The sequence below is a fragment of the Blautia sp. AM47-4 genome (genome assembly GCF_003479865.1).
In the GTDB taxonomy this organism is placed as follows: domain Bacteria; phylum Bacillota; class Clostridia; order Lachnospirales; family Lachnospiraceae; genus Fusicatenibacter; species Fusicatenibacter saccharivorans.
Genome location: NZ_QUHY01000008.1, coordinates 1 through 57,051 on the forward strand (window position 1 = coordinate 1; position 57,051 = coordinate 57,051).

The window sequence follows — 57,051 nt, forward strand, 5'->3', positions numbered from 1 at the left end:
TCAACATTCTCAGGTTTGTTATCTTTTGTCAAAAGTAACGCAAAAGCACTTTTGACGGGTACACCCATCAAAAATGCGACCTGTAAACAGGTTTTGCGCTCCGAAGGCTCTCCGAGGGGTGAGCGTGTGCCGGTGGCACACACGCCTGCGAACCGACCGAGCCAGCAGGCGAGACCAAAGAGCCGCCTTTGAAAAGGCACTCTCTGCACACTCCCCTAAACTTTATCCGGTGTCAAAGTGTGACGATGGTGACAATGTTTTTCACAGCGTGCTGCTCTCAAAAACATTGACACCTTTGACACCGTTTGTCACGCCGTCTGCTCGGTTTCTTTCCAAAGTGAAACCTTTCTTCCGTCGTGTGTGCGGCTGTTCTGATAACGGATACCGTAATCACGAAACAGCCTGCTTGCGTTGATACTGAGCCTTAAAGAAAGTACATTCGGCTTTATATCCACCGCAAGCCTTTCGCAAAGTTCCGAAGCAGTTCCTTCCCATCTGTCACTTTCCGAAAAGAGCGTATCCGCTATCTTCTCAAGCAGAGGTTCGGGCGGTTCTTTCCACATCTCCGTTTCCGATTTTGCAAAGTTCCACACCAATCGCTCGCTGTCCCTTACAAGATGGATTTTCATATCCTGCTGGTCTCTGCCAGCAACATCAAGTGTGGCATTGTTGGAAGTACGCTTGTCCTTACTGAGAACAAATGCACCGTCTGCCGCACCCATCAGACCATTCGTGCCTGAAATCATATCGAATATATCTTCCGATTTTTGTTTGCGTGTATGATGAACAATAAGCATTGAAACCTTGTAACTGTCTGCCAACGCTTTCAGCCTTGCCACAACATCATAATCACTTGCGTAGCTGTAATCTGCTCCGCCTGCTTCACGCACACGCTTTAAGGTGTCTATGATAATCAAGCCTGTGTCTGGGTGTTCCCTCATAAACCCTCTTATCTGTTCTTCCAGTCCGCCATTGACCGTTTTACATTCCGTTGCGAAATACAGATTGCCTGTCTCCTTTGCACCGAACATCTGAAACAATCGCTTCTGCAAACGTGGGTAATCATCTTCAAGGGCAAAATAAAGCACCGTTGCCTTACGCACCTTATACTCCCAAAGCGGTGTGCCTGTGCTGATATGATAGGCAAGCTGTGCCATCATAAAGCTCTTTCCCACTTTCGGGGAACCTACGAAAAGGTAAGTTCCCCTTTGGAGCAGACCGTCGATAAGTGGTGTCTGAACCTCAAACACCGTATCATACAGCGTTGTCATTGATACTGTTTTCAGATAGGAAGGGTCTAACTGTCTGAGTATTTCCCTTTGCATTTCTTCAAAAGATTGCTCGTACCCCTTGAAATCCGTATCCTGATTGACTATACTATTGTCAGTACATTTGGAAAGTGACTGTTCCGCATCTGTTGCCGCAGATACATTTGGAATAGTCATTTCTTTTTTATTCTCCATTCGCATCCTCTCCTTTCAAACCGCCGAGAATAATGGAAATCAGTTCTATTACACTCAGCAGTTCATCATCCACACCTTTTCCTGCTTCAATCCTTTTCAGTTCCGCAAGGACTGTGGCAAATTCCGTTTTCAACGCCTTATACACTCTCGGATTGCCCTGTACCACCACATCCTGATTTAAGCAACGGCGGTAACAATACTCCTGTTTTGGCAATCCTGATAGAGCTACAGCTCTGTTAATGAGTTCGTTTTCTTCGGGCGATACTCGAAACCCTACTGTGATATTCCTCCAACGATTTTTGTTATCTCTGTTCTTAGCTGACATTTTCAAAATCTCCTTTCCCTAAATCATCTAATTTTTCTGCCATCTCAATCTGCTTTGACGGAAAGAGGTGTGCGTACTGATAAGTAATATCAATACTTTCGTGACCAACTCGGTCAGCAATCGCCACCGCAGAAAAGCCCATATCAATCAAGAGTGAAATGTGGCTGTGACGGAGATCGTGAATGCGGATACGCTTCACGCCTGCCGCCTTTGCCCCTCTGTCCATCTCGTGATGAAGATAGCTTTTCGTCACCGTAAAGATACGGTCTTTCTTCTTCAATCCGTAAAGCATACCGAGATATTCTTTCATTTCCTCACACAGAAACTTCGGCATTTTAATCGTGCGGTTGCTCTTTTTCGTTTTCGGAGAAGTAATCACATCCTGCCCTTTCAAACGCTGATAGGATTTATTGATTGTGACTGTTTCCTTATCAAAGTTGAAATCTGCCGGAGTCAAAGCTAACAGCTCGCCCTCTCGGATACCGCACCAGTAAAGCATTTCAAACGCATAAAAGGAAACAGGCTTGTCCATCATCTCAAAAGAGAATTTCTTGTATTCTTCCTTTGTCCAGAACAGCATTTCCTTGTGTTCCTCACGTCCCATATTTCCCACCTTTGCCGCAGGATTGGAACGCAGTTCATAGTAGCGGACAGCGTGATTGAAAATGGCGGACAACTGATTGTGCAGCGTTTTCAGATACGTCTGTGAATAAGGCTTTTTCTTCTCATCACGATAGGCAAGCATTTCATTCTGCCAAGTAATAATCTCCTTTGTGGAAATCTCGCTGATTTTCAGTTTCCCGAAATACGGAAGTATCTTTGTGCGTATGATATGCTCTTTGGTAAGCCACGTGTTTTCCTTCAAACGGTTCTTCACATCATTGATATAAAGCTCCGTAAAGGCTTCAAAACTCATATCAAGGTCTGAAGAAGTCTGCAATTTGAACATTCTTTCCCATTCCTGTGCTTCTCGTTTGGTAGCAAAGCCACGCTTGCATTTCTGCTTGCGTTCCCCTTTCCAGTTCACATACCTTGCCATCACATACCAAGTACCGTTATCTTCATTCTTAAATACCGGCATTTACATTTCCCCCTTTCCTGCTCCGTAGAGCCTTTCGTAAAAATACTGGCGATTTACACGCCCTGCAATCGTAATAAAGCCCTTTGCTTTCAATTCCTCATTTAATTGTCTGATGAGTTTATATGCATAAGGTTTTGATACGTTTAGTTCCTGAGCCACATCTTCGGCTCGGATAAATCTGTTTTCCATATCCTTTTTCTTCCTTTCTTAAAATAATTTTTTGCTTGCCGCTTTCTCCGTGTTAAAGTTCCAACAGGCACTCCTGCTTGTCGGCAGGCGCTGTGCTGTCCCAATGCACCGCAGTACATCAGGCGCTCGCTCGTATAGGGGTTCCCGAAAAGTCGGAGACTTTTGGGGAAGAGGAGGAGCAGTGCAGCGAATGAGCTTTTGTGCTTGCACACAAGCGAACGATACGGAACTTGCTCCGACGAGGTCTTGGCGGTTTGGCTTTTCGGACGGTCATTCAGTTGTCGCATTAAGCATATTTGTTTAATTCGTAATTTATTTTACTAAACATATTTGCTATTGTCAAGTGGTTGCAAAGAAAATATTAAACATTTTTGTTTCGGTTTTTCTTGACTTCCACTAAACATTTCTGCTATACTTATTTCACTAAATATAAAAGGAGCGTATCATTATGGCTATCAGCGAAAGAATACATTTTTTCAGACTAATGCGTGGTATGACACAAAAGTATCTCGGTACAGCAATCGGTTTTCCAGAAAAGAGTGCTGATGTGCGTTTGGCACAGTACGAAACTGGTACACGCAAACCGAAAGCAGACCTTACAAATGCATTGGCACAGGTGCTTGATGTTTCTCCACAGGCTCTTGATGTTCCTGACATAGACAGCTATATCGGTCTTATGCACACTCTGTTTACCCTTGAAGATATTTACGGTCTTACTGTCAGTGAAGCAGACGGAGAGGTATGCTTAAAGGTCAACAAGGACAAAGGCAGAGAAGCATATGAACTCCTCAAAATGCTGTATGCTTGGAAAGAACAGGCAGACAAGCTATCTTCCGAAGAAATCAACAGAGAAGAATACGATAACTGGCGTTACCATTATCCAGAGTTCGACACCACACAGCGTTGGGCAAAAGTTCCATCACAGGAATTAAGTGACGCTCTCGTGGAAGCATTCAAAGACCACTTGAAAGATAAATAAGCACCTACAGGACCTGCCACTGGCAGCTCCCTACAGATGCTTTGGCAACGACAAAAAAGCCCTTAACTATGGTTATTAACCACAGCTAAGGGCTTAGTTTATAATATGGAATTTGTTCAGAGCCAAGCTCCGAACTTTAGTCTGCAAGCCACCTGTTAATTGTTCCGTTACCCATAAACCACTGGATAACAAGAATAATGGCACTTGCTATGACTGTTATCAATTTGTTATCAAAAGACTAATCGAAATCGCTGAAACCCGCATAAACACTGGCTTTTTTAAGCAACTCGATTTATTCAAACTCGATCGTTGCCGGTGGTTTTCCGGTGCAATCGTACATGACGCGGTTGATGTGTTTGACTTCGTTTACGATTCGACTGGTTGTTCTTCCGATGACATCCCACGGGATTTCGGCGCTTTCGGCGGTCATGAAATCGGTGGTGGTGACGGCGCGGAGGGCGATGGCGTAATCGTAGGTTCTTTCATCTCCCATGACTCCGACGGAGCGCATGTTGGTCAGGGCTGCGAAGTACTGGCCGATTTCGTGAGCGATTCCGGCTTTGTCGATTTCTTCGCGCCAGATCGCGTCGGCGTCCTGTACCATTTTGACTTTCTCGGCGGTTACTTCGCCGATGATACGGATGCCAAGTCCCGGGCCCGGGAATGGCTGACGGAATACAAGGTATTCCGGGATGCCGAGCTCAAGGCCGGCTTTTCTTACTTCGTCTTTGAAGAGGTTGCGCAGCGGCTCGATGATTTCTTTGAAATCTACGTAGTCCGGCAGTCCTCCGACGTTATGATGGGATTTGATGACGGTGGATTCTCCGCCGACGCCGCTCTCTACAACGTCTGGGTAGATGGTTCCCTGTACCAGGAAGTCTACAGCACCAATTTTCTTTGCTTCTTCTTCGAAGACGCGGATGAACTCTTCGCCGATGATTTTACGTTTTCTCTCCGGCTCTTCTACGCCTTTTAATTTTGCATAGAAACGCTCCTGTGCGTTGACGCGGATGAAATTCAGGTCGTATGGGCCGTCCGGTCCGAAGACTGCTTCCACTTCATCGCCCTCGTTTTTACGCAGCAGGCCGTGATCTACGAATACGCAGGTCAGCTGGTTTCCGACTGCTTTGGAAAGCATAACAGCTGCTACGGAGGAATCGACTCCGCCGGACAGTGCGCAGAGGACTTTTCCGTCGCCTACTTTTTCGCGGATAGCTTTGATGGATTCTTCTACGAAGGAGTCCATGTGCCAGTCGCCGGCGCAGCGGCAGACATTGTATACAAAGTTGGAAAGCATTTTCTTTCCTTCTTTGGTGTGCAGAACTTCTGGATGAAACTGAGTTGCATAGAGGTTTTTCTCTACGTTTGCAACGGCTGCTACCGGACAGTCATCCGTATGGGCGATGATTTCGAATCCCGGAGCTGCTTTGGAGATGTAGTCGTTGTGGCTCATCCAGCAGATGGTTTTTTCGGATACGTTCTCAAACAGTGCGGAACTGGTATCTACAGTTACCTCAATTTTTCCATATTCTCTGACCGGTGCTACTTCTACTTTTCCGCCGAGCAGATGCATCATCAGCTGTGATCCGTAGCAGATGCCGAGGATCGGGATTCCAAGTTCAAAAATTTCTTTTGTATAAGTCGGGGAATCCGGCAGATATGCGCTGTTCGGGCCGCCGGTGAAGATAATACCTTTCGGCTGAATTTCTTTGATCTTTTCGATGTCTGTTTTGTAAGAATAAATCTCACAGTAAACGTTGCACTCACGTACACGTCTTGCAATTAACTGATTGTACTGACCGCCAAAATCAAGTACGATAACCGTTTCTCTTTTCAAGAACGTTCCCTCCTGTTTTTTCTTCTGTGCATGATGAACTACATGCGTTTTTTGGGTTTGATGCTAATTATAGTAAAGAAACCGTAAAATTTCAACCCCCGAAGTACAGGAATCGTGTTCTTTTCGCTGTACTTCGGAGGTTTTTCTTTTTTTTCGGGTCCTTATTCTCCGATGGTGATGGTGTAGCCTGCCTGGAAAGTTTCACCGGCTTTCAGGTGCTGTTCGCCGTATTTGTCTTTTAATTCGCCGTCAAAGCCGACGTTGTCGCAGCGGCCGATCCATGGCTCGAGGCACACGAACGGGGCATCTGCTTTTGGCTTGGACCATACGCCGACGCTCGGGAAGCCTTTGCAGGTGAGAGTGACGTACGGTTTTCCATCCACTTCTACGCCGACGCGCTCGACCTGGGTGTTGTCGAAGATCAGGGCGTCCTCGTCGAAAAGGGTTCTGGTGTACGGGATTCTGCCGTCCTGAAGTTTCAGTTTTCTCGGATGTGCGACATCGACGCCTGCTGTTTCCGGGTCGATCAGGACGTATTCGAGTTCGGTCTCGGTGTGGTTTTCCAGGCCTTTGTTGAAGACGATGTCATACTGTTCCGGAATCATGAATGCAGGATGTCCGCCGACGGAGAAGTACATATCATCATCACCGGTGTTTTCTACGTTCCAGGTTATGGTCAGGGTTCTGCCGGAGAGTTCCTGGGTTACGGTGAAGGCAAAATCGAACGGGTAGACTTTTTTTGTTTCTTCGGTCGATACCAGGCGGTGTACTGTTTTGTTTTCGGTGTTTTCGATGCACTCGAATTCGTTGTCGCGGGCGAAACCGTGCTGGCCCATCGGGTATTTGACTCCTTTATGGGTGTAGAAGCCGCCGTTTACTTTTCCGACGAACGGGAACAGGACCGGTGCGTGGCGGTTCCAGAAGGCCGGATCGCCGATCCAGACTGCCTCACGGTCAGCCGCTTTATCGTAGATGCTGCTAAGTTCTGCGCCGTGATCGCTGATCTGCACGCGCAGATTTTCGTTTTCCATGGTTCTCATGTTTTGTTTTCCCCCTGTGTTATTTTTTATGGTTTATTCTGGATAGACGAGACGGGAGTCGTCGATTCCGTACAGGACTTCATCCAGGTATTTTTTGCCGAGGTAGTTGGCCATGGAGAGGTTCATGTCCAGATAGTTTCCGCAGTCTTTCGGGGATGCGCCCGGAACTTCGCCTTTGAAATCGCGGATGAATTCATACATTTCGGTGACGAGCGGGACGATGTCTCTGGAGGTGTAATCTCCGGCCAGCAATAGGTAGAAACCGGTGCGGCAGCCCATTGGGCCGAAGTATACAGTTTTGTCTTTCCACTGCTCATGGTTACGGAGGAAGGTGGCTCCGAGGTGCTCGATGGTGTGGACTTCGGCGGTGTTCATGACGGGCTCATCATTTGGGGAGGTCATTCTCAGGTCGAAGGTGGTGATGATGCTGTCACCTACGTGGTCTTTTCTTGAAACGTAAATGCCTGGTTTAAGTTTGATATGGTCGATCGTAAAGCTTGCAATTTTTTCCATGACTGGTATTTTCCTTTCTTTCTGTCCTTTAATAGCTGCGGAGTTCATCATCGGTATCCGCAGTGTTTTCGATGGATTTGATGATGAGATCATAACTATAGGCATCGCTTACTTTTACAGTGACGCGGTCGCCGACTTTATGACCCAGAATGGCTTTTCCTAATGGCGAGTCGATACTGACGTATCCTTTGAGAGAATTACCACGAACGGTGGTGACAAGTTTGTAGGTTTCTGTCTCATCATCTTCTTCGATGTAAACCTGGACGGTATTGTTGATGCCGACTTCATCGTCCTTTGAGGTATCTGAAATAACGTGAGCGGTTTTGATCATTTTTTCCAGATAGCGGATGCGGCTTTCGTTGCGGTTTTTGTCCTGTTTGGCAGCTTTGTACTCAAAGTTTTCGCTGAGATCGCCCTGGGCACGGGCTTCTTTTACAGCCTCGAGTTCTTTTGGACGGACAACCAGTTTGCGGTAGTCGATTTCTTCCTGCATTTTTTTAATATCGTTTTCGGTCAGTTTATCATACATGATTTTTCTACCTCTTTTCTTGTGAGGTTATTTTAGCACAGAATACGGCAAATTGGAAGTAGGAAGACAGCCACGGTAGAATCATGAGTAGAATCACTTTCTTACGCACCGGAACAGCAAATGTTCCGGTGCTGAATGAACTATAACGGTTCACTCAGCCGTGTTGCTTGGTTTTGAAGGCGGAATTCCTAATTCCTTTGTTGTCGCTGTTATTTGGCATTTTTCCACCTTCGGGATCGCTCATCGTTTTAACAGACCGGGTTCCGGCGGTGGTGATGATGTCCGTGAGGATGATCTCTTCGTTGTCGGTACCGGCAGCCAGAGTATACGTTGCGTCCAGTTTCATTTCTGGGCAGGTCAAAACGATGCTGGCGTAGGCTTTTTCGGGTGTGACCGTGAAGAGGGCACTTCCATCGCTGTCTGTCAGTGTGATGATAGTGTCAGCGGACTGGGTTTCCGTACAGTAATAGGTGATAACGGGCTGGGTGGAAGCTTCGTCGAAGCTTTCCGTCATGCCGGCACTGCCGATAGCAGCTAAGGTTCCGCCGGTCACAATTGCACTTCCGTCGTAATCGAGGGCACTGTCACCATCGCTGGTCGGCCCGTACACGATCGTAGTTCCGCCGGTCACGAGAAGACCGCCGTTGGAATCAAGACCATCACCATCGGCGGATACGGTCAGGGTTCCGCCGGCAATTTTAATGTAAAGCTCAGAGTTTCCCCCGCCGCCGGGGCCTCCCTGCATCATCTGTGGAGCATCGCCGTCAGAAGGAGCATTCCCCGGATCGAAGTTCTGCGGCGCATTTCCGCCAGACGGAGCGTTCTCCGGATCGAAGTCCTGCGATGGCTGCATATCGCTTCCGTTTTCTGTATCAGGCGGCATTTGCGGAGGTTCCTTTCCGTCTGCCGCACCGGATATGCTGCTATCATCACCGGAGTTTACGGCAGCACTGCTATCGTTGTTTGAGCTTGCGGCATTGCTGTCATCGTCACCGGAACCGGCCGCATTGGCGCCAGGATTTATGGCGTTGGTGCCATCGTCGCCGGAATTTGCGGCATTGATGCCATCGTCGCTGGCGTTTATGGTAATGTCACCACCATTGACCACAACGCGTTTTCCTTCCAGTCCTTCGTAGCTTTTTTCAACAAGGATCGTTCCGCCATGAATGACGGTGTCGAGATCCGCATGGAAACCGTCATCACCGGAGTTTACGGTGATGGTTCCGTCATCGACAACAATGCTGCCGGTTGCATGGAAGCCGTCCTGTTCCGCCTCGATCGTAAAAATTCCACCGGCAATATAGATATTTCCAAGCTCTGTGTCATCCGTATTCTTCGCTTTGACCGCACTGTTTGCAGCATCAATATCAAAGCTTCCATCCAGAATTTTAATCTGATCTTTGGCTGTGATCCCGTTGTCTGCAGCGGCGATTTTGTAGGTTCCGCCGGTAATCACAAGGTCATCTTTGGATACAATCCCGTGCTTGTAGTCTGCCTCGATGGTCAGACTTCCTGTCCCGTTGCAGACAAGATCTGATTTGGAGAAGATAACGCCGTCTACCGTGTTGTCGTCAATCTGAGTGTACTCGTTTCCACCGCCAAGCGTGTTGCTGCTGTTTTCAGCAAGCGTGATGAAAACTTTGTCCGCTTCGCGAACGTAGATGGCAGCATTCGTCTCACAGTTGATATGGACTCCATCGAGTACGATCTGAACCTTGTCGAAATCGGATGCGTCTACGATAATCTGGCCATCCTCAAGTGTTCCGCTTACGATGTAAACGCCTTCTTCCGTAATGGTAATTGTGCTGCCGTCTGCTTTGGCTCCGCTGCCGGAGACGGTAGCTGTCGTCTTATTAAGTGTAATTTTTACGGCTTCTGATGCTTTATAGCTTCCGCTCTTCTCACGGTCTGTGAATTCGGTATCGATGGTGGATTCGGTCAGTTCCAGATCGAAATCAATGTCGGAGGCACTTTCTATTGCATTTTCCGAAGCTATGCTCTCTGATGTGGCCGCCGCGTTGTCGGCAGATGTTTCGCCGGTTGACTCTGTACGGGCAGATTCGGCATTTACAGAGCTGGAAGATGTCACTGCTGTGCCGCATCCGCCGAAGGCCAGCGATGATACAAGAAACAGACTGACGACCGCGCCGGTCTCTTTTTTTCTGTTTTTATTTCTGTTTCGATTCATTATAATTCCTCCCTTCCGGTCTGTGCACGACTGCACAGGATTTCAAGGTTTCCGTTTCTGCAGCGGAGCTGGTCAATCATGTTTTTCTCTTCGCCTTCCTCGCGGAATACGATGCGATACTCCAGCTTGAAAAGACTTCCCATATTCGTGGTTTTTACCTGTACAAGCTCGCAACGGGTCAGATACCTGGCAAAGATATCGTCAAAAACACTGGTATAATCAAGGGACTCCGGTTCCAAGATTTCCATTGACGAGCATGATCACCATCTGTACGATCACAGGCATCAGAACAAGCGTGACAGCAAAGCTTTTGGTGCATTCACTTTTGTACCTGTAAACAGCAGCGATCAACAGTCCCAGAATCAGAGACACTGCTGTGCAGGCAAGGAACTGACCAAAGGTGAAGGCGGCGATTGTTTCTGTAAAAACGGAACTGAATATTGTGTTAAGCATAGCAAATTCCTCCCAGAATTTTTTTATTTTCTTGTCTATTCAGAGCCCCATCTCGATTCCGCTTACGCTACATCGCGATGTTGCTTCTCGCCATATGAAGTTCCAGAAAAACCGCTCATTCATGCAAGCATGATTCGCGATTTTTCTTCTATTTTGCATGGCTCTGAATAGTTACATTTTCTTTTTTTGTGAAGCAGATTATGTTTGAAAAAGGCTTTTCGCAAGCTGTAAGTCCACCCACTGCTTCTTGCTTTTCGCAATGGCCGCAGAGGACTTACCTGATTCAGCTAACGGAATGCTGTTTTTGATACGGTTTGCCGGATATCTGTGAATGGTATGAAAGCTTTTTCTTCTGATGCTTTCTGATTTTCGATCTGATAGGCAAAGCCGTATTTAGAAAATGATGCCGGATAGATTGCAAGATCATCCAGAATTTTGCTGAACCATAGGGGCACAGCACCTGGTGTTTTCACCTCCATGAGATACCAGCCTGGTTCTAAAAGTCTGGTTCCTTCCGTTGGACCGTCAAGACACAGATTGTCGGTACGCCATCGGATATTAGTGTCGAAGGTGACACGAAAGTTCCTGTCTTCCGTGCCGAAGCAGGCGATACGGTCGTAGGCGATGTACATAGCGGGAGCAAGCCCCCGGTAGTAGTTACGAAACCAGGTGATTTCGTGAAGAATCTGGCTGTCAAAGCCCGGTTCTGATTTTCCCGCAAGATAGGGAACCGCTTCTGATAATATCATGCGCTCGCGGCGTTTGTAGACGATTCCTTCATATTTTTTCTTTAGTTCTACGTAGATGGGGCTGGTCTCTTTGGCCGGACCATAACTGCGGAGTCGCAGTTTTTCTTTGTAGACGGGTTTTTCCAGCGAACGGCGGATGAGCTGGTGATCCGGGGTATCGTAATAGAGGCTGCAGATGGTATCAAGACCGTATTCATCCATCTGCAGATGACCCGGAAGGCTCTTGCGAAGCTTGCGAGCCATGATCGGGGAAAGCATGTATTTTGTTTCATACCGTTGGAAGGTCATGGGAATCTGTTGGCTTTGCATCATAATCGATTGATCCTTTCGTTTGATTTACTTCCGGAAATGTTTTTTACATTTTTAAGTATAATGAGGAAACTTTAAAGGAACCTTAAAGAATGGACGGAAAATGTGAAAGGTTTGTGAAAAGACGGACCTCTGTAATCCGGATCGCTTTTTGAATACCATATAAAAAAAGAAAGAGCCGTTTCCGGACAAATTCGTTGGAAGCGGATTTGTTCGGAACGGACTCTTGTAGCCGATATGCAAAGTCATGAAACATATAAAATAGGAAAAGCGTCAAAAATCATCTTGGCCAGCGCTCTTTTCTGGACATGAGTGGCGCGAATGGTACATGAGGATGCGTCTGGTACCAGTAAGCTGTGGTAGCGACATCATCCTGACGTTCAAAAAGACCTCCATGACTGACGCCAATCTGCTGAAGGGTTACCTTAAGATCCTTCTCAAAAAGGATAGGATCAAGAAGGTGCCAGCGGTAGAAGCTGCGCTGTGGCATCTGATCATCATTGTGGTAATCATTATGAAGGAAGGTATCGTGGGTAGAGTAGTAAGGATAGCCAAGATACGGAGTACAGTACTGATTTTCGACGGTTTGGCCATTTTGCTGTGTTGCAAAGCTCCAGGCACCGCCGAAATAATCTTCTGTTCCGGTTCCGCAGATGGTTGGATAATCCTTGTCTCCATCGATGTAGAATTTCATCTCACCTTCTCCGTACCAGTAGCGTTCGAGGCTGGTCAGTGCAAGATAAGTTCCAACGTACTGGCCTTTCCCTTTGATGTTGTCGAGGACAACGTAGTCTTTTGCCTTTTCCGTGATACGCTGACGACGCCACTGGGCATGGAAATAGGCAGCATCTTCCGGAACCGTTGTCAGGCAATAGTCGATCTGATAAAAGAAGGCCGGAATCGGCTCATCACACTGATTTTCAATGGTAATACGGGCGTTTTTACGGAACGGCATCGGGAAATAGCTGTTGAAACCACGGGTCGGATTGACAGCAATCGGGACGGAATTTACCTGATAGGAAACACCGAAGCCGCAGCAGAAGAAATCGCCAAGCGGGCATTCAACGGATGGGAATTCTTCATCGTCCCAGTACATGCGCAGAACAAGATCCCGCAGAACATAACGGTTGCGTTCACTGGTACGGTCTGTGACGGTGATCCAGATGTGCTGAATGATGCCTTCTCCCTGGATCTCACCAAGTGTTACGGTCTCTCCTGCTTCTATTTTCGGGATGCACGGGGAACCTTTTCTGGACGGACCAAGATCGCTGGATGCCATGCCGCCTTTTCCTTTTTCTCCGTTCCGGTTTTCCCAGTTGATGGAACGGGACTGTCCGTTTTTCAGCCGGAAAATATTCTGTAAACCACAATCAAACATCATATATTCCTCCTTTTGTTTTCTTTTGTTTTCTTTTGTTTTGTTTTTTCTCTCTTGAAAGCTTTCGATTTCTGCTTTTTTGTGTGTCTTCCTCTCCTGCTCTGCTGTCATTTTTTCCATTTTTCCGGAATTGTGTTTCTTTCATCCTTTTGCCGGAAAGACTGCTTTAAAACAGATGCCATCTCGTGTCCGCTCTGCGGTGATTTTTCCCTTATGTGCCTTTACAATTGCAGCTGCCACGGAAAGGCCGATTCCATAGCCGCCGCTTTCCCTGGCCCGTGACGCATCCGCACGGTAGAAGCGGTCAAAGAGGCGGTTGAGATCACCTTCCGGCAGGGTATCGCAGGTATTCTGCACCGAAAATTCTGCTTTTTTGCCGTTTTTTCGCCAGAAAATGTGGATTTTTCCACCCTCCGGTGTGTATTTGACGGCGTTATCCACAAGAAGGGAGACGAGCTGGTGGATTCTTGCGGCATCCCCTTCCATATGGAGTTCTTCTGCAATATCGCTCTGCAGCGCGATCCTGCCCGGATGTTCGGTTTGCATTCATTTTCTTTTTTTCTCTGCCCGTCTCCGCAGCAGCTCTTTTGCGCCTGCGTACAACAGAAAATATACCGTCAGAATCATGACAACTACAATCCTGTTATCTTTCAGGCTGAAAAAAGAGGTCACATTGACTGCCGCCAGAAACAGCAGCAGTGACACACTGAGATCAATTTTTTCTTTTCTGTCGGCCAGCACCATTCCTGCGGCCGCCAGAACCAGAAGAACGGCAATTCTTGCAATCAGATTTGCCATTTTGACGCCTCCTTACTGTTTCCGGAAGGTAATTTCCCCGGTTTTATCATCCATACCATCGACGATGGCAAGAGATTCCAGATGAATGCCGCGGTCACGCAGCAGTTTTCCTCCGATCTGGAACCCTTTTTCGATGACAACGCCTGCTCCTACGAGCTCTGCACCGGAATCCTGTACCAGGGTTGCCAGTCCTTCCAGCGCTTTTCCGTTTGCCAGGAAATCATCGATCAGGAGAACTTTGTCTCCTTTTCCCAGAAATTCTTTGGAAACAATGATATCATAAACTCTTCCATGGGTGAAAGATTCTACTTTTGTGGTATAAACATCTCCGGCGATATTTTTGGTCTGCGTTTTCTTTGCAAACACAACCGGAACATTAAAAATTTCAGCCACAACACAGGCAATTCCGATTCCAGATGCCTCGATGGTCAGGATTTTCGTGATCTCCTCTCCCGCAAAACGACGCTGAAACTCTTTTCCGATTTCCCGGAACAGATTGACGTCCATCTGATGATTTAAAAAGCTGTCCACCTTCAGGACATTTCCCTCGCGTACTTTTCCGTCTTTGCGGATTCTGTCTTCCAATAACTGCATTTTTTTGAAGCCTCCCGAATTTTTATTATACCCATTGTACTTACTTCTCACTGGAAATGCAAGTCCAAATCCATCAAATTTCGCACTGTCTCAAATTTTATTCATGGCAGCCGCCGGTGTCTCTGCATCAGAGATCCTCTTTCCGGTCCAGATCCTTTAATTCCCACGCGGCTTCGACCCGGAACGGAATTACCGATTCCCAGTGCCGTTTCAGCACCTTTTTTCCGCCGCGGTCGCCGGAAAGTTCTTTTAGTTCTGAAAAATAAGGTTTTGAGAACCACGCCGGATTGCCGCTCTCGCCGCCGCAGAAAACGCAGCCAAGTGGAGCCTTCTGCATCTCCATGGATTCCAGAAAGCGCTCCGCCGTCTCTTCCTTCAGGTACGGCTGATCCGCCACAAAACACGCACAGGCATCGGCATTTTGCTTCTCCGCCGCCTCGATTCCCGCGCGGATTGTATAGGAAATTCCTTTTTCGCTGTCCGGCGAAAACACCGTCTGCAGACGCCCGGCTTTTACCAGCGGCGCAAGCTCCTCCAGAATCCTTTCATACTGCGTCACAACCAGCAGTTCCCAGTTCTCATGCCTTCCGGCAATTTGGGCCAGCCGGTCCAGCAGATGGCGGTACACCGCCTTTCCATCCAGCGGATAGAGCAGCTATTTTCCCCGAACCGTCTGCTGTTCCCGGCTGCCAGATAAAGTATCGTTACTCGCATTCTTTTTCCGCAATTCCCATTGCAATCTGCTCGCTCGTGATCGGCAGTTCGCGGAACCACAGACCCGTCGCATTGTAGATTGCATGTGCCAGCGCCGGAGCCGGTGTGTTGATGACGATCTCGCCGATCGATTTTGCACCGAACGGACCGGTCGGCTCGTAGCTGCTCCGAAACTCGACGCGCAGCTTGCCCATATCGAGGCGGGTCGGCACTTTATACTGCATAAACGAATTATTGATCATCTGACCCTTGTCCGTGTACTGGATATTTTCAAACAGCGTCATGCCGATGCCCTGCACCAGACCGCCCTCGACCTGTACGCGCGCAAGGTTCGGGTTGATGACGGTTCCGCAGTCGACAACGGCGGCATAATCGAGAATCCTGACCTCGCCGGTCTCTTTATCCAGCTCGATCTCGACCGCACCAGCCATATAAGGCGGCGGCGATACCGGAGAGCAGTTGCTTTCCGTCGCTTCCAGCGCGATGCCGTTATTGCACATGGCCGCTGTTGCGATTTCTTCCATCGTCATGCTGCTTCCGCTCTTTTCATGCACGACGCCGGTACCGGTAAATTCTGTCTCATCTTCCGGCACGTTCATCCGCTCTGCCGCCAGGGCACAGATTCGTTTCCGAAGCGTCATGCAGGCTTTTTCCACCGCTTTTCCGGTAATATACGTCGTACTCGATGCATAGGAACCGGAGTCATACGGGGACGTATCGGTATCTGCGCCGACAACGGTAATGTCATCCACATCACACTCCAGACACTCTGCCGCCATCTGGGACAGAATCGTATCGCAGCCGGTTCCCATATCGGCCGCTGCGATCAGCATCGTATATCCGCCGTCGTCGTTGACTTTGATCGTTGCCGATCCGACATCGAGATTGGAAATACAGGAACCCTGCATCGCCATCGCAATGCCGACGCTGCGCACCTTTCCATCTCCCATATCACGGCACGGATATTTCTCATCCCAGCCGATCATCTCTTTCGCACGCTCCACGCACTGGTCAAGCGCACAGCTGTTTGCCGTTTCGCCATAGTAAGCCGGCATGAACTGTCCCTCACGGACCATATTCTGCTCCCGGATCCGGATCGGATCGATGCCAAGACGCGCTGCCATCTCACTGACAGCAGATTCTACGGCAAAGATACCCTGCGTCGCACCGTATCCGCGGTAAGCACCGGCTGACATTACGTTGGAATACACAACATCATACGCAAACCGGTAAGCCTCAAGAGATCCATACATCGGAATCGATTTGTGGCCGGAAAGGCCGACCGTTGTCGGTCCATGCTCGCCGTATGCACCCGTGTTGGAAAGTGTATACAGATCGATCGCACGGATTCTTCCATCCTTCATCGCACCGAGGCGGATCGTTACTTCCATCTCATGGCGCGGTGTGGATGCTGTCTGGGACTCTTCTCTCGTAAAGATCATTTTCGACGGTTTTCCGGTTTTCCAGGTTACAAACGCCGGGAAAATTTCGGCAACCACCGTCTGCTTCGCTCCGAATCCGCCGCCGATTCTCGGCTTGGAAACACGGATCTTCGATTTCGGAATGCCGAGTGCATTGGACAGAATGCGGCGCGCATGGTAAACGATCTGGGTCGAACTCAGCACATTCAGCCGTCCGTAGGTATCCATAAAGCAGTATGTCCGGAACGTCTCCATCATCGCCTGCTGGGCTGCGCGTACATGATACGTATGCTCTACGACCTCATCGCACTCTGCGAGCACGGCTTCCACATCTCCGTTGTGATCTTCCGCACTTGCACAGAGATTTCTCTGATTGTCCGCACCGACCGGACAGAGCGATTTCCAGCTTTCCTCCGGATGCACCAGCAGTTCATTATCCTTGGACTGATGAAAATCCAGAATGGCCGGAAGCACTTCGTACTCTACTTTCAGGAGCTTCCGCGCACGGTCCACGCATTTTTCATCTTTTCCGGCAATAATCGCCACCGGATCTCCCACGTAGCGCACATGCTGATCGAGGATCAGACGGTCATACGGGCTTGGTTCCGGGTAGGTCTGTCCTGCCATTGTAAAACGCTGTTTCGGCACATCCTCCCAGGTATAAATCGCCTCAATGCCCGGAACACGCTCTGCTGCCGTCTTTTTCACGGATTTTACGATTGCATTGGCATGCGGACTCCGCAGTACCTTGACAATCAGACAATCCTTCGGCGCCAGATCATCTACATAAACCGGCTTTCCGGTTACCAGCGCGAGGGCATCCTTTTTGATCACCGGCTTATTCACACTGCAGAGCTGATCGGTTCTTCCCGACCAGTCCGGTTCATAGATATGATTTTCTCTGCTCATGACGCACCTCCCTGCTGCTTTTTCCAGGCAAGGAAATTCAAAATTCCCCGAAGCTGTCCTTCATATCCGGAACAGCGGCAGAGATTTCCCGCCAGATATTCTTTAATTTCTTCCTCACTCGGATCCGGATTTTCCCGGAACAGCGCAATCGCATTCATAATCATCCCCGGATTGCAGAACCCGCACTGCTCGGCGCCCTGTCCGGCAATAAAGGAACCAAATTCTTCTGCTTCCTCCTGCAGGCCTTCCAGCGTATCCACCTTACATCCATTCGCCCGCGCCGCAAGCACCGAACACGACAGCACCGGTTTTCCCTCCAGAAAAACCGTACACAGCCCGCAGTTCGACGTCTCACAGCCGCGCTTCACACTGTAGCATCCCTGGCTTCTCACAAAATCGATCAGGAGCATGTCTGCATCAATTTCCGCTTCCGTCTTCTTTCCATTTAAGATCATCGAAATCTTCATCACTGCTCCTCCTTCTTCTGAATTTCTTCCATACATCTGCGCAGCAGCACCCGTCCCAGATGATGACGATACTCTGCACTTCCGCGCATATTACTGCCATACGTAAACTGATCAGAAATCTCTGAAGCCGCCGCTTTCAGCTCCTCCGCAGATGCCTTTCCAGCCGCCAGCTTTTCCGCCAGCTCCGCCGGAAGCTCTACACGTGCCGCCTTCGCCGGTCTTGCCCCAAGCACCGCACATCCTTTTCCGTCTTCCACCCGCACCGCACACGTCAGCACCGGGAAATCCGTTCTGGAATTTCGATGACTCTGATAAACCGTAACACCCTCATGCTTCTTCACAATCAGCCTTACCAGCACATCCCTGTCTCTCTTTGAACAGGCAAACTCCGCCAGCGGCATCCGTCCCGCATGAACCAGCTCCACCTCCGTATCCAGCGCCAGAAACAGCGTCAGCACATCCGAAAATCCAAATCTGCCGAAAATACTGCCTCCCACCGTAGCCAGATTCCGGAACTGCACCCCGACAATACTCCGCACACTCTCCCGTGCCGCACCGTCGGTATAAGCATTCAGCCCCTCATGCTCCTCCATCTGCCGCAGCGTCACCATGCATCCGATGGAAAACTCCTCTTCCGACTCTTCAATCTGATCCAGTCCGAGTCCGGAAAGATCAATTGCCGTCTGCACCTGTCGCTCTCCCATCTTCGTCCAGAGCATTCCGCCTAAAATACAGGCGCTTCTCTTCTGATTCAGCTCATACGCCTCTTCCAGCGACCCCGCACGGATATAATCCTTAATTTTAATCATAGTTACCCTATGCCCTCCATTTTCAGGTTGTTTATTTCTCAATATAGAAGCCCATATATATCATATTATACCTGACCCGCTCCCCCCTTTCAACTTTTTTCTTATTTTTTCAAAAAAACACTTGCATTTTTGCTCCACATCCAGTATAATCAATCAATGTCGGAAGTCATTCTGACACAAAACAAAATACATGGACGGATTCCCGAGTGGCCAAAGGGGACAGACTGTAAATCTGCTGCAAATTGCTTCGATGGTTCGAATCCATCTCCGTCCATATGCCGCAGTGGCGGAACTGGCAGACGCCCGGGACTTAAAATCCCGTGGGTAGTGATACCCGTACCGGTTCGATCCCGGTTTGCGGCACGATTAAGAGCTCTGATTCATACGAATCGGAGCTCTTTTTCCATTTCTATTTTTCAACTTCCCGTCCCCACTACCAGCCTCGCCGCCGCCCGTTCAGTCTTGCGTGATGCGGCGGCGAGGCGTCCGTCACTCCTCGCATCTATGCAGTACCACTCCCGATAACGGCAGCAAATCCATCTCCAGTATGCCCGCCGGTGCCTCGATTTCTTTCTCCTCCGAAGAAAATCCCACCGCATCCGTCGCAAACACCTGCGTCAGCTTCGCCACCGAACTCCGGTTAATCCCGGTAAGCCACACCGGAATCTCCACATGCACCCTCTCATTCCGGTTATTAATCACCACAATTACCTGCTCCTCCTGATTAAACCGTCCATAAGAAAGCACATTATAATCATGGTACAAAAATTTCAGCGATCCCATCGCCAGCACCGGAAATCTCCGATGCACCGCAATCATTTCTTTATAGAATCGGATCAGCTCCTGATCCGCCTGTCCCCAGGGATACGTCCTCCGGTTATCCGGATCCGTAAACCCGACCTGGCCGGCCTCATCCCCATAATACAGCGTCGGCGCCCCCGGCCACGTCATCTGAATCACAACCGCCTCGCGCAGCACCGCCTTATTCGTATTCTCCGCAGCCGCATACGGCCCAACATTCGCCACACGCCCCACACGATGATTCGTTCTCGTGAGGAACCGCGAATGATCATGATTATCCAGCTCATTCATCGCCGTATACAGCGAAGGCGCATAAAACGCCGGCATATGATACGTCATCGCCCCGATAAAACTCTCACTGTTTCCGAGAAGTCCCTGGTTAAACTCATCACTGTGCTTCTCCATACCCGTGAGGAACCAGGAAACCGGCTCCATAAACGCATCATAGTTCATCACCGTATCCCACTCGTCGCCCTGCAGCCAGCTCATCGCATCGCCGTAGTGCTCCGCCAGAATAATCGCCTCCGGATTCGCCTCCTTCACAACGCGCCGGAACTCCTTCCAGAACTTGTGGTTAAACTCCGGGCTGTGTCCTAAGTCAGCGGCCACATCCAGCCGCCAGCCGTCCGCATTAAACGGCGGAGAAACCCACTTCGCGCCGATGCGCATAATATCCTCCATCAGCTTCTCCGAGCCCTCGTAGTTCAGCTTCGGCAGCGTATCATGGCCCCACCAGCCGTCATAAAACTCATTGTACGGCCAGTTATGCTCATTATAAAACTTAAAAAACGTGTGATACGGACTGTCCTGCGCCACATACGCGCCCGGCTCATAGCCCTTTCCGGCCTCGTAAATCCGCTCGCGGTCCAGCCACTTGTTAAACGAACCACAGTGGTTGAAAACGCCGTCCAGAATCACCTTCATGCCGCGCTTGTGCGCCTCCTCCACCAGGTGGATAAACAGTTCATTGCTCGCCTCCAGGTTCGCCTTGTTCGTCACACGGTCAATATACCGCGTTGCCCGCGTATTGTCCTTGTCGCCCGGCCAGAGCAGATCGCCTTCGTCGGAGACAATCTTTCCGAAATGCGGATCAATATAGTCATAATCCTGAATATCATACTTATGGTTCGATGGCGAAACAAACACCGGATTCAGATAAATGACCTGCACACCGAGATCCTGCAGATAATTCATCTTGTCAATGACGCCCTGCAGATCGCCGCCGTAGAAATTGCGGACATCCATCTGCTCCGGGAAGCGGTTCCAGTCATCCACCTTGTTGACCTGCTCACCAATGTAGCTGTACTCTCCCGTCAGCACATCGTTGGACGGATCTCCGTTGCAGAAGCGGTCCACAAAAATCTGATACATGACAGCGCCCTTCGCCCAGTCCGGCGTATGGAAGCCCGGGATAATGCCGAAAGAGTACATCTCCTGCAGCTCTCTTGTGACACCGAGCTTGTTGTAATAACAGACCACGCGGCCTGCCTGAATCTCAAAAAAATAGCGGATCGGCTCATTTCCGACCGGAATCTCGATCTCGTAATAATCAAAACCGTTCCGGACCAAACCGACCTGCATCTGTGCACGGGTGGAACCGCTGATGAAATAAACCGCATCTACATTATTTTTCAGGGTACGGAACCGGATCTTCACCGTATCGCCCGGGTTAGGCTCAAACGGAATCTGATACTGCGGGGATTCATCGCTGTAGAGCGCATGCTTGTTGAACATCGCCCGCATCTGTGACATATACTGCTGCATTCTTGTTTTATCCATGAACTAACGCCTCTGTCTTTCTCAATCATTCATTCCTTATATTTTACCCCACACCGCCATGTAATACAACCTTTTTCTGAACACATGTAACGATTGTGTTTATTGGATTTTTATATAGTAAAAGAGCCAGCGGGGTACGCTGGCTCTTTTGGAGAAGGTATTTCTCTTATGGGGTGTAGCAAAAACTATATAATGTATTGGGGGGTTTTTACAGTTATTATAGTACCATACGTCCCTCGAAAAGTCTGCACAAATCGCGATTTTTTTTCATTTGATTCTTATTCAAAATAACGATGAATTTTTCCGGCGTTTCGGATTTTCTGTTTTAATTTGCACAAACGCCCGTAAAATCACAGAAAAAACCTGCAAAAAACTTTTTTTGTTCTCTGCAGGTTTTCTATTGCAAATAAAAAGATATCAGATTTCTCCAGAAACTTCCGGTGCTGTTCCTGTCATCTGTGCTTCCTGCTCAAAAATGGCTTCGAATTCAGCACGGCTCAGCTTCTCTTTTTCCATCAGCTGCTTTGCACACTCATGCAGCACATAGGAATGCTCCAGAATAATCTGTTTCGCCTGATCGTGGCATTTCTCGATCATCTGGCGGACTTCCTCATCGATGGCTGCGGCTACATTCTCGCTGTAGCTCTTCGTATGGCCCCAGTCGCGGCCGATGAAGACCTCATCCGAGTCGGAATCGTAAGCGACAAGACCAAGGTTCTCAGACATACCGTACTTCGTAATCATGGAACGCGCGGTAGCCGTCGCCTGTTTGATATCCTGGGATGCGCCCGTTGTGATATCGTCGAAGATCAACTCCTCTGCCACACGGCCGCCGAGGCATACGGTGATGTACTGCATCATTTTGCCTCTCGTCTGGAACATATCATCGTTCTCCGGCTGCGGCATCGTGTAGCCCGCTGCGCCAGGACCTGTCGGGATAATGGAGATCGTGTAAACCGCCTCCATATCCGGCAGCATATGGAACAGGATCGCATGGCCTGTCTCATGGTATGCGGTGATCCGTTTTTCTTTATCCGAAATGACTTTACTGCGCTTCTCCGCACCGATGCCCACTTTGATGAAAGCAGACTTGATATCGGACTGGCGCACAAATCTTCTGCGGTCCTTTGCCGCCATAATCGCTGCCTCGTTCAGCAGGTTCTCCAGCTCTGCGCCGGTGAAGCCTGCGGTCGTCTGCGCGATCTGTTTCAGATCCACATCCTCGGCCAGCGGTTTGTTCTTTGCATGGACTTTCAGGATTTCCTCACGGCCCATGACATCCGGCGGTCCTACAACCACGCGGCGGTCAAAACGGCCCGGACGGAGAATCGCCGGATCCAGGATATCGACACGGTTCGTCGCTGCCATCACGATGATGCCCTCATTGACGCCGAAACCATCCATCTCAACGAGAAGCTGGTTTAATGTCTGCTCTCTCTCATCGTGGCCGCCGCCCATACCGGTGCCTCTTCGTCTTGCCACGGCGTCGATCTCATCGATGAAGATGATGCACGGCGCATGTTTTTTTCCTTCCTCAAACAGGTCGCGGACACGGGAAGCGCCGACGCCGACGAACATTTCCACGAAATCGGATCCGGAAATGCTGAAGAACGGCACGCCTGCCTCTCCTGCAACAGCTTTCGCCAGAAGGGTTTTACCGGTTCCAGGAGGGCCCACAAGAAGAACTCCTTTCGGGATTCTCGCACCGACCTGTGTATATTTCTCCGGTGCTTTCAGGAAATCGACCACCTCAACAAGGTCTTCTTTTTCCTCTTTTAAGCCCGCAACATCGCGGAACAGGACTTTTTTGTCTTTATCGGTGGACATATGGGCGTTGCTTTTTCCAAAATTCATCATTTTGTTTCCGCCGCCTCCACCGCCGCCCATGGAGCGGTTCATCATCGACATGCCGAAAAGAAGGATCATACCGAGCAGCAGGGCCGGCAGGACAGACGTCATGAAAATGCTGTCTCTCTGGACATTCTGTACGGTGTACGTTACATCAGCATCCTCCAGAAGGCTGATAGCTGCGTTTACGTCGGTCACATTGACCGTATAACTGTCACCGCCCTGCTCCCGTACCACAACGGAGCCGGTCGGCACTTCTTTGTTCTGGACAATCTGCGCGGATGTCACTTTGCCGTCTTTTACGGCGGTTTCAAATTTCTGCTGACTTGGGCTGCTGCCTGCGCTGATTTTCCGGTGATATAGAACATGGCAAGCACGATAATCACCATAAACGCCGCGTAGAGTCCAAATCCACTGCGCTGTCTGTTCATATTTTCTTTTTACTCCTCGTCTTCGTGAAACTCCACTACTCCGATGTATGGAAGATTCCGATATTTCTGTGCGTAATCCAGACCGTAGCCTACGACGAACTCGTCCGGGATATCAAAGCAGGTATAATCTACTTTGACATCGCGCACTCTGCGCTCCGGCTTGTCGAGCAGAGTACACAGGTGTACGGATTTCGGATTTCTCTTTTTCAGGATGTCGATCAGATAGTAAAGCGTTCTTCCGGAATCGATGATATCCTCCACAATCAGAACGTCTTTTCCTTCCAGCGGCTGATCCAGGTCTTTTACAATACGGACAACTCCGCTGGACTTGGTGTCATCGCCGTAACTTGATACGGACATAAAGTCAAGGCTTACCGGCACTGTGATGCGTTTTGCCAGCTCGCACATAAAGAATACGCCGCCTTTTAAAACGCAGATCAGGTGCACTTCCTTTCCTGCGTAATCGCGGTTGATCTGGTCTGCTACTTCTTTAATTCGTCTGTCTACTTCTTCTTCGCTTAATAATACTCTGATTGTCTCTTTCATCTGTTTTCCTCCTTACCAACGCCAATCTGTATCTGCAGAACTGCTTTCGTGTCTTCCCCGACACGGCCGCTCTCTCCTCTGCGATACCCCACGACCCACCAGATCTCCGGTCCGTCGGCGAGCAGCAGAATGGAATCCCGCTCCTCTTTCGGTATCTTGGCATCAATCATATAATCTTTTAGTTTCTTTTTCCCGCCTTTTGCGGTTACTCTCAGATAATCTCCGCTTCTTCTCGTGCGGAGGACAAGACCGTCTTTTATTTTATCACAGTCAAAGCATTTCGTATACTTTTTTTCTTCAATTCTTTCGGGAAAAACCGATGTTTTTTTCACAATCGTGACTGGATTTTCTGCAAATGCGAGACTTTTTTCCTCTTCCCACCCGGCCGGAACCGGAATTGGAACTTCTTCGCCGCTTTTCCTTTTCCGTTCTTCTTTTAAATGCACTCCCTGCTTTTCCAGGCGGAGCGTCTCGTATCCGCGCACGGCGGTGATTCCATACGGCAGGCAGACACTTTTTCCGACCTGCTTTTCAAAAAGTTCCCGCACAGATTCCAGATGCTCCCTGGTAAGATCCTTCCGTTTTCCCGCCAGCTGTTCCAGAACGCGCCGGATCACGTAGCGCTGCAGAAGAGGCGCTTCGCTGCTCACCGCATCACGCAGCACAACCGCATTTTTCTCTGCGGATGCATACCGCTCCATCAGCTGATCCGTCTGCTGCTCCAGATATTCCTCCGTTTCCAGCAGGTCCAGCGATGTCTGTGCCATATGCGCGGCAGTACGCGGATTGACCTCTTCGGTCAGATACGGCAGCACATGGTGGCGGATTCCGTTCCTCGTGTAAGCATCCTCTGCATTCGTGCTGTCCTCACACCAGGAACACTTCCGGCTTTCCAGTTCCTGCCGGATCTCTTTTCGTCCGACGCAGAGAAGCGGACGGATCACATTCCCCCGCACGGGGCGTAAGGAGGCAAGTCCGGCCAGCGACGTTCCCCGTGACAGGTGATGCAGCATCGTCTCCGCAACGTCATCCTGGTGATGGGCGAGCGCAATTTTCACTGCCCCCTGCTCCTTTGCGCACGCTGCAAAAACTTCCTGCCGCGCCGCGCGTCCCGCCTCCTCCGTCGAGAGATGCTTTTCTTTTGCGATCTTCTCCACGGGACAGGAATAGAGATAGAATGGAACATCATATTTCCGGCACAGATTTTCTGCAAATGCCGCATCCCGCCCGGCTTCCGCGCCGCGCAGGTTATGGTTGACGTGGACAGCCAGCAGCGAAAAGCCAAGCGGCTCCTGCAGTTCCCGCAGCAGATGAAACAGGCAGACGGAATCCGCGCCGCCGGAGAGGCCGAGCAGCACGCGTTCGCCTGCCGTTACCATATGATACTGTTCCATAAAGGCTCTTACTTTCTCTCGCATCCTTCGTTTTTACTCCTATTTTTTCCAGATTCTGGCGACCAGAACCGTCATATCATCCCGTGCGCGGCAGCCGCCGAGGCGCAGCACGCGTTCCAAAAGCTCCCGGGCAAATTCCCGCGGCTCGCTGTTTTTCACTTCGAGAAGAAGCTGCTTCATCTGCTCCGTCCTGTCCCCGGGCAGCGCGTCCAGCACTCCGTCCGTCATCATCACAAGGTAATCACCGTCGTACAGCTTTTTCGTTGTGGTATCAAAATCCGTCTGGGAAACGAGACCTGCGGCAAGACTGGTCGACTCCACAACCTCCACCCACGTATCCCGCCTAAGGAACGTCGGCGATGCACCTCCTTTCAAAAAGCTGCAGACGCCTGTGTAGAGATTAATCGAAGCAACATCAAACGTGGAAAACATCCCTTCCTTTGGCTGCAGCAGAAGCATCGAATTGATCATCCGTGCCGCCATGATCCGCGGGAATCCGGCGCGCAGGAACTGTTCAAACAGCTCCACCACCGTCTCGCTCTCCCTGTTTGCCTCGATCCCGGAACCCATGCCGTCCGACAGGCAGAGGACAAACTGGCCGTTTTCGCAGAGCACACTGTAATTGTCCCCGGAGATACTCTCCTGTTCCTTGGTGATGCGTCCCACACCGTAGAGAACCTGGAATTTCACATCCTCCTGAAACAGCACCGTCTGGTATTCTCCGCTTAAGACCTGTGCCCCGTCGCGTACCGCAACCATCGGGATTCCGCACAGGGAACCGATCAGTTCCGCCGTCTGGCGAAGCGTGATCCGGCAGTGACGGCCCGCTTTGACCGTCATATAGATCTGTAAATGCTCTTTCGGCCGCTCCTGGAGCCAGATTTTCTGGACGAAAGCCCCGTTTTTCTTCATCTGGCGGCAGATTTTTTCCGAGAGCTCGTCCGGCAGACTGTTGAGGCTGTACAGATCACACGCGGCGCGGTCCATAATCCCGGCGACTTCACTTAACTGTTCCGCCACCACGCGGCGGCTCTCCGCCACACGCCCCGACCAGAGCGCCGTCTGGCGTTCCTGCTGGTAGCGGTTCCAGAACAGTTCCAGAAAGCGGGAACCGTTCAGGCAGGAGGCATTCCATTCGCCTTTTGCACGGCTGATCTCGTCCTCATCCCCGTCGGCGATTGTCTGAAGAAGTTCCTGGCACCGCTCGCGCGTCAGGTTTCCGTACTGCTCCCAGCACCACGACGCCTTCGCACAGCGGCTACAGACTTCCTGCTGTTCTTTTTCCAGAATCTTGTCCACCCGGCCCGTCTCCGGCATCACACTTTTTGACGGCATCTGGTAAAAGCTCTCTGCCAGAACGCGGAACGAATCGGCGTAGTGCTCCATCTGCAGTTTCTGCGGATGATTGTCATAGACGGCCGCTTCCCGGCGGCTTCTTCTGGCTTCCAAAAAAATTTTAGCCATGTCCCCTGCTGACAGCAATGCGCCGATCAGGAACATGGCAATGATCCACTCCGGCATGTTCCGCTCCTCCTCTCTTTGTTCTGGACTTCAAAGGGGACTGCGAAATCATGCCCTTTCTTTATCTGTTTTGTTTATTTCGACTGGGATTCTTTAAATAAAATCTCATTATCCTTTACCATGCCAAGTTTTTCTCTTGCCGTTTTTTCTATGTACTCATCGGTCTGCATGTATTCTTTCAAGGCGGTAATATCATCGGTGCGCTGCTTCTCCTCTTCAATCTGGCTGTCCAGACTGGAAAGACGGGATGCATTTGCATTGACCTTCTGCTGAAGGCTGATTCCCTTTACGGTAAGGACTGCAACCAGGCAGCACAGGACTACGGTAATTGAGAACTCTGTTGTACGGCTCTTCTTTCTGACTTTTTTCTTTCGGCCAGAATTCTTTTCTTCCCTTTCTTTCATTCTTTTCTTTACCCTTGCTTTCTATTTTCCAACCGTCTGCAGCCAAACTATCTGTTGTTTTTCGTCCGCAGACTTGTTTCTTTTGTTCTTACATGTGTAGTTACATCTTACCGTTCTTCCCATGAAATTTCAACCTTTTTCTCCGTTTTTTCATACTTTTTACCAGCCATTTTCCTGGAAAAGCGAGGATTCGCCCTGCTTTTTTGATTCCCTTTGCCAGAAGTTCCGGAAGAAAGCGTCCAAACGATGCGTGGTACAATGCAGCGCCCCCAAGGATGCCGCCAAACAGATACCCGCGGAGAATGCCGCTGTTCTCTCCGTAAATCCGTACAAACAGATACAGCGCTGCCGCAATCCAGTAGCAGAGGTCCTCTGCAGATACCGCCGCATGGCTGTGGCGGATCAGTTTCCGCGCTGTCTTGATCAGATCATACCAGAACCCCAGGACTGCCCCCTGCCAGATGGAACAGGCGAACAGAATCAGCTCCCGGGTGACATACGCACTCATTTTTACCGGAACAGCCGCGCAAGCGCAGACCCCTTCTTCTGCAGCGGCCCATGTTCCGTATAGACCAGGCTGTCGATGCTGCCTTCGATATCCGCCTCTCCCTTTTCCAGCTCCAGGCGGCCCACATGCAGCTCTTTTCCGCGGATGGTAAGAACACCGCAGACGGTCACGAGCAGAACTTCGTTCTCATCAAAGCTTTTCACATCCTGCACGCCGCCAAGAGAAAGTGTTTTCCGCTGTTCCAGCAAAAGGCGGTGCGCCTGTTCGTTCATCTCCCCCATACAAAAAACCTCCATACAATGGTCTATACACCCATTATATGAAGGTTTTCTCTTTTTATTCGCTGCACATGAATCCTGCCGCACTTCTTATAAGTAGCGGTAAAACTCCTGTGCTTCTTCTTTTTTCACGGTTTCCTGCACATTCAGCACTTCTACCCTGACGGATTTACTTCCGAACTGAATTTCCAGTACATCTCCTGCCTTGACCTGTGCGGATGCTTTTGCCGGTCTGTCGTTGACGAGGACACGGCCTGCATCACAGGCTTCATTGGCTACGGTACGCCGCTTGATCAGTCTTGATACTTTTAAAAATTTATCTAAGCGCATAGATTTTTACTTAGTTCATCATGTCCTTTAAAGCTTTTCCTGCTTTGAATTTCGGAGTTTTGGAAGCTTTGATTTCCATGGTCTCGCCAGTCTGCGGATTTCTTCCTTCTCTTGCTGCTCTTTCGGATACTTCGAAGGTACCAAAGCCTACCAGCTGAACTTTCTCACCTTTCTTTAATTCTTCAGATACTACATCGATAAATGCTTTTAAAGCAGCCTCTGCATCTTTTTTGGATAAATTTGTCTGCTCAGCCATAGCTGCAACTAATTCTGTTTTGTTCATGAGTTTTACTCCTCCTGTATCTTACATTTGTTTTTTACATGGTACGCGGGCCCGCTGATACACACGACCTGCCCTGCCGGCTGTTTTTCTTCCGGATGATCAGTCTGTTACGTTGACCGGCTTTTTCGCGTAGCTGTATATATTTATATACTAATGCGTCTCTCTTGTCAAGAAAAAAGTCCCCCATACCAGCGGTTTTATGGCGATTTCTGCCCAAAACAGACTCTTTTCCACCGCACGGTTAAAAGAAGGATCCCTTAACAAACCGCAGCCAGTCTGCCTGCTGCGCATTGAGTGTTTTTAGTTTCTCCGTATTCCGCCCGGATATCCACGATTTTCTGCTTCCGTAGTAGCGGTTTGCCAGTTTCCAGTATTTCCACGGATAGGAAAGATAGAGGCGGAGTGTCTCGATTTCCCCCTCATCGAGCGGCCGTCTGGCGCTGTAGGCGTTTAAGATCCGTTCTGCCGCGCGCTCGCTCCAGCCGTGTTTTTCCAGAATTTTCCGCATAAAATAGCCAAGATCTGCCACCTGGAGATCGAAGTTCCACTTGTCGAAATTGACCGCCGTTTCGCCTCTGCCGTTTTCCAGCAGAATATTGTGCTGGCTGAATTCCCCGTGGCAGACGGCGCCTTCTTCGTCCGCCCGCTGCCGCAGTTTTTCATAGGAAGAAGCTTTCATTTCCGCGGCCGCCCGCTCTCCCTGTTCCAGATACGGACCGGCGCTTGCCAGCAGCAGTTTTTCAAACTCATTTTTCTTCTTTTTTGTCTGCAAATACTTTCGGATCTTTCGAATTTCCACATTGTGGCGGATGCACTCCTCCACGATGGATTCCCTCCGGTATTCCATTTTCACCGGCAGATGAGCTGCCGTATGTAGCCGCGCCAGCGCGTCCGAGGCGCGGATAAGATCCTCACTGTTTCCCGTCTCACATTCCCGGCCCGGGTACCAGTTCCGCACAATGTACGTTCCTCCGTCGTCCCCGCGCGTTGCAAGCGCTCCCTCTTCGTTCCGCAGAATCTGATCGCACCGCAGGAGCCCCGACTCCGTGATGCGGCACTGTAGAAGATACCGCTGCTCCAGTTTTTCCGCCGCCGTCCCGAACTCGCTGATCAGCTTATCCCCCTGTTCGGTGTGGCACAATAAAGCGCCCCGCACCCGCATTGTGCCGGAAGCCGTAAGACCGTAATGGGACAGCACACTCAATCCATAATCATACAAGAGCCTGACTCCTTTCCCTGTTGTGATCGTTTTTGGGGTCACGATTCAATGTATGCGTATCCGCCCTGTGCCATGCATACTGGTTTCTGTTTTTTCTTTCATCCCAAAAGCAATGTTGAAAGTGTTTTCTTTTTCTCTTATTTTATTGTTTTTAATTTCACCGCATGGTAAAATATTCCAAACTTGACAGGATGAAAAACACCTGTTATGGGGTTCTCTAAAATCATTTTATTTTAAGGAGGGTTTTTATGATTTTCTTACCACAGCCATCTTCCCTTTCCTACGGAGAGGGCACCTTTACAATTCACTATGACAGCCGCATTTTTCTCGATTCCGAGAGCCCGGCTGAGCTTTTTTCTGCCGCACAGCTTCTGCAGCAGGAGATTGAGACACAGACGGGATTCCGTCCTGCCATCTGCCGCCGTCATCAGCCGGTGGGATCACACCTGATCTATCTGACTGCCTCTCCGGAATTATCCCGTGAGGCTTATACCCTCGCTGTCACACCGGAAAACATCACGATCTGCGGATCTCTGGAAAGCGGCGTTCTCTACGGCGTGCAGACACTCCGTCAGATGATCCGCCAGGCAGGTGCTGTTCTTCCAACCGTCCTGATCTCCGACAAACCGGCCATGGAAAACCGCGGCTTCTACCACGATGCGACCCGCGGACGTGTTCCGACGCTTTCCTATCTGAAACAGCTTGCCGACACCTTGAGCTTCTATAAAATCAATCAGCTTCAGCTCTACATCGAGCACAGCTATCTCTTCGACGATCTGACCGAGATGTGGCGCGACGATACGCCGCTCACTGCAGAGGACATCCTCGAGCTGGACCGCTACTGCAAGGGACTTGGCATTGATCTCGTTCCGTCGCTTGCAAGCTTCGGCCATCTGTACAAGCTGCTCTGCACGAAATCGTATGCACATCTGTGCGAACTGGAAGGCTCTGCTTCGGCTCCGTTCTCCTTCTATGACCGCCAGGCGCACCATACGCTCGATATCACAAACCCGGAGAGCCTCTCCCTTGCCAAACACATTCTTTCCGAATATATGCAGCTCTTCTCCTCGAAGTATTTCAATCTCTGCGCGGATGAAACGTTTGACCTTGGAAAAGGGCTTCCCGCGCACTCGCCGAGGAAAAGGGAACCACCGTCATCTACACCGAGTTTGTGACAGAGCTTGCCAACTATATCACTGAATCCGGCCGCACGCCGATGTTCTGGAGTGATGTCATCAGCCAGGAGCCGGAAGTTTATCATCTCCTGCCGAAGAACCTGATCTGCCTCCACTGGGATTATGCGTCAAATGTTTCATCGGAGCGTCTGACCCGCCTTGCCAATTCCGGTGCCGAGCATCTGTATGTGTGCCCGGGCGTACAGGGATGGAACCAGCTCATCAACAAGTATCATGAGGCGTATGAAAACATTTCCAGAATGGCGCGCTACGGCCACGAATGCCATGCGATGGGACTTCTGAACACTGACTGGGGCGATTACGGCCACATCAATCACCCGGACTTCTCCCGCATCGGCATGATCTACGGCGCGGCGTTCTCCTGGAATGCAGACATTCTGCCGGAGGAGGAAATCAACCGCCAGATTTCCGTGCTGGAATTTGGTGATGCTTCCGGAAAACTCGTTTCCGTGCTCGATCTTCTCTGCCATCAGGATGCGTATCCGTGGCGCACTGCCGTTATGGTACAGGAAGCACTCGAACTGCATCAGGACAAAGAAGAGGCTGCCGAACTGCTCCGCTCCTGCGCGGAAGGCGATGCGGATGCAGCAAATGCTTCAATCGACGCGCTCTGCGCCGTTCTGTACGAGAAAGCCGGCACCGTCCGCCCGGAGAACCGTCCGATGATCTATGCGTACCTGCTCGCCGCAGACGGCCTGAAAGTGCTGAACCGCCTGCTGCCGTTCCTGCGCGCTTCCCTTCTTTCCGAGGGTACTCTGCCGGAGAAAGAAGACTGTTTTGCACTCGCCGGAGATCTCGAACGGTGGCTGCACAGCTATAAAGAGCTGTGGCGCACCGTCTCCAAGGAGAGCGAACTGTACCGCATTGCCCATGTGTTCTGCTGGTATGCGGATCTGCTGCGTGATCTGAACGCATAAAACCAGCAAAAAACAAAAGAGAGCCGGGGACGGATTGTTCTGTCCCCGGCTCTCTTTTGTTTGCCGTTTTGGCTTTACAGCAGTGTTTTTACGTACTCTGTCAGGTATTCTTTTGTATTCTTCGCCGGATCTTTCATCACTTCTTCCAGCGCCGCGTTCAGGCATTCGCCGATTTTCGGGCCTTTTGGGACACCGAGTTCCATCAGATCTTTGCCGGAAACGGCCAGCATTTTCAACGTAAAGCAGTCGCCGTTATCGAGAATTTCTCTGACGCACTCCCTTACCTTTCCGATCCGTTCCAGGGTTTTCTCCCGCTGGTACAGGCTTTTGGCCATCGTATCGGCTTCCTGCACGATCATCAGTTTTTCGAACAGCTCCGGGCCGAGTTTGTTCAGAATACGGCGGATCACCGGTTTCTCCGGAGCCATGCGGCAGTCATGCCAGCGGATCAATGCTGCGACCTGGCGGATGGTTTCGTTGTCGAATTTCAGACGGCGCAGAATCGCTTTCGCCATTTTCTCCCCCGCCGGTGCGTGGCCTTTAAAATGATCGATGCCGGCCTCATCCGTTGTGCGGCACGCCGGTTTTGCAATGTCGTGGAGCAGCATCGTCCAGCGCAGAATCGGATCTGCCGGAACGTGCTGCAGAGCGGCAATCGTGTGCTCACCGACATTATAGCAGTGATGCGGATTGTTCTGCGGCGTTTTCATCAGTTCATCAAACTCCGGCAGCACAATTTTTGTAATACCCGCCTCATAGACGGCCTCCATGTACTCCGGCCGCTTCGAGATCAGCAGTTTATTCAGTTCCACACGGATCCGCTCGGCGCTGATTTTTTCAAGCGTCGGCGCGAGTGCTATGATGGCATCCAGTGTTGCCGGATCGAGTTTGAAGCCGAGCTGTGCGGAAAAGCGGAGGGCACGCAGGATCCGCAGTGCATCCTCACTGAACCGCTCGGTCGGATTTCCGACACAGCGGATGACTTTGCGCTGTAAATCCCTGATTCCATCGAACAGATCCACAAGCCCCTCTTCGTTGTTGTATGCCATCGCATTGATCGTAAAATCACGGCGGCGCAGATCCTCGGCGAGGCTGGAGGTAAAGACCACTTCTTTCGGATGGCGGCCGTCCTCATACTCTCCGTCGATGCGGTACGTCGTGACCTCGTGCGCGCCGCTTCCGGCCAGAACTGTTACCGTTCCGTGCTCCAGTCCCGTATCCACGGTGCGGTCAAAAATTTCTTTTACCTGCTGTGGGGAAGCAGAGGTTGTAATATCCCAGTCGTCCGGCTCCCGCGCAAGAATCGTATCGCGCACACAGCCTCCGACCGCGTACGCCTCGAAGCCTTTCGCATGCAGGGAATCGATTACCATATTTACGCTTGGCGGCATTTTTATCTTCAAATTTGTTATCTCCTTTTTCTAAATCTGCTTTTCCAGTATAGCAGTTTCCTTTTTTTCCCGCAAGTGTGGTTGCGGTTGTATTTTGGGGATTGCATGTGTATAATAGAGGTTAATAAAATTCGAAAGGGGATTTACATTTTTATGAAACTGGATCGTTACCGAAAATATGTCCGGGCCGGCGTTACTGCCTTTCTGGTACTTGCAGCGTCCATGATTTTTTACTACCTGCTCTTCCACCAGACTTCTGTGCGGACCGCCTTTCACAATGTCCTCGACATTCTCTCCCCCCTGATTGCAGCCCTGATTCTCGCCTATGTGATCAGCCCGATCATTAACTTCATAGAACAGCGGATCATCGTCAGACTCTTCGCCCGCCACGGAAAAACACAGTCGGTACGCTGCAAAAAGCTTGTACGGGCGCTTTTGATTCTTCTGACGTACGTCGCCATGCTTTTCGCGCTGTACGGACTCATTGCGACCCTGATCCCGGAGCTGTTCTCAAGTATCACAAACATTGTCTCCAACTTCTCCAACTACGCAAACAACATTCAGGATTTTGCCACAAAAGTGCTGGCGAATTACCCGGAGATGCAGCAGACGGCAGACCAGTACATCTCCATGTTCTCCGCAAAGCTTTCCAACTGGCTGACCAATGACCTGATGCCGATGCTCCGTACGTTCCTTCTGAACCTCTCCGGACAGCTCGTCAACATGGTTACGTTTTTCAAAAACATTCTGCTTGGCGCGATCGTTGCGATCTACATGCTGTACAACAAGGAAAGCTACATTGCCAAGCTGAAAAAAGCAGTCTACGCGCTGCTCGGTCTGGATCACGGAAATGCCGTGATCCGCGACTGCCAGTATGTGAACCAGGAATTCAGCGGATTCCTCGTTGGAAAAGTCATCGATTCGATCATCATCGGTGCCATCTGCTATCTTGTGACGAGCCTGATCGGCACCCCGTACGCACTGCTGGTCAGCGTAATCATCGGTGTGACGAATATCATTCCGTTTTTCGGCCCGTTCCTCGGCGCCGTTCCGTGTCTTCTGCTGATCCTTCTGATCGACCCTCTGCAGGCACTGTATTTCCTGATTTTCGTCGTTCTCCTGCAGCAGTTTGACGGAAACTTCTTAGGACCGAAAATCCTCGGCGAGACGACCGGCGTGTCTAGCTTCCTTATCATCATCTCGATTCTGATCGGCGGCGGCTTCTGGGGTGTCTTTGGCATGATCATCGCCGTTCCGGTCTGTGCCATTATCTGCACGGTCTGCCGCAACTTCGCCAACCGTCGTCTTGAAAAACATCACCTGCCGGATGACGATGCGTTTTACTTCCACATGGACCACATTGATCCGGAAACGAGACAGGCGATCCCATATCAGAAAAAGAAGATCGACGAGGCCGAAGTCTTCCACTTCCCGGGCTACCGGCTGCGCAAAGCGCTGACAAAGCTGGCCACGGAAGAGTCTCCGGTTGATGCGCCGTATACACCGGCAAAGCCTTCGACCGAAGAGAAAAACTCAGATTCTTCCGATTCCGATCAAAAATAAATCGTATCTTACAAAAATGCCTTCTGTGCAGACTGTTTCCATTCTGCACAGAAGGCATTTTTTTATTTTTGCTTTTTATTTCTCGATTACAACCGTGCTGAGTGTCTCTGCTGGAAGATCGACACGCATGATATGTCCGTTGACACGCAGGAAGCAGCCGGAATCCTCTTTTGTGCGGTTCAGCAGGATCACAACGTAGCTTCCGTCTGGATTGACTGCGGCCGTTACATCCAGGTTTGCTCCGTATTTGCTCCAGCCGATGCGTTTTGCACCCGGAGCAATATATTTGGAAATATGGCCGATGTAGTGGTACATGATCGGTTTGCGGTAATGGAAATCATCATCCACAATCAGACCTGAGGTGAATCCCATCGGTACGTGGCGCGGGCCGTCGTCGATGCTGTGGAAAAAGCGGATGCCGATATCCCCGTTTGCCGTAATCCATTCGAAATTGCTCTCCATGGTGCCCTCCCGTTTCTTGTCTTTTCGTGTATACAGACGAAGCGCGTCTGAACTTTCTGTTCGTTCAGGCGCGCTCCTTCTATTATCCTTTCTGCTACAGGGACATGGTAATTTCCCGCCCTGTGCGGTGGTATTTCTGAAAAGTGACTCCGGACGCCTTCATCATCCGTTTCGATGCGATCACGGACGGGGTGTCCGCGTACTTGTCGCAGTCGTAGATCACCGTTTTGATTCCCGCCTGGATAATCGCCTTGCAGCACTCGTTGCATGGGAACAATGTCACATACAGCTTGGCTCCCTCGAGGCTTCCGCCGCGGTAATTCAGGATGGCGTTCAGTTCACTGTGCGTTGTGTAAAGATACTTGTTTTCCAGCGGATTTTCACTTGTCTTTCCCCACGGGAACTCGTCGTCCGAGCAGCCTCTCGGGAAACCGTTGTATCCCATGGACAGAATCTTGTTGTCCTCGCTCACAATGCAGGCTCCCACCTGTGTGTGCGGATCCTTCGAGCGCATACCGGCAAGCTGGGCAACTGCCATGAAATATTCATCCCAGGAAATATAATCCTCTCGTTTATCGCTCATACCCATTTCCCCTGTGTTTTCTTAACGTACTTTGCTTCCGCTCTTATTTCGTACCGAAGATACGGTCTCCGGCATCGCCGAGGCCTGGTACAATGTAGCCGTGCTCGTTCAGATGGTCATCCAGTGCTCCGACGAAAACATCGACATCCGGGTGAACCTCATGCATTTTCTCGATTCCTTCCGGAGATGCGATGATGCACATGAAGTGGATCTTCTTTGCGCCTTTTTCTTTCAGCATGGTGATGGCTGCCGTTGCAGAACCGCCGGTTGCCAGCATCGGGTCGGTTACAAATACTTCACGGCTTGCGATGTCTGACGGAAGTTTGCAGTAATACTCAACCGGTGCCAGGGTTTCCGGATCACGGTACAGACCGATGTGTCCGATTTTTGCTGCCGGAATCATAGCCAGCATACCTTCTACCATACCAAGACCGGCACGGAGGATCGGCACAACTGCCATTTTCTTTCCTTCGAGCTCTTTTACGGTTGTTTTGCAGATCGGGGTTTCAATTTCAACGTCTGTGAGCGGCAGCTCTCTGGTTGCCTCGTAGCACATCAGCATTGCAATTTCGCTGATCATCTCGCGGAACTCCTTGGAGCTTGTGTCTTTCTTTCTGATAATACCGATTTTGTGCTGGATCAGCGGGTGATCCATGATGACTGTTCTTGCCATTTTCCCTTCTCCTTTGTTTAAAATTTATTCATTTTCGCCTTCATGCTCAATCAAATGAATCCGGCGTTCGTGACGCTCTTCTCCGGAAAATGGAGTGTTCAGGAAGGTTTCTACGATTTTGATTGCAAGGCCAGGGCCTACAACGCGTCCTCCCATCGCCAGTACGTTGGCATCGTTGTGCAGGCGGGTTGCCTCTGCGCAGAAGCAGTCGGTGCAGAGTGCTGCACGGATTCCTTCCATTTTGTTTGCCGTGATAGAAATGCCGATTCCGGTTCCGCAGATCAGGATTCCCTTATCACACGTTCCGTTCTGGATCGCATGGCCTACTTTTCTGGCGTAAACCGGATAATCAACTGCCTCGTTGCTGTAGCATCCGAAGTCCTGATATTCCAGTCCCTGTTTGTCCAGATATGCTTTTACCTCCTGCATCAGCTCATATCCGCCGTGGTCGCATCCTAAAGCTATCATTGTTCTTCCTCCTCTTTCAGCCGCGCAAGAACACCTTCAATCAGGAATTCCAGCGCTTCATAACATTTTCCGTATTCGGTAAGCGGTTCCCCGTAAAGGCGGGGATGTCTCCTGCCAGCCGCAGAAATCCGGCGATCGTCTGCAGATGGGGCGCATCCGGGAAGTCCTCACGGATCTTTTCCCTCTGACTGTCCTCCATCACAAGAAGCAGCGTGTCGTCGTTGATGTCCTCCGCGGTAAGCGGTGTGGTGGTGTGGTCTTTGGCCGAAAGCCCGTTGCGCGCAAGCACTGCCTCTACCTTCTGGTTGACCGGCTGCGGAAACAGAACGACAAGCCCGCGGGAACCAATTTCCATCGGCCACGGAAGCTCTTTGCTCTGCAGAATCGCCTTCGCCATCGGTGCGCGCGCGGTATCGTCCGCGTCCACAAATAAAATCCTGCTGTAATGTTTCACTGTTATACCTCTGCTACTTTGTGGCCTGCGGCTTTTAACAGGCGGTTCATGATCGCCTGCCCCATACGCGGGGTGTCGAAAGCCTCGGAATAAATCACTTCCACGCCGTCCTCATCGAAGTCGCGCAGAATCGCAAACAGGTGATGCGCGATCGTCTCATCTTCGGCGCGCAGCCCGATGCTCTTGATATCTCCTGTGGTGTACTGCTCCCGTGTCTCATCGGTGCAGATTACGCCCACTTTCTTTCCTGCCTTTTCCTGTTCTGTGGCAAGGCGGTTGATTTCCGGAATCACCCGTTCCATCTCGCCCTGGATAATCGTAAGGTCTGCCTTCGGCGCATAATGTTTGTAGCGCATGCCCGGTGCCTTCGGACGCACATGGCTGTCCTCCGCAAGGATTCCCGGATCGACACGCACGGTTCCAAGCACTTTTTCCAGCATCTCTTTGTTGTAATAGCCCGGGCGGAGAATCGTCGGAATCTCCTCTGTAAAATCGACGATGGTGGATTCGAGGCCGATCTCGGCGTCTCCTCCGTCGATGATACAGTCAATTTTGTCCCCAAGGTCCTCGATCACATGCTCGGCTTTCGTCGGGCTCGGCCGGCCTGATGTATTGGCGCTCGGCGCTGCGATGAAGCCGCCTCCGGCTAAGATCAGTGCGTTTGCCACTTTGTTGCTCGGGTAGCGCACGGCTACGGAGGTAAGGCCTCCCGTCGTCTCGAGCGGAACGGCATTTGTTTTCTCAAAAATCATCGTCAGCGGTCCCGGCCAGCATGCGGCTGCCAGTTTGCGTGCACTCTCCGGCACGTTTGCCGCTACGGTTTCGAGGTCCTCCATTCTTCCGATGTGGACGATCAGCGGGTTGTCCGACGGACGGCCCTTTGCCGCATAAATTTTCTCGGAAGCTTTGGCATCCAGCGCATTTCCGCCAAGACCATATACGGTCTCGGTCGGGAATGCCGCCAGACCGCCGTTTTTCAGAATCTCTCCTGCTTTTTCGATCGCGCTCTGATCTATGTTATCTTCTGTCATCCTGGCAATCCATGCCCTCATATGTTTCTTCCTTCTTTCCATCTGTTCCAGCGCACAGTGTTTCCATCTGCGCACACTGTTTTGATTATACCATTTTCCGGCGCAGTTGAAAACCCTTGATTTAAAGAAGCTCTTTTAACTGAGCCGTGCGATACGCCTCGATCAGTTCCTTTAATTCACGGATGCGCTGCCGGATCTGCCGTCCCTGATCCGTATCGCCGACTAACTGGCGCTTCATGTTGTACCGCACCGCCACCTGGCGGGAGACAATATCCTTCTCCTCCTGGATTGCTTTTTCCGTCGATTCAAACGGCTCGTGCGCGGTGAGGCTGAGGCCGTACGAGTTGTAAATCAGCGTGTAACCCGCGATGCCGGTTTCTTTGTGGTACGCCCTGCAGAAGCCGCCGTCGATGATCAGCACCTTGCCGCCGCATTTGACCGGGCTTTCACCGGCACTCTGATGTACCGGGACGTGGCCGTTGATAATATGTACATTTTCACCGGCAAGCCCGAACTCCTGTAAGATCCGGTCCGCCGTCTCCTCTTTCTCGATCAGACGGTAATACGCGTTTTTCACCTCGGTCCAGGTCTCTTTTTCTGCGAGGAAATACCGCTCAAATGTTGTCATCTTGTCGCGGCCGTACAGCGGGGAATTCGGCGCGGTCCACAGATACCACAGCGTATTGCGGCCCTGCTCCCGTTTTTTCGGATCGCGGCTTACAAATGCGCGGCGCACGTTGTGCTCGAGGATATCGTACAGTGCTTTTCCCTTGTATTTCTTTCCGTCGACCTGTACCTCTTTTAAGGTGCCGTCCTCATTCATCGGCATGCAGCCGTGGTACAGCAGATTTCCATTGTAGACGCGGTAGAGGCTTCCTTTTTTGAGCAGGAAATCGACGTGCGCCTGCAGTTTTTCGCTGTTTCGGAAGGCGAAGATCAGCTTATCGAGCACTTCTGCCTCTTTTTCTGTCAGCTCATCCGGATGCGCCGGGTCGATCGTCGGAAAGCTCTTGTCGCGCAGAGCATACGTTTTCTCCCCAATCGTCACCGTTCCGTTCTGGTAATCGATCTTTTCCAGCAGACGGCGGTTTTCCATGCCGTACTCCGGGTTCTCACGGATCAGACGGTTCTCGAGCTTTAACTGCATTACGGTGATGGCCTTGTGCATGCGGCGCTCCAGCATCTGCTGGGAATTTCCGCTGTCCTCGCCGCCTTTTGCGGCAAAGCATTCGCACGGATCATCGCCGTACGTCTCGAGAGCAAAGGTGGCAAGCGGAAGCATATTGATGCCGTAGCCGTCCTCCAGCACATCGAGATTGCCGTAGTGGAGGCAGATGCGGATCGTGCTGGCCACGCACGCCGGCTGGCCGGTCGCAGCGCCCATCCAGAGCACATCGTGGTTGCCCCACTGGATATCAAGGGAATGGTAATTCATCAGGCAGTCCATGATTTTATACGGCTCCGGACCGCGGTCAAAGATGTCGCCGATGATGTGGAGATGATCAACAACGAGCCGCTGAATCAGCTCTGCCACGGCAATGATGAAGTTCTCGGCGCTTCCGATTTCGAGGATAGTCTGGATGATCGCCTCGTAGTATGCTTCTTTGTCGAGCACCTCCGGCTTTTCGGTGATCAGCTCCTCGATGATATAGCCATAATCCGCCGGCAGGGCTTTCCGCACTTTGGCACGGGTGTATTTGGAAGAAACGATTTTGCAGACGTCGATCAGGCGGTACAGCATGACCTTGTACCAGTCATCGATGTCCTCCTGCTGCTTTTTCTCCATCTCCAGGCGCTCTCTCGGGTAATAGATAAGGGTTGCAAGCGCACGTTTTTCCGAAATGCCGAGCGTGTGGCCGAAGACATCGTCAATCTTCTTTCGCACGGCACCGGAACCGTTGCGGAGTACATGAGAAAAGGCTTCGTATTCGCCATGAATATCCGAAAGGAAATGCTCCGTGCCTTTGGGAAGGTTAATAACGGACTGCAGATTGATGATTTCGGTCGCTGCTTTTTCGATGGTCGGGTACAATTCTGCGAGATATTCCAGATAATTTTTTTCGTTTTCCATGAGGACCTCCTGCCTGGGTTGTTTTTTCTTATTTTATAACGAACTCCCCTTCGGCACAACCCTTTTTCTTCTTTCGATACACCGGGTGCGTCCCCTCGTGGAAGATATAATAGCTCACATAGTCCGTAAGAAAAATCCCAACCACCGAGAGCAGATACCAGATCCCGAAAAACCACGGGCAGATCAGCCCATCGCAGAAGGAAAACGGCAGCGCACTGTAGTCCCACATACGGTAATGCAGCACCCGCAGGGAAAACATTCCCGAATACAGTTCGATGGCCGTGATCAGAACCGCAGATACCATCATCTGAAACGCCAGCGGAAAGCGGCGCAGCCCGGCGTCTTCCAGCATTCCGATTCCTGCAAGGGACAGTCCTCCGGCAATGCCCATCAGGCGGAAGCTGTAACCGCGGTAGGTGACTTCGATGGCAATATAAATGCAGTAGCCCAAAAGAAAAAACAGCAGATACTTCTTCGCTTTCATTCGTTTTTCTCCCATTCTAATTGAGAATCTTTTCTCTTATTCCCAGTATCTCTGTCTTCTCTCTTTTTATCCGCTTGCATTTTTTCTTTTCCATGTTACAATACTTTCATGTTTCAAAAGAAGTTTCAAATAGAAAGGACAGAAAAAAGAATGGCATTTAACCCAATGAAGTTAATGGAATTAAAAAATCTGAGAGACCGTTTCGCCCAAAACCACCCGAAGTTCGTAAAATTCATGAGCGATCTCGCATCCTCGCAGATCGAGGAGGGAACGATTCTCGAAGTCACGGTGAAAAAACCGGACGGCCGAACGATGGTTTCCAATATCAAGGTGACTGCTTCGGATCTTGAAATGCTGCAGGCAATCAAACAGATGTAACATATTTTTCGTGGCAAAAAGCCGCTTTCGACGAGCGGCAGGCTTTTGGACGCACGGTATTCCTCGAGATACTGCGTCACCGTCTTTCCCGTCATTTTCCGGAAGAGGCGGCAGCAGACCTCGCGGGACAGATGCACTTGCTCACCAAGCTTTTCGAGCGAAATCACGGATTCTTACCATTACTCCGATGCATTCCTGACGATCGAAGCGCCGTTCTACTTCCTGCTCGGCCTTCTCGCCGTCTACCGCACCTCGATTCAGAGTATGCAGAACGGACGCGCACCGTTTGCCTGGTTCGGTGCGGTTGCACTGCTGATTCCAGTCTACTATCGGATGATGATGAAGCCTGTAAAAACAGTGTAATCAAAATTGGTCCACCGGATATTGATATGCCTGGCAACGCAAAACCCGGAATCCTTTCGCTCCTCTTCTGAGGTCTTGAAAAGATTCCGGGTTTTTTATTTTGCTGTTTTCTCTTCCCAGATTGTCTCCAGATTTTTTCCATCAATCCAGATACAGCGGTACACCCGCTTCATCTGCTCATCCAGTTTCGCTTCCCGGTCCGTCTTTACAATCACATGGCCGATCCGGTCAGTTCCATCTGCCATGGCAGAAACTTCATGCCCCTCCGGATAATCCAGGACAAGCTCCAGCCCTTCCTGACGCAGACGTTCGACCTGATCCCGGTCGATTTGTGTGATGGTTCCGCTTACCGGACTCAGCAGCAGTTTTGCCATGCACGGGCAGCTTTCCGTCTGCTGAAAATCCGTTTCTTCCCCGAGGGCGCTTTTGATCATCTGCTCATAAAAATCAAATCCGTAATACGTTGAAATCAGTTCCGGAATGCAGGTTGCCCCGGTTCTTCCGCCCATTTCAATGATCCAGACCTTCTCTCCGTCCACAAAGACATCCGCATTGACGGAGCACTGATCGGCACCGGATGCGGTGACGGCCAGCTGCATCTGGCGGGCAATTTCTTCCCGCAGTGCCCCGCTGCATCCATACGGAAATGCGTGGCCGACCGGAACGGTCGTGTGTGCACCGCGGTATACAAATTTCGTGTGCGGTGCCAGAAAGACCAGTTTGTGGTTCTGCACAAATCCATCCACGCCGATCTCCGTTCCGCGGAGGAATTTTTCAACCAGCACATAATCTCTTGCCGAACCGTTTCTCGCATTTTCATACGCTTCTTCGATCTGTCCGGAATGCACCACCACGGTAATTCCGCGGCTTCCTGAACTGTCCACCCGTTTTACGACAACCGGGTATCCAAGCTGTTCTGCGGTTTTTTGTGCCTCCTCTGCGCTTCTTACCCGCATCCCGTCTGCCGCGGAAACGCCGCCCTGCCGGAATGCGTCTTTCATCTTTGCCTTATCGGTCAGAATTTCCGCCGCCTCATACGGAATGCCGGACAGATGCATCTTTTCACAGACATAGCCGATTGTGCTGACGGCCACATCGGTTCCCGATGTACAGATTCCGTCGATCTGTTCTTTTTCCGCCGCCGCAAGAATCGCTTCTTTATCCCGCGTATTCAGTTCATAAATTTTATCTGCAAGTGCAAACCCCGGATAATCGCCGGGAATACTCACTACGATCGTGTAAAGACCCATTCTGCGTGCAGTCCGTATCAGCGGCACCTGGTAAGTACTGGCACCTAAAATCATGATTTTTTTCACTTTTTTTCTTCCTCATCAGATACGTTAATGGTTTCCCGCACAATATACTGCGGCGTGCGGTTCAGAATCAGAATCATTTTTCCGAGATACTCTCCGATAATGCCGAGCACCATCAAAATCAGTCCGGAAAAAACAACAATCGTACAGATTGTGGAGGACCATCCAACCATCACATTCGGATCGATGAGCTTTCGGATTGCAATGATAATGGCTGCCAGAAAACCGCCCGCTGCGGAAATTCCACCGAGTACGGAAGACACCCGAAGGGGGATCACCGAATAGTTCCAGTAGGCGAGCCATAATTTGATCAGCTTCTTTAACGTATAGTTGGAGGTTCCCACCGCACGTTTGAAGTGCTCCACCTCCACATTCCCGATTTTGTGCGTTGTACGGTAAAAAATCCCATCAATATATGGATTAAAGCTGTCGTATTTGACCACTTCTTCCTTGATCTGACGGGTGATCATCCAGAAGTTGCTGGAAACAATATTTTTAGGGCGCCGAGAAGAATCCGTGATGAGACTTCGTTTAATTTACTTGTGATATTTTTCAGGAAGGAATTTTTTCGTTTCGGATAATATCCGTAAACCAGATCATATCCTTCTTCCATTTTATGGATCAGTTTGCTGATCTGCGATGGATGTGTCTGCATATCATCATCCATACCAAGAATAAAATCTCCCTCCGTGTAGTGGAGTGCGGCCATCAGCGCATTATGCTGGCCAAAATTGCGCAGCAGATTGATTCCTTTGACATTTTTATACTGTTCTCCCAGCTTTTTGATCTCTCCATACGTATCATCTTTTGGAGATCCATCGTTTACCAGGACAAATTCACAGTCATATCCGTCCATTTTTTTGAATTCTTCCATCACCATCTCTACAACCTTCCGAATCGTTGCTTCGGAATTGTAGCATGGGATGACAATTGAAATCCGTTTCATTTTATTCCTCCATCGGTATCGTTCAGAATGCAGTCATAGAACAGCGGCGTTCCTCCTGTGTGAATAAAAAGCACATCACAGTTTTGCAGGTCATGTTCCTCGATATACTGCTTCATTCCCCAGAATGCTTTTCCGGTATAGGTTGGATCCAGCGGAAGTCCGTTCCGGCAGAACTCTTCCCGGATCACCTGCGGAATACGCTCATCGTACTGACCGTATCCACCCTGGCGGTATCCCATTTCCAGGTGCAGTTCCTGCTCCCATCCTTCCGGCAGCAAAAGATGCTTCTTCTGAAAATAGTCCGAAATCCCGCTCTCCATAATACGGATCGCGCGGTCGTACTCACGGGATGAAATAGAAAGACCGATAATCTGCTCGCTTCCCTGTTCGATCAGTTTTCCGCTCACCAGACCACTCTGCGTGGAGCCGGTCCCGGATGCTGCAAAGATATGAGAAAAGGAAACGTTCTGTTCTCTCTCCCACTCCAAAATCTCACGGTAGCCATCCACATAAGCCTGCACCGGTGTTCCTTCATTTCCGTTTCCGAATTTGTCGCCGAAAATATAATACGGCTGATATCCCTGCTCCGTCAGACGTTGCATGGTCTTTTCGACCGTCTGCGCAATCTCTGTTTTTCTGCACGGAATGACTTCGGCTCCGAGCCATTTCATCAGACGGCTGTTGTTGGTTTCGATCGGGTGTTCTTCGTTTTCTTCAGAAGAACAGATCATATAGCATGGAATTTTCTCGGCACAGCACAGATTGGCCAGCACGCGGCAGAGGTTGGATCTGCTGTTTCCGTAGATGATCATGCAGTCTTTGTTTTTCTCCTGCATATCCTGGAAAAAAGCACGTCCGATGCGGACTTTGTTTCCGCCTAAGGAAAACGGAAGAAGATCCTCCCGCTTGCAGTACAGGCGGACGCCTCTGTCGTTTGGAAATTCCAGTTTCTGAATTGGTGTCTGTATCATTGTTTCTCCTCTTTTATTCTTGTTTCAACTCACAGTCGGTATTTTCACGGAGTCTGACATGCCGAAAATAGTTCGACTGTGACTTGCCTCATGTCAGTGGAGGATACCGATTTTTCTCCGCCCGCCACTGCCGTTATGTTTCTTTTAACAATTCATCCCACCGCTTTAGAAGCAGGGGACTTCTTGTCTACTGGTGTTAAAATCCGGCATGCACCGGAAGCTTTTCCCTATTATAGACTATTTTTCTCTGCGTGGCAAGCCGTGCCGGAAACAGGAAAAGCCCGCCGGTTTTTGTTTTCACATCTGCCGGCGGGCTTTGGGGATTTTTTACGTATTCTGTTTTTTCGTCCGGGACCTGTTCAGGCTTCCTGCGGTGCGGCAAGATTGGCCACAATCCGCGCCACCTGGCTATCTCCGGGATTTTTGTGTACTCGGCGCAGCTGTGTACCTGATTCATCGAGGTTGCGATGACAAGCCCTTCGATGCCGTGCTGTGCAAAGACGTTGTTGTCGCTGCCGCCGAAAGTTTTTTCGAATGCAGCGGTCAGGCCTTCTTCTGCAACGGCGCTCTCGTAATGCCTTGCGGCATCGCTTGTCAGCGGCGTCTCATACGCATGGATATTCAGTTTTTCTTCCCAGACCAGCTTCGCACCAATCTTCCCTGCTTCCTGCTGGAAGATTCTGTGATATGTTTCCAGAAGCTCCATGGCCGTCTCGTGGTTCAGGCTTCGAATTTCGCCTTCGATCACGCAGCTTTCCGAAACGATGTTGGTACCGGAGCCGCCGCCGATTTTTCCGATGTTGGCAGTGGTGCTTTCATCCACGTGGCCCTGCGGAAGCTGTGCGATTGCGCGGGCGGCCGCCTGGATGCTGTTGATGCCGTCCTCCGGGTGGAAACCGGCGTGGGCGGCTTTTCCCTGGATTTTCGCCGCGAAGGAAACGAGTGTTGGTGCCGCGTAGGCGGCTGCACCGATCGCGCCGCTTAAATCCAGAACGTATGCTTCTTTTGCCTGCACCTGGCTGTAGTCGAAGGCATTTGCGCCTTTGCAGTACAGCTCCTCACCAGTCGAGATCAGAATTTCGATCGGGCGGTGCGGTGTTTTGGTCTTGATGAGGTGGCGGACAGCTTCATAGATGGCTGTCACACCGGCGAGGTCGTCGGCGCCAAGAACTGTCGTGCCGTCGCTCGTTACGGTTCCATCCTCATGGGAGACGGCTTTTTTGCCTTTTGCAGGCTCAACAGTGTCCATGTGGGCCGCAAAGAGAACCGGGGCTCCTGCAAGGCTGCCCGGAATGCGCGCGGACAGATTGCCCGCATTGGAGCCGGTCTGCTCCTGCGTATGATCTTCTGTAAGCGTAACCCCGATTTCGGCGAATTTTATTTTTAAGGTGTCCGCCATCTCGCGCTCCTCTAAGGACGGCGAATCGATAGATACCAGCTCCGCAAAAAAATCAGCAATTCTTTTCTCATCTATCATAATCTTTTCTCCTACTCTTTGGCTGTGTCCGCAATTTAAATAACATACTCAGGCTGCGCCATAATATGCATCTTGCTGAAGAACTCCCGTGTTCTCTGATTCTGCGGATGCTCGAATACTTCTTTCGGTGTTCCGTCTTCTACTACGTGTCCTTTATCAAGGAAGATCACACGGTTCGACACATGGCGGATAAAGTTCATCTCATGGGAAACCAGAAGCATTGTATATCCCTGTGCCGCAACTTTTTTAATAACATCCAGAACCTCTCCAACCAGCTCCGGGTCAAGGGCTGAAGTCGGCTCGTCGAGCAGCAGAATCTGCGGTTTCATGGCGAGGGCTCTTGCGAGCGCCACCCTCTGCTGCTGTCCTCCGGACATATGTTTCGGATAGTGGTTTGCCCATTTCTCCATGCCGACCAGTTTCAGTTCTTCTAATGCAATGGCTCTGGCCTCGTCTTTTTTCATCTTCTTGACAACAATCAGGCCTTCCATCACATTTTCCAGTGCGGTTTTCTTCTCAAACAGATTGAACCGCTGGAACACCATTCCTGTGTTCTGTCTTAAATACAGAAGCTCTTTCGGTTTCCGCTCGGAAAGGCCGATCACCTTGTCCCCGATCGTCACCGTTCCCTTCTCCGGTGTCTCAAGGCGGTTGACGCAGCGCAGAAGCGTTGATTTTCCGGTTCCGGAAGGACCGATGATTCCCACAACATCGCCCTGTTTGATCTCGAGGCTGATGTCGTCGAGCACCACGTTGTCGTTATATTTTTTTGATAAATGATCAATTTTTATCATTTTTCTTACCCTCCCCGTTTGCGGACGCCAGCTCTACCTGGTCCGGAATCCGGATTTTATTTTCAATTACGCGGATAATCTGCTCGATCACCAGCGTTACCAGCCAGTAAATGATGGCCAGTGAAACGTAAACTTCAAAGTAGCGATACGTTCTTCCTCCAATAATCTGGCCCTGTGCGGTAATCTCGACAACGGCGCAGGTAAAGGCAAGAGACGTTCCTTTGATGATACTGATAAAAGAGTTTCCAAGGGTCGGAAGCGCAACCTCAAAGGCCTCCGGCAGAATGATGCGGCGCAGTGTCTGCGGATACGTCATGCCGAGTGCATGTGCTGCTTCGATCTGGCCCGGGTCAACGGACTGCAGGGCTGAACGGATAATCTCAGCCATAAAGCCCGACTGGTTCAGTCCCAGAGCGATCATCGCATAGACGAAACCGGAAATATTGGCAACCGCCAGATTCGTTCCGAACTGCTGGTTGATTGCCTTGAACATCATGGGAATACCAAAGAACGCAACGTACAGCTGTACGATGACCGGCGTGCCGCGGAGCAGTGAAATCAGAAGATTCGTAATCTGCGTCAGCACTCTGATTTTTTTCATTTTGATGATCGCCATCACAAGTCCCAGTCCCAGTCCGATCAGCATAGAAACCACGGCCAGTTCCAGCGTGATCGGCAGCTTTGTCAGCAATTCTGGTATGGATGAAAATACCAGTGAAACGTCAAATAATTTTCCCATGATTTTTGTCCTCTCTTACACGTATTTTTCTACCAGTACACAGGTAAAGCCAAGATTTTTCTTCGGCTTTTTCGGCTCTTCGTCTTTCTTCAGTGCATGGTGGTCGTATACCGACAGGTCAGCGTCCGGATTCAGTTTGTAGCCTAATTTCTCATAAAAGCCTGCGGCGCGGTCCTGGCTCGTGATGACGATGTGATCGACACCGTATTCTTTCAGCCATTTCTCAGCGGCTTCGACCAGTACGCGGCCGTATCCGCTTTTCTGTTTTTCTCTGACAACACAGACACGCTCGATTTTTCCTGTCTTTTCCGCCGGAAATGCGATGCGGCAGCCGGCTACCGGCTTGTGATCTTCTGTCACCAGAATCGCCTGCAGATCATCTTTGCTCTCGTCCTGTCCGAATTCCAGTTCAATCGGAATGTTCTGTCCGCAGCAGAACGCATCGGTTCTGACGTAATCATATGCTTTGTATTTCCACTCTTCGCTTCCCTTTTCTACCCGGTAAATTTCTGCCATGTTTTTCGCTCCTTTTAGAATCGGGAAACGGATGTTCTCGATCCGCTTCCCGTCTGTTTTGTAATCTCTTCTGTTTTTATTTCGAAAACGATATTCTAGTTTGGTGTCTCATCAAAGTATTTCTCGTCCGGGCTGGTGTCCACGCCGAGATACTCGGTTGTGATCTTGGAAAGAGTTCCGTCTTCTTTCATCTCTTTTAAGGCTTTGTCAACATCCTCGCGGAGTGCTGCGCCCTCTTCGTTCTTTCCAAACAGGAAGTAGGTATTGTTCTGCGGGAACAGGAAATCTTCGGTCTCCTCGTCGATCTCGTTTGCTTCCAGCTGACCTTCCAGTCCGAACTGCGGAAGCAGGTTGTCGATGATCGGTCCGTCGTCGATTGCCACATCAGCGGTTCCATCTACGATATGCTGGTAGCGGACCTGGAAGTTTGCATTGGAATATACGATATTGATCTGGTGATCCGGGTTGTCTGTATTCCATTTTTCCAGTGCATTTGCGGTAAGGCTTCCTGCACTCAGCTCAATTTTGTATCCGCGGTCTGCCAGATCGGTAAGAGAAGTCAGCGGCTCATCGCCGGTTCTCTGAATGTATTCGTTGAAGCTGGTTTTATATGGTAAAGAGAAGTAGTAGGATTCTGCTCTCTCATCGGTATATCCATAGTTGTTGACTGCGATGTCGTACTGACCGCTCAGCACACCCTGCAGTGCATCTGCCTGCTCAATTTTCAGTTCATACTGCGGAAGGCGGTTGAACACTTCTTTTACGATATCGATATCGACACCGGTCAGCTCGTTGTCATCATTTACGTAAAAGTACGGTGCCAGTGTGCCGCTTGTTACAGCTTTGATCACTTTTTTCTCACCGGAATCCGATGCGGAGCTGCCTTCTGCGGAAGATGATGCTGCGGAACCGCTGCTGCTTCCTGCATTTGCTGATGCATTGCTTCCGCATCCTGCAAAGCTTGCTGCCAAAAGGCCCGCCGCTGCCAATACTGCCCAGAATTTCTTTGTCTTTTTCATAATAAAATCCTCCTCATTTTCTCGTTCTTTTCAGTTCCGGCCGCACCCCGGCTGCCTGAGAGTGTTCCACCAGAGCGCTCCGGATTCTTCTGTCTTATCTCTTTATAAAAGTCCTTTCAGCGGATTAATCGATGCATCCACGGAAAGTACGCCGTTCTTCGGGTTTCTGTCTTCCCATTTCGGGCTGTTCCAGATGGTTTTTGAGATTTCTCCTGCGTAATCCTCGTAGGTCTCTCCCTCCGGATGGCGAAGGAATACTTCATCCGGTGTTTTGCTGAGTGTTCTTCTCGATCCATCGTCTGCCATCAGCTTCTCGAAATCTACTTTTGCAAGGATTCGTTCGTTGTATCCGCGGAAGAGAACCTCGCCTAATTTCTTTCCAGGTCTCGAAAGTGCCAACACCTGCGGATCGCTTCCGTGACGGAAGGCCGGGATCGCATACAGCTCTTTTAAGTAGCCCCAGATATTTTTGTAATCACGAATCGGTTTCTTCACCGGTCCTACGTTGTGGAAGTAGCTGACATCCCAACGGATCAGAGTGACGTAAGCGCGGACATCGCTGTCGGTGATGTAGTCGCCGAACAGGAAACGGTTCGTCTCCAGCCGTTTGTCCAGCTTATCGAGGGATTCATAGAAATCTTCGTATGCCTCATCGTATGCTTCCGGTGACTGGCAGAATGCCATGCGGTAATGGCCGTTGTTGATATGCGGGAAGAGCCAGTCGTTAAACTCATCGATCTCTTTCCGGAATTTTTTCGGGTACAGGTCCGGCGCATCTTTTGGCTGGAATGGACGGAACTGCACTTCGAGATAGTTCGTAAGGCGGTGATAATCGTTGTTCACAGCCTTTTTCTCTTTGACATCCACCAGAGTCGGTGTCGTTGCTCTTCCTTTGAAGTCCGGGTTTGCTCTTTTATAGAACTCACTTAAGAAGTAAGCGCCTGTCGCCGGATCCTTGAAATCCGGATACTGTCCGAATGCATGTCCGTAACGGTTTGTCTCGCCGGATGGAGAAACTCTCGTCTCCGAGATCACATCCTGCAGTCCTAAAAGCTCCCGCACGATGATCGGACGGTTGGACCAGTTGCATCCGGTTGCCCAGTAGATCCCGAAGCGGTTTGCTTCTGCTTTCAGGCCGCCTTCTTTATCGCCGAATGGCTGGATAAATGCATTTGGCTGACGGATGAAAGCGCCGCGCTCATCGATCTCTACAAGGGTTTCATTTGGTCTTGGGTCTACTCCGACTTCTGCTGCAAACTGTTCTGCCAGTGCATCTGTGTATTTGATTTCTTCGGTTTCTTTATTTTCAACTGGGGTGAAGCTGCATCCGCATCCGCTCATGTTTTTGTCCTCCATTTTCTATGTCTATTTATTATCTATTATTATGTTGTTCATTCACATTTCTTTTTAAAAAGGTTAAAAAAATAGCAGGCATTCGTTCCGGCCTGCCCGCACATGCAATTTCTGCTATGCTTTTTCTGCCTGCGAATGTTTCTTATTTTTCTTTATTCTGATTGGAGCTGCAGCAACAGCAACAACACATCTCCATCATTCTGTTCTCCTGCATTCGTCTGTTGTCTGTTTTTTTCATTTGCTGTTCTCCTTTCCTACTAAGTCGATATGTTTAATGTGTTTCTCGATTACATGGCATATTATAATGCATATTTTTTCTATGTGCAACCCCTAAAACGCCTTTTGGTAATTGTTATTTCGATGAATCGCTTATAGGTTTTTCCTATTGGTTAGTCATACCAGAAAGATATTATTTATCACACCTGTAGGCTGATTTTGCTTTTTCCCGGCCAACCGCCGCAACTTTTGCAATGTGCTCAACAATTCTTGCCATGGCTTTTTTCTTAAGAAACGATACAATAAAAAGCAAAGAACACCACTTGCAAAATACAATGTACTCTCGGAATCTTTCTGTGCTTGTTTTTGTGAGATGATTTTTTGTCAGTTGTGCCCAAATTTCTGAGGCGTACGCGGTGCGTACGTTGATGAAATTCGGGTGCAGCTGGCGGAAAATCAGCCACAAAGGCAAGTGCAGAAAGATTCCGAGAGTACATTACAAAATAAAGGAGAGTTTTTCTTATGGAAATGACATTTCGCTGGTATGGTTCCAAATTTGATACTGTTACCTTAGAGCAGATCCGCCAGATTCCGGGCGTAACCGGAGTCATCACAACCCTGTACGACACTACCCCGGGCGAGGTGTGGACACGCGAAGCGATTCACGCGTTAAAAGAAGAGGTTGAGGCCTCTGGACTTCACATCTCCGGCATCGAGAGCGTCAACATCCACGACGCCATCAAAATCGGCAGCCCGGACCGTGAGCAGTACATCGATAATTATATTGAAACGTTAAAGCACCTCGGCGAGGAAGACATTCACCTTGTCTGCTATAACTTCATGCCGGTCTTCGACTGGACCAGAACAGAACTCGCACGCGTCCGTCCGGACGGCTCGACCGTACTTGCCTACAAACAGTCCGCCGTAGACGCACTTGTTCCGGAAAAAATGTTTGAATCTATCGCAGGTGATGCAAACGGCGCAATTCTTCCTGGCTGGGAGCCGGAGCGCATGGCAAAAGTGAAAGAGCTCTTTGACGCTTACCGCGATGTGGATGATGAGAAACTGTTTGCCAACCTCAAATACTTCCTCGAACGCATCATGCCGGTCTGCAACGAGTACGACATTAGAATGGCCATTCACCCGGACGACCCGGCATGGAGTGTCTTCGGTCTTCCGAGAATCATCATTAATAAAGAAAACATTCTGCGCATGATGAAGATGGTCGATGACCCGCACAACGGCATGACCTTCTGCTCGGGCTCCTACGGAACGAATCTGGAGAACGATCTGCCGGATATGATCCGTTCCTTAAAGGGCCGCATCCACTTCGCTCACGTCCGCAATCTGAAATTCCACAGCCAGCAGGATTTCGAGGAGGCCGCACACCTTTCCTCTGACGGCAGCTTCGATATGTATGAGATCATGAAAGCGCTGTACGACATCGGCTTTGACGGCCCGATCCGCCCGGACCACGGACGTATGATCTGGGGCGAGAAGGCAATGCCGGGCTATGGACTGTATGACCGCGCACTCGGCGCGACTTATTTAAACGGACTCTGGGAAGCTATTGACAAGAGTCACAAACGTGGAATTTAAAGGAGGTTTTTACTGATGTCTCTTAACTTAACAGCTGCCGGACTGGCAGATCAAAAAGCGTGGGAAGCCGCAGGCTATGCGCTTCCATCCTATGACCGCGAAGCAATGATCACCCGCACGAAAGAATCTCCGTGCTGGGTGCATTTCGGAGCCGGAAATATTTTCCGTGCCTTCCAGGCAAATACAGCACAGGAACTGCTGAACAACGGTACCTTTGACCGCGGTGTCATCGTTGCGGAGGGCTTCGATACAGAAATCATCCGTGATATGTACCAGCCACACGATAATTTAAGCATTCTGGTGACCTTAAAAGCCGATGGTTCTGTCGAGAAAACCGTTGTTGGAAGCATCGCAGAATCGCTGGCTGCCGATACGGCGGATTCTCCGGATTTTGCCCGGTTAAAAGAAATCTTTACCAAGGATTCCCTGCAGATGGCGACGTTTACGATCACCGAAAAGGGATATTCTCTGAAAAACGGTGCGGGCGAACTGCTGCCGTCTGTTGCTGCCGATTTTGCTGCCGGACCTTCTTCCGTTACCAGCTATATGGGAAAAGTTGCTTCTCTTTTATATGAAAGATTTCTTGCAGGCGAAAAACCGTTTGCGATGGTCAGCACCGACAACTGCTCCCACAATGGCGAAAAACTTTCCCTTGCCCTGACAGCTACGCTTCGGCATGGGAAGAAAACAAGCTGGTACAGCCAGGCTTCCTCTCCTATCTGCAGAACCCGGAAAAAGTCAGCTTCCCGTGGACCATGATCGACAAGATCACCCCGCGGCCGGATGGTTCCATCGAAAAGATCCTCGAGGAGAACGGCCTCGCCGATGCACAGCCGATCGTCACCTCCCGCCACACCTACGTTGCTCCGTTCGTCAATGCAGAGGAATGCCAGTACCTCGTAGTCGAAGATCATTTCCCGAACGGACGGCCGCCGATGGAAAAGAGCGGATGGATCTTTACCGACCGGGAAACTGTCAACAAAACAGAGCGCATGAAGGTCTGCACCTGCCTGAACCCGCTGCACACCGCACTCGCTGTGTTCGGCTGCCTGCTGGACTACGAACTGATCAGTGAGGAGATGAAAAATCCGGTACTGAAAAAGCTCGTGGAGCGCATCGGATATATCGAAGGACTTCCGGTTGTCACCGATCCTGGTATTCTCTCTCCGAAGCAGTTTATCGATGAAGTGCTGAACATCCGCATCCCGAATCCGTTTATGCCGGATACGCCGCAGCGAATTGCAACCGATACGTCACAGAAGCTGTCGATCCGGTTCGGTGAGACGATCAAATCGTATCTTGCTTCTCCGGAGCTGTCACTCTCGGATCTCCAGGCAATTCCGGCTGTATTTGCGGGATGGCTGCGGTATCTGATGGGCGTGGATGACAACGGCGATGCATTTGAGCTGAGCCCGGATCCGCTGCTTGCCACGGTCCGCCCGTATGTGCAGGATCTGAAACTCAGCGCACCGGCTGACCGTAAGGCGCTTTCCAAAACGCTGGCTCCGCTGCTCTCCGATGCTTCGATTTTCGGTGTGGATCTGATTTCTGCCGGACTTTCTGACCGTGTACTGGATGCTTTTGTCTCGATGCTTCATGGACCTGGCGCTGTGGCAGATACGCTTGCTGCTCTGACCGCTCAATTCTAAAGGGGAGGTATTTCCATATGAAACCTTTTATGGACGCTGACTTTCTGCTGCAGACCGATACGGCGAAAACACTGTACCACGAGGCGGCTGAAAAATGCCCATTTTTGACTATCACAACCATCTGAATCCACAGGAGATTCTCGAAGACCGCCAGATGGAGAATCTGACACGCGTCTGGCTCGGCGGGGATCATTATAAATGGCGTGCCATGCGTGCGATGGGCTTTTCGGAGGATCTGATCACTGGAAACGCCGATGATTACGACAAATATCTGGCGTTTGCCGAGACGATTGAGAACGCGATCGGCAATCCTTTATACCACTGGACACATCTGGAGCTGCAGCGGTACTTCGGCATCACGACACCGCTCTCCCGCGCAACAGCGAAGGAGATCTGGGATGAGGCGAATGCAAAACTGCAGACGAAGGAGTTTACCGTGCGCAATCTGATTCTGAACCAGCATGTGTCGCATCTGTGCACCACCGACGATCCTGCAGATGATCTGCACTGCCATCTGGCATTACAAAAGGAATACTTTGCCTGCCGCGTTCTGCCGTCCTTCCGCCCGGACCGCGCCGTTCATCTCGAAAAGCCGGATTTCCCGGAATACGTGGAAAAGCTTGCCGCTGCCGCCGGCAGGACGATTGCATCCGCAGAGGATATGGTGCATGCCCTCTCCTGCCGCCTCGACTTCTTCCTCTCCGCCGGCTGCGTTGTCAGCGACCACAGCCTTGAGGACTGCTTCTATGTGCCATGCACGGCTGCTGAGGCGAATGATGTATTTGAAAATCGCATGAACGGCGGTGCTCTCACTGAAAAAGAGCTCGGCATGTACAAGGGCTTCCTTCTGACGAACCTCGGACGGCTGTATCATAAGCACAATATCGCCATGCAGCTTCATATCAAAGCACTCCGTAACAACTCGAAGCGGATGTTCCGTGCGCTCGGTGCCGATACCGGCTTTGACAGCATGAACGATTTCGCCTTTGCCCCGATGCTCGGCGCTTTCTTAAACGATATGGACGAGGACGACGCACTGCCGAAAACTGTGCTCTACTCTCTGAACCCGAGCGACAACCCGATGCTTGCAAGCATGGCTGGAAACTTTGCTGCGCCTGGCATCCGCTCGAAAGTGCAGTTCGGTACCGCATGGTGGTTCAACGATCACAAATACGGCATGGAATCCCAGCTTGCGACGCTTTCCAGCATCGGCATGCTCTCCACCTTCATCGGCATGCTGACCGACTCCCGCAGCTTCCTCTCCTTCCCGCGCCACGAATATTTCCGCCGGATTCTCTGCAATCAAATCGGAAACTGGGTGGAAAACGGGGAGTACCCGGCGAACCTGGAGTTTCTGAAAGAGATGGTGGAAAATATCAGCTACAACAATGCGGTTTCGTATTTCCTGTGATTTTCGCATGTCTTATTGACAATTATTCCCACATACCGTACAATAAAAGGGATTACTGATCAACGAAAGGATTACAGAAACATGGACGACTCAGGCAGTATGCCTCGACGATGCTTTATTTTCATCATTTGATAAACGGAGACATAATCTATCTTTGATTCCGCCAGATTTAAGATAGGTTATGTCTTTTTGTACATTTTTTGCATCGTGTCCCGGTTTCCTAAGAAAGGAAAAACAAATGAACAGCGACATTGTGTCACTCATCATCATTCTTATCTGCGTCATGCTCTCAGCCTACTTTTCGGCGACGGAGACTTCCTTCACCTCGCTGAACCGCATCCGCATGAAAAATATGGCAGAAAAAGGCGACAAGCGGGCGGAACTGGTGTTAAAGCTGCTGGAGAACTTTGACAAGCTGCTCTCCACGATTCTCGTCGGCAACAACATCGTCAACATCGGACTCAGCTCCCTTGCCACGGTGCTTTTTATCAAGCTTCTCGGCGGCGACTCCGGTGCGACGGTTTCCACGATCGTAACCACTATCGTGGTCCTGATCTTCGGCGAAGTTTCCCCGAAAAGCATTGCAAAAGAATCTCCGGAGACGATCGCCAAATTTTCCGCACCGTTTCTCCACATTCTGATGATCGTGCTGACCCCGGTGACGTTTTTCTTTTCCCAGTGGAAGAAGCTGCTCTCCCGCATCTTCAAATCCTCGGAAAACCACGGCATCACCGATGAGGAACTGATGACCATCGTCGAGGAGGCGACCCAGGAGGGCGACATCGACGACCAGGAAGGCGATCTGATTCAGAATGCAATCGGCTTCATGGAGATGGAGGCCGCAGAGATCTTTACTCCGCGTGTCAACGTCATCGGCATTCCGCTCGATGCGACGAAATCCGAGATCGCTAAGACTTTCTCCGACAC

At 50.4% G+C, this 57,051-nt stretch carries 59 protein-coding genes, 2 tRNA genes and 2 pseudogenes (1 of these 63 only partly in view); 12 read left to right on the forward strand and 51 right to left on the reverse strand.

Going from position 1 to position 57,051, the window contains the following annotated elements:
• Positions 1–308 precede the first annotated feature (308 nt).
• Genes DW965_RS07125 through DW965_RS07140 form a run of 4 tightly spaced genes read right to left on the reverse strand, consistent with a single transcriptional unit; the run spans position 309 to position 3,058 of the window.
• Complete coding sequence (locus tag DW965_RS07125; protein WP_009247525.1) at positions 309–1,463, reverse strand: AAA family ATPase; 1,155 nt, start codon at positions 1,461–1,463, stop codon at positions 309–311.
• Positions 1,453–1,788 (reverse strand): plasmid mobilization protein, encoded by a 336-nt coding sequence (locus DW965_RS07130; RefSeq protein ID WP_009247526.1) that lies wholly within the window; start codon positions 1,786–1,788, stop codon positions 1,453–1,455. The genes DW965_RS07125 and DW965_RS07130 overlap by 11 nt, the downstream gene beginning before the upstream one ends.
• Positions 1,778–2,869, reverse strand: coding sequence for a site-specific integrase (locus DW965_RS07135; protein WP_009247527.1), 1,092 nt, complete (start codon positions 2,867–2,869; stop codon positions 1,778–1,780). Before DW965_RS07135 ends, DW965_RS07130 begins: the two co-directional genes overlap by 11 nt.
• On the reverse strand, positions 2,870–3,058 hold the full coding sequence (locus DW965_RS07140; protein WP_009247528.1) for a transcriptional regulator: 189 nt from the start codon (positions 3,056–3,058) through the stop codon (positions 2,870–2,872).
• A 448-nt stretch (positions 3,059–3,506) separates the two neighbouring features.
• On the opposite strand from DW965_RS07140, the gene DW965_RS07145 reads away from it, so the two are divergent.
• Positions 3,507–4,037, forward strand: a complete 531-nt coding sequence (locus tag DW965_RS07145; protein ID WP_009247529.1) for a helix-turn-helix domain-containing protein — start codon at positions 3,507–3,509, stop codon at positions 4,035–4,037.
• 292 nt (positions 4,038–4,329) lie between these two features.
• Here DW965_RS07145 and guaA read toward each other — a convergent pair whose 3' ends face one another.
• The 16 genes from guaA to DW965_RS07220 form a co-directional block, all read right to left on the reverse strand.
• On the reverse strand, positions 4,330–5,874 hold the full coding sequence (gene guaA, locus DW965_RS07150) for a glutamine-hydrolyzing GMP synthase (RefSeq protein ID WP_055218727.1): 1,545 nt from the start codon (positions 5,872–5,874) through the stop codon (positions 4,330–4,332).
• Positions 5,875–6,035: 161 nt separating this feature from the next.
• Positions 6,036–6,914, reverse strand: coding sequence for an aldose 1-epimerase family protein (locus DW965_RS07155; RefSeq protein WP_055218725.1), 879 nt, complete (start codon positions 6,912–6,914; stop codon positions 6,036–6,038).
• A 33-nt stretch (positions 6,915–6,947) separates the two neighbouring features.
• Positions 6,948–7,427 carry an S-ribosylhomocysteine lyase gene (locus DW965_RS07160; protein ID WP_119198183.1) on the reverse strand — a complete coding sequence of 160 codons (480 nt, stop codon included), beginning with the start codon at positions 7,425–7,427 and terminating at the stop codon, positions 6,948–6,950.
• A 28-nt stretch (positions 7,428–7,455) separates the two neighbouring features.
• Positions 7,456–7,956, reverse strand: a complete 501-nt coding sequence (locus tag DW965_RS07165; protein WP_022462124.1) for a GreA/GreB family elongation factor — start codon at positions 7,954–7,956, stop codon at positions 7,456–7,458.
• A gap of 154 nt (positions 7,957–8,110) precedes the next feature.
• Positions 8,111–10,144 (reverse strand): carbohydrate-binding domain-containing protein, encoded by a 2,034-nt coding sequence (locus tag DW965_RS07170; RefSeq protein WP_119198184.1) that lies wholly within the window; start codon positions 10,142–10,144, stop codon positions 8,111–8,113.
• Complete coding sequence (locus tag DW965_RS22505) at positions 10,144–10,392, reverse strand: hypothetical protein (protein ID WP_330410107.1); 249 nt, start codon at positions 10,390–10,392, stop codon at positions 10,144–10,146. Before DW965_RS22505 ends, DW965_RS07170 begins: the two co-directional genes overlap by 1 nt.
• The gene (locus tag DW965_RS22510; RefSeq protein WP_330420985.1) at positions 10,364–10,597 is read right to left on the reverse strand and encodes a hypothetical protein; all 234 of its coding nucleotides are present in this window, start codon (positions 10,595–10,597) and stop codon (positions 10,364–10,366) included. Before DW965_RS22510 ends, DW965_RS22505 begins: the two co-directional genes overlap by 29 nt.
• Before the next feature lie 287 nt (positions 10,598–10,884).
• Positions 10,885–11,658, reverse strand: coding sequence for a polyphosphate polymerase domain-containing protein (locus DW965_RS07180; protein WP_118640004.1), 774 nt, complete (start codon positions 11,656–11,658; stop codon positions 10,885–10,887).
• 277 nt (positions 11,659–11,935) lie between these two features.
• Complete coding sequence (locus DW965_RS07185; protein WP_118750303.1) at positions 11,936–13,033, reverse strand: glycoside hydrolase family 172 protein; 1,098 nt, start codon at positions 13,031–13,033, stop codon at positions 11,936–11,938.
• Between the two features lie 141 nt (positions 13,034–13,174).
• A complete protein-coding gene (locus tag DW965_RS07190; RefSeq protein WP_118750296.1) occupies positions 13,175–13,579 on the reverse strand; it encodes a sensor histidine kinase in 405 nt (134 codons plus the stop codon).
• Positions 13,580–13,831: a hypothetical protein gene (locus tag DW965_RS07195; protein ID WP_022462118.1), complete on the reverse strand. Its 252-nt coding sequence runs from the start codon at positions 13,829–13,831 to the stop codon at positions 13,580–13,582.
• Positions 13,832–13,843: 12 nt separating this feature from the next.
• The gene (locus tag DW965_RS07200; RefSeq protein WP_055218716.1) at positions 13,844–14,425 is read right to left on the reverse strand and encodes a xanthine phosphoribosyltransferase; all 582 of its coding nucleotides are present in this window, start codon (positions 14,423–14,425) and stop codon (positions 13,844–13,846) included.
• A gap of 127 nt (positions 14,426–14,552) precedes the next feature.
• A complete protein-coding gene (locus tag DW965_RS07205; protein ID WP_243036478.1) occupies positions 14,553–15,053 on the reverse strand; it encodes a nucleotidyltransferase family protein in 501 nt (166 codons plus the stop codon).
• Between the two features lie 76 nt (positions 15,054–15,129).
• Positions 15,130–17,469 carry a xanthine dehydrogenase family protein molybdopterin-binding subunit gene (locus DW965_RS07210; RefSeq protein WP_118600693.1) on the reverse strand — a complete coding sequence of 780 codons (2,340 nt, stop codon included), beginning with the start codon at positions 17,467–17,469 and terminating at the stop codon, positions 15,130–15,132.
• Positions 17,466–17,936 carry a (2Fe-2S)-binding protein gene (locus DW965_RS07215; protein ID WP_022462114.1) on the reverse strand — a complete coding sequence of 157 codons (471 nt, stop codon included), beginning with the start codon at positions 17,934–17,936 and terminating at the stop codon, positions 17,466–17,468. Before DW965_RS07215 ends, DW965_RS07210 begins: the two co-directional genes overlap by 4 nt.
• On the reverse strand, positions 17,936–18,745 hold the full coding sequence (locus DW965_RS07220; protein WP_118742250.1) for an FAD binding domain-containing protein: 810 nt from the start codon (positions 18,743–18,745) through the stop codon (positions 17,936–17,938). Before DW965_RS07220 ends, DW965_RS07215 begins: the two co-directional genes overlap by 1 nt.
• 192 nt (positions 18,746–18,937) lie before the next feature.
• Here DW965_RS07220 and DW965_RS07225 point away from each other — a divergent pair.
• Positions 18,938–19,019: transfer RNA gene (locus DW965_RS07225), tRNA-Tyr, on the forward strand.
• Between the two features lie 3 nt (positions 19,020–19,022).
• A tRNA-Leu gene (locus tag DW965_RS07230) sits at positions 19,023–19,108 on the forward strand.
• Between the two features lie 126 nt (positions 19,109–19,234).
• Here the strand turns inward: DW965_RS07230 and DW965_RS07235 are convergent.
• From DW965_RS07235 to DW965_RS07285, 12 genes are all read right to left on the reverse strand, one after another.
• Positions 19,235–21,325 (reverse strand): glycoside hydrolase family 13 protein, encoded by a 2,091-nt coding sequence (locus DW965_RS07235; RefSeq protein WP_118659192.1) that lies wholly within the window; start codon positions 21,323–21,325, stop codon positions 19,235–19,237.
• Between the two features lie 417 nt (positions 21,326–21,742).
• Entirely contained in the window at positions 21,743–23,461 is a 1,719-nt protein-coding gene (ftsH, locus tag DW965_RS07240) for an ATP-dependent zinc metalloprotease FtsH (protein WP_305764537.1), read from the reverse strand.
• A gap of 11 nt (positions 23,462–23,472) precedes the next feature.
• The gene (locus DW965_RS20395; RefSeq protein WP_256372850.1) at positions 23,473–23,604 is read right to left on the reverse strand and encodes a hypothetical protein; all 132 of its coding nucleotides are present in this window, start codon (positions 23,602–23,604) and stop codon (positions 23,473–23,475) included.
• Positions 23,605–23,613: 9 nt separating this feature from the next.
• Positions 23,614–24,150, reverse strand: coding sequence for a hypoxanthine phosphoribosyltransferase (gene hpt / locus DW965_RS07245; protein ID WP_117801456.1), 537 nt, complete (start codon positions 24,148–24,150; stop codon positions 23,614–23,616).
• Positions 24,147–25,568 carry a tRNA lysidine(34) synthetase TilS gene (gene tilS, locus DW965_RS07250; protein ID WP_119198186.1) on the reverse strand — a complete coding sequence of 474 codons (1,422 nt, stop codon included), beginning with the start codon at positions 25,566–25,568 and terminating at the stop codon, positions 24,147–24,149. Before tilS ends, hpt begins: the two co-directional genes overlap by 4 nt.
• 15 nt (positions 25,569–25,583) lie before the next feature.
• Complete coding sequence (locus DW965_RS07255) at positions 25,584–27,065, reverse strand: SpoIIE family protein phosphatase (protein ID WP_055218705.1); 1,482 nt, start codon at positions 27,063–27,065, stop codon at positions 25,584–25,586.
• 74 nt (positions 27,066–27,139) lie between these two features.
• Positions 27,140–27,469, reverse strand: coding sequence for an FtsB family cell division protein (locus tag DW965_RS07260; protein ID WP_022462107.1), 330 nt, complete (start codon positions 27,467–27,469; stop codon positions 27,140–27,142).
• A gap of 100 nt (positions 27,470–27,569) precedes the next feature.
• Entirely contained in the window at positions 27,570–27,977 is a 408-nt protein-coding gene (gene yabQ, locus DW965_RS07265) for a spore cortex biosynthesis protein YabQ (protein ID WP_117509465.1), read from the reverse strand.
• A 2-nt stretch (positions 27,978–27,979) separates the two neighbouring features.
• Positions 27,980–28,258 carry a sporulation protein YabP gene (gene yabP, locus DW965_RS07270; RefSeq protein WP_330410109.1) on the reverse strand — a complete coding sequence of 93 codons (279 nt, stop codon included), beginning with the start codon at positions 28,256–28,258 and terminating at the stop codon, positions 27,980–27,982.
• Between the two features lie 87 nt (positions 28,259–28,345).
• Complete coding sequence (locus tag DW965_RS07275; RefSeq protein WP_119198187.1) at positions 28,346–28,585, reverse strand: RNA-binding S4 domain-containing protein; 240 nt, start codon at positions 28,583–28,585, stop codon at positions 28,346–28,348.
• A gap of 10 nt (positions 28,586–28,595) precedes the next feature.
• Entirely contained in the window at positions 28,596–28,868 is a 273-nt protein-coding gene (locus DW965_RS07280; protein WP_022462103.1) for an HU family DNA-binding protein, read from the reverse strand.
• A gap of 241 nt (positions 28,869–29,109) precedes the next feature.
• On the reverse strand, positions 29,110–30,087 hold the full coding sequence (locus tag DW965_RS07285) for a phosphotransferase (RefSeq protein WP_117509466.1): 978 nt from the start codon (positions 30,085–30,087) through the stop codon (positions 29,110–29,112).
• A gap of 248 nt (positions 30,088–30,335) precedes the next feature.
• On the opposite strand from DW965_RS07285, the gene DW965_RS07290 reads away from it, so the two are divergent.
• Together DW965_RS07290 and DW965_RS07295 are read left to right on the forward strand one after the other, a co-directional pair.
• On the forward strand, positions 30,336–31,262 hold the full coding sequence (locus DW965_RS07290; protein WP_119198188.1) for a beta-N-acetylhexosaminidase: 927 nt from the start codon (positions 30,336–30,338) through the stop codon (positions 31,260–31,262).
• On the forward strand, positions 31,259–32,200 hold the full coding sequence (locus DW965_RS07295) for a hypothetical protein (RefSeq protein WP_119198189.1): 942 nt from the start codon (positions 31,259–31,261) through the stop codon (positions 32,198–32,200). Before DW965_RS07290 ends, DW965_RS07295 begins: the two co-directional genes overlap by 4 nt.
• A gap of 74 nt (positions 32,201–32,274) precedes the next feature.
• Here the strand turns inward: DW965_RS07295 and DW965_RS07300 are convergent, their stop codons facing one another.
• Positions 32,275–33,603, reverse strand: a complete 1,329-nt coding sequence (locus DW965_RS07300; protein ID WP_117801461.1) for a CCA tRNA nucleotidyltransferase — start codon at positions 33,601–33,603, stop codon at positions 32,275–32,277.
• Between the two features lie 141 nt (positions 33,604–33,744).
• Between DW965_RS07300 and DW965_RS07305 the strand changes: the two genes are divergently transcribed.
• On the forward strand, positions 33,745–35,154 hold the full coding sequence (locus tag DW965_RS07305) for an AI-2E family transporter (RefSeq protein ID WP_158582817.1): 1,410 nt from the start codon (positions 33,745–33,747) through the stop codon (positions 35,152–35,154).
• A gap of 75 nt (positions 35,155–35,229) precedes the next feature.
• Here DW965_RS07305 and DW965_RS07310 read toward each other — a convergent pair whose 3' ends face one another.
• The 8 genes from DW965_RS07310 to DW965_RS07345 all read right to left on the reverse strand — a co-directional run bounded on the left by DW965_RS07310 (position 35,230) and on the right by DW965_RS07345 (position 41,380).
• A complete protein-coding gene (locus DW965_RS07310) occupies positions 35,230–35,616 on the reverse strand; it encodes a glycoside hydrolase family 30 beta sandwich domain-containing protein (RefSeq protein ID WP_117813681.1) in 387 nt (128 codons plus the stop codon).
• Between the two features lie 94 nt (positions 35,617–35,710).
• Positions 35,711–36,199: a deoxycytidylate deaminase gene (locus DW965_RS07315; RefSeq protein WP_022462096.1), complete on the reverse strand. Its 489-nt coding sequence runs from the start codon at positions 36,197–36,199 to the stop codon at positions 35,711–35,713.
• A 43-nt stretch (positions 36,200–36,242) separates the two neighbouring features.
• On the reverse strand, positions 36,243–36,872 hold the full coding sequence (gene upp / locus DW965_RS07320; RefSeq protein ID WP_022462095.1) for a uracil phosphoribosyltransferase: 630 nt from the start codon (positions 36,870–36,872) through the stop codon (positions 36,243–36,245).
• Between the two features lie 24 nt (positions 36,873–36,896).
• On the reverse strand, positions 36,897–37,340 hold the full coding sequence (gene rpiB, locus DW965_RS07325; RefSeq protein WP_055218692.1) for a ribose 5-phosphate isomerase B: 444 nt from the start codon (positions 37,338–37,340) through the stop codon (positions 36,897–36,899).
• A gap of 40 nt (positions 37,341–37,380) precedes the next feature.
• Positions 37,381–37,767, reverse strand: coding sequence for an arsenate reductase/protein-tyrosine-phosphatase family protein (locus DW965_RS07330; protein ID WP_147397711.1), 387 nt, complete (start codon positions 37,765–37,767; stop codon positions 37,381–37,383).
• A 29-nt stretch (positions 37,768–37,796) separates the two neighbouring features.
• On the reverse strand, positions 37,797–38,846 hold the full coding sequence (locus tag DW965_RS07335) for an L-threonylcarbamoyladenylate synthase (RefSeq protein WP_118666356.1): 1,050 nt from the start codon (positions 38,844–38,846) through the stop codon (positions 37,797–37,799).
• Positions 38,847–38,946: 100 nt separating this feature from the next.
• A complete protein-coding gene (locus tag DW965_RS07340) occupies positions 38,947–40,896 on the reverse strand; it encodes a fructose-1,6-bisphosphatase (protein WP_117509472.1) in 1,950 nt (649 codons plus the stop codon).
• Positions 40,897–40,924: 28 nt separating this feature from the next.
• Positions 40,925–41,380, reverse strand: coding sequence for a putative ABC transporter permease (locus DW965_RS07345; protein ID WP_158565061.1), 456 nt, complete (start codon positions 41,378–41,380; stop codon positions 40,925–40,927).
• A 150-nt stretch (positions 41,381–41,530) separates the two neighbouring features.
• Between DW965_RS07345 and DW965_RS07350 the strand changes: the two genes are divergently transcribed.
• The gene (locus DW965_RS07350; protein WP_118697467.1) at positions 41,531–41,758 is read left to right on the forward strand and encodes a hypothetical protein; all 228 of its coding nucleotides are present in this window, start codon (positions 41,531–41,533) and stop codon (positions 41,756–41,758) included.
• 45 nt (positions 41,759–41,803) lie between these two features.
• Positions 41,804–42,121 carry a hypothetical protein gene (locus DW965_RS07355; protein WP_243036489.1) on the forward strand — a complete coding sequence of 106 codons (318 nt, stop codon included), beginning with the start codon at positions 41,804–41,806 and terminating at the stop codon, positions 42,119–42,121.
• A 95-nt stretch (positions 42,122–42,216) separates the two neighbouring features.
• Here the strand turns inward: DW965_RS07355 and DW965_RS07360 are convergent, their stop codons facing one another.
• From DW965_RS07360 to DW965_RS07400, 10 genes are all read right to left on the reverse strand, one after another.
• Complete coding sequence (locus DW965_RS07360) at positions 42,217–43,437, reverse strand: ATP-binding protein (protein WP_119198191.1); 1,221 nt, start codon at positions 43,435–43,437, stop codon at positions 42,217–42,219.
• Complete coding sequence (locus DW965_RS19850; protein ID WP_242998416.1) at positions 43,434–43,904, reverse strand: hypothetical protein; 471 nt, start codon at positions 43,902–43,904, stop codon at positions 43,434–43,436. Before DW965_RS19850 ends, DW965_RS07360 begins: the two co-directional genes overlap by 4 nt.
• A complete protein-coding gene (locus DW965_RS19855; RefSeq protein WP_242998414.1) occupies positions 43,901–44,380 on the reverse strand; it encodes a glycosyltransferase family 2 protein in 480 nt (159 codons plus the stop codon). The genes DW965_RS19850 and DW965_RS19855 overlap by 4 nt, the downstream gene beginning before the upstream one ends.
• Complete coding sequence (locus tag DW965_RS07370) at positions 44,377–45,351, reverse strand: 1-aminocyclopropane-1-carboxylate deaminase/D-cysteine desulfhydrase (protein WP_118750285.1); 975 nt, start codon at positions 45,349–45,351, stop codon at positions 44,377–44,379. The genes DW965_RS19855 and DW965_RS07370 overlap by 4 nt, the downstream gene beginning before the upstream one ends.
• Before the next feature lie 196 nt (positions 45,352–45,547).
• The gene (locus DW965_RS07375; protein WP_243036491.1) at positions 45,548–46,828 is read right to left on the reverse strand and encodes a M20/M25/M40 family metallo-hydrolase; all 1,281 of its coding nucleotides are present in this window, start codon (positions 46,826–46,828) and stop codon (positions 45,548–45,550) included.
• Positions 46,829–46,863: 35 nt separating this feature from the next.
• Complete coding sequence (locus DW965_RS07380) at positions 46,864–47,622, reverse strand: amino acid ABC transporter ATP-binding protein (RefSeq protein WP_022462084.1); 759 nt, start codon at positions 47,620–47,622, stop codon at positions 46,864–46,866.
• Positions 47,609–48,361: an amino acid ABC transporter permease gene (locus tag DW965_RS07385; RefSeq protein ID WP_022462083.1), complete on the reverse strand. Its 753-nt coding sequence runs from the start codon at positions 48,359–48,361 to the stop codon at positions 47,609–47,611. Before DW965_RS07385 ends, DW965_RS07380 begins: the two co-directional genes overlap by 14 nt.
• Before the next feature lie 15 nt (positions 48,362–48,376).
• On the reverse strand, positions 48,377–48,877 hold the full coding sequence (locus DW965_RS07390; RefSeq protein ID WP_118697464.1) for a GNAT family N-acetyltransferase: 501 nt from the start codon (positions 48,875–48,877) through the stop codon (positions 48,377–48,379).
• A gap of 95 nt (positions 48,878–48,972) precedes the next feature.
• Positions 48,973–49,896, reverse strand: coding sequence for a transporter substrate-binding domain-containing protein (locus tag DW965_RS07395; RefSeq protein ID WP_055264864.1), 924 nt, complete (start codon positions 49,894–49,896; stop codon positions 48,973–48,975).
• Between the two features lie 102 nt (positions 49,897–49,998).
• Complete coding sequence (locus tag DW965_RS07400) at positions 49,999–51,237, reverse strand: glutathione S-transferase C-terminal domain-containing protein (protein ID WP_117761082.1); 1,239 nt, start codon at positions 51,235–51,237, stop codon at positions 49,999–50,001.
• A 750-nt stretch (positions 51,238–51,987) separates the two neighbouring features.
• Between DW965_RS07400 and uxuA the strand changes: the two genes are divergently transcribed.
• The 4 genes and pseudogenes from uxuA to DW965_RS07425 all read left to right on the forward strand — a co-directional run.
• Entirely contained in the window at positions 51,988–53,064 is a 1,077-nt protein-coding gene (gene uxuA / locus DW965_RS07410; RefSeq protein ID WP_119198192.1) for a mannonate dehydratase, read from the forward strand.
• Positions 53,065–53,079: 15 nt separating this feature from the next.
• Positions 53,080–54,713 (forward strand): annotated as a pseudogene (locus DW965_RS22075) (mannitol dehydrogenase family protein).
• Positions 54,714–54,730: 17 nt separating this feature from the next.
• Positions 54,731–56,124: pseudogene (gene uxaC, locus DW965_RS07420) on the forward strand (glucuronate isomerase).
• Positions 56,125–56,362: 238 nt separating this feature from the next.
• Positions 56,363–57,051, forward strand: the 5' portion of a protein-coding gene (locus tag DW965_RS07425; RefSeq protein WP_117509487.1) for an HlyC/CorC family transporter. 565 nt of this gene lie beyond the right edge of the window; 689 of the gene's 1,254 nt are visible here — the first part of the coding sequence; its start codon is at positions 56,363–56,365; its stop codon lies beyond the right edge, outside the window.

Excerpts from the sequence above, each read along its gene's own strand:
- DW965_RS07170 (WP_119198184.1), bottom strand. The coding sequence starts at position 10,144 with ATGAATCGAAACAGAAATAAAAACAGAAAAAAAGAGACCGGCGCGGTC.
- DW965_RS07215 (WP_022462114.1), bottom strand. The coding sequence starts at position 17,936 with ATGAAGATTTCGATGATCTTAAATGGAAAGAAGACGGAAGCGGAAATT.
- DW965_RS07145 (WP_009247529.1), top strand. The coding sequence starts at position 3,507 with ATGGCTATCAGCGAAAGAATACATTTTTTCAGACTAATGCGTGGTATG.
- tilS (WP_119198186.1), bottom strand. The coding sequence starts at position 25,568 with ATGCGAGAGAAAGTAAGAGCCTTTATGGAACAGTATCATATGGTAACG.
- DW965_RS07305 (WP_158582817.1), top strand. The coding sequence starts at position 33,745 with ATGAAACTGGATCGTTACCGAAAATATGTCCGGGCCGGCGTTACTGCC.
- upp (WP_022462095.1), bottom strand. The coding sequence starts at position 36,872 with ATGGCAAGAACAGTCATCATGGATCACCCGCTGATCCAGCACAAAATC.
- DW965_RS07255 (WP_055218705.1), bottom strand. The coding sequence starts at position 27,065 with ATGCCGGAGTGGATCATTGCCATGTTCCTGATCGGCGCATTGCTGTCA.
- DW965_RS07310 (WP_117813681.1), bottom strand. The coding sequence starts at position 35,616 with ATGGAGAGCAATTTCGAATGGATTACGGCAAACGGGGATATCGGCATC.
- rpiB (WP_055218692.1), bottom strand. The coding sequence starts at position 37,340 with ATGATAGCTTTAGGATGCGACCACGGCGGATATGAGCTGATGCAGGAG.
- DW965_RS07315 (WP_022462096.1), bottom strand. The coding sequence starts at position 36,199 with ATGAGCGATAAACGAGAGGATTATATTTCCTGGGATGAATATTTCATG.
- DW965_RS19855 (WP_242998414.1), bottom strand. The coding sequence starts at position 44,380 with ATGAAACGGATTTCAATTGTCATCCCATGCTACAATTCCGAAGCAACG.
- DW965_RS07340 (WP_117509472.1), bottom strand. The coding sequence starts at position 40,896 with ATGGAAAACGAAAAAAATTATCTGGAATATCTCGCAGAATTGTACCCG.
- DW965_RS07400 (WP_117761082.1), bottom strand. The coding sequence starts at position 51,237 with ATGAGCGGATGCGGATGCAGCTTCACCCCAGTTGAAAATAAAGAAACC.
- DW965_RS07345 (WP_158565061.1), bottom strand. The coding sequence starts at position 41,380 with ATGAAAGCGAAGAAGTATCTGCTGTTTTTTCTTTTGGGCTACTGCATT.
- DW965_RS07180 (WP_118640004.1), bottom strand. The coding sequence starts at position 11,658 with ATGATGCAAAGCCAACAGATTCCCATGACCTTCCAACGGTATGAAACA.
- DW965_RS07260 (WP_022462107.1), bottom strand. The coding sequence starts at position 27,469 with ATGAAAGAAAGGGAAGAAAAGAATTCTGGCCGAAAGAAAAAAGTCAGA.
- yabQ (WP_117509465.1), bottom strand. The coding sequence starts at position 27,977 with ATGAGTGCGTATGTCACCCGGGAGCTGATTCTGTTCGCCTGTTCCATC.
- DW965_RS07335 (WP_118666356.1), bottom strand. The coding sequence starts at position 38,846 with ATGAGGGCATGGATTGCCAGGATGACAGAAGATAACATAGATCAGAGC.
- DW965_RS20395 (WP_256372850.1), bottom strand. The coding sequence starts at position 23,604 with ATGAACAGACAGCGCAGTGGATTTGGACTCTACGCGGCGTTTATGGTG.
- DW965_RS22510 (WP_330420985.1), bottom strand. The coding sequence starts at position 10,597 with ATGCTTAACACAATATTCAGTTCCGTTTTTACAGAAACAATCGCCGCC.
- DW965_RS07210 (WP_118600693.1), bottom strand. The coding sequence starts at position 17,469 with ATGAGCAGAGAAAATCATATCTATGAACCGGACTGGTCGGGAAGAACC.
- DW965_RS22505 (WP_330410107.1), bottom strand. The coding sequence starts at position 10,392 with ATGGAAATCTTGGAACCGGAGTCCCTTGATTATACCAGTGTTTTTGAC.
- DW965_RS07235 (WP_118659192.1), bottom strand. The coding sequence starts at position 21,325 with ATGGATAAAACAAGAATGCAGCAGTATATGTCACAGATGCGGGCGATG.
- DW965_RS07375 (WP_243036491.1), bottom strand. The coding sequence starts at position 46,828 with ATGATAGATGAGAAAAGAATTGCTGATTTTTTTGCGGAGCTGGTATCT.
- DW965_RS07155 (WP_055218725.1), bottom strand. The coding sequence starts at position 6,914 with ATGAGAACCATGGAAAACGAAAATCTGCGCGTGCAGATCAGCGATCAC.
- DW965_RS07140 (WP_009247528.1), bottom strand. The coding sequence starts at position 3,058 with ATGGAAAACAGATTTATCCGAGCCGAAGATGTGGCTCAGGAACTAAAC.
- DW965_RS07275 (WP_119198187.1), bottom strand. The coding sequence starts at position 28,585 with ATGCGCTTAGATAAATTTTTAAAAGTATCAAGACTGATCAAGCGGCGT.
- DW965_RS07390 (WP_118697464.1), bottom strand. The coding sequence starts at position 48,877 with ATGGCAGAAATTTACCGGGTAGAAAAGGGAAGCGAAGAGTGGAAATAC.
- DW965_RS07385 (WP_022462083.1), bottom strand. The coding sequence starts at position 48,361 with ATGGGAAAATTATTTGACGTTTCACTGGTATTTTCATCCATACCAGAA.
- DW965_RS07125 (WP_009247525.1), bottom strand. The coding sequence starts at position 1,463 with ATGGAGAATAAAAAAGAAATGACTATTCCAAATGTATCTGCGGCAACA.
- DW965_RS07290 (WP_119198188.1), top strand. The coding sequence starts at position 30,336 with ATGATTTTCTTACCACAGCCATCTTCCCTTTCCTACGGAGAGGGCACC.
- DW965_RS07220 (WP_118742250.1), bottom strand. The coding sequence starts at position 18,745 with ATGATTAAAATTAAGGATTATATCCGTGCGGGGTCGCTGGAAGAGGCG.
- DW965_RS07350 (WP_118697467.1), top strand. The coding sequence starts at position 41,531 with ATGGCATTTAACCCAATGAAGTTAATGGAATTAAAAAATCTGAGAGAC.
- DW965_RS07185 (WP_118750303.1), bottom strand. The coding sequence starts at position 13,033 with ATGTTTGATTGTGGTTTACAGAATATTTTCCGGCTGAAAAACGGACAG.
- DW965_RS07130 (WP_009247526.1), bottom strand. The coding sequence starts at position 1,788 with ATGTCAGCTAAGAACAGAGATAACAAAAATCGTTGGAGGAATATCACA.
- hpt (WP_117801456.1), bottom strand. The coding sequence starts at position 24,150 with ATGAAAGAGACAATCAGAGTATTATTAAGCGAAGAAGAAGTAGACAGA.
- DW965_RS07160 (WP_119198183.1), bottom strand. The coding sequence starts at position 7,427 with ATGGAAAAAATTGCAAGCTTTACGATCGACCATATCAAACTTAAACCA.
- DW965_RS07195 (WP_022462118.1), bottom strand. The coding sequence starts at position 13,831 with ATGGCAAATCTGATTGCAAGAATTGCCGTTCTTCTGGTTCTGGCGGCC.
- uxuA (WP_119198192.1), top strand. The coding sequence starts at position 51,988 with ATGGAAATGACATTTCGCTGGTATGGTTCCAAATTTGATACTGTTACC.
- DW965_RS07165 (WP_022462124.1), bottom strand. The coding sequence starts at position 7,956 with ATGTATGATAAACTGACCGAAAACGATATTAAAAAAATGCAGGAAGAA.
- DW965_RS07200 (WP_055218716.1), bottom strand. The coding sequence starts at position 14,425 with ATGCAGTTATTGGAAGACAGAATCCGCAAAGACGGAAAAGTACGCGAG.
- DW965_RS07190 (WP_118750296.1), bottom strand. The coding sequence starts at position 13,579 with ATGCAAACCGAACATCCGGGCAGGATCGCGCTGCAGAGCGATATTGCA.
- yabP (WP_330410109.1), bottom strand. The coding sequence starts at position 28,258 with ATGGGGGAGATGAACGAACAGGCGCACCGCCTTTTGCTGGAACAGCGG.
- DW965_RS07135 (WP_009247527.1), bottom strand. The coding sequence starts at position 2,869 with ATGCCGGTATTTAAGAATGAAGATAACGGTACTTGGTATGTGATGGCA.
- DW965_RS07370 (WP_118750285.1), bottom strand. The coding sequence starts at position 45,351 with ATGATACAGACACCAATTCAGAAACTGGAATTTCCAAACGACAGAGGC.
- DW965_RS07395 (WP_055264864.1), bottom strand. The coding sequence starts at position 49,896 with ATGAAAAAGACAAAGAAATTCTGGGCAGTATTGGCAGCGGCGGGCCTT.
- DW965_RS19850 (WP_242998416.1), bottom strand. The coding sequence starts at position 43,904 with ATGATCACCCGTCAGATCAAGGAAGAAGTGGTCAAATACGACAGCTTT.
- DW965_RS07380 (WP_022462084.1), bottom strand. The coding sequence starts at position 47,622 with ATGATAAAAATTGATCATTTATCAAAAAAATATAACGACAACGTGGTG.
- DW965_RS07280 (WP_022462103.1), bottom strand. The coding sequence starts at position 28,868 with ATGAACAAAACAGAATTAGTTGCAGCTATGGCTGAGCAGACAAATTTA.